Here is a 54,622-nt window from a genome sequence, read left to right as displayed (position 1 = left end):
CTCGGCAGCGTCGCCGCGGCCGCCGCCGGCACCCTGGTCGTCTACGCGGGCGGCGAGGACCCCGCGCTGGACCGGGCACAACCCCTGCTGGAGCGCTTCGGCCGGGTGGTCCGCTGCGGCGGGCCCGGCGCGGGCGCGGCCCTCAAGATCGTCATGATGGGCGCCGTCGTCACCTCCGTGACCGTGGTCGGCGAGGCCCTGGCCGTCGCCGAACGCCTCGGCGTCCCCGCCGCCCAGGCCCGCCGCGCCCTGGCCGCGGGCCCGCTGGCGGGCGTGATGGCCCGGATCGACAGCACCGACGCGGACTTCCCGATCCGCCTCGCCGCGAAGGACCTCGCCCTCGCCGACGGCGGCCCCGTCTTCGCCGCCGCGCTCGCCGCCCTCCTCGCCGACCCGGCCCGCGCCGAGCTCGATCTCGCGGCGGCCGCCGGGTAGGGCCACCGAAAGCCCCCGCCAGGGTGCGCGCGTCCGGGGCTCGGGGAACGGCGAAGAGCCCCGCCGGGGGCTCGGGGAACGGCGAGGCCCAGTCTGCTGATGGTTCACTGCCGCCCAGCGCATCAGCTTCCGGTTCCGCCAAGGACACGCAGCAGTCCCGACCTCCGATGGGCTCCGACTGTCAGCAGCACGGACCCGCCGTTCCCCGGGCCCCTGGTGGTTCATCCCTCCGTCCGGACCGCCAAAGCCCCGAGGAGCAGGGTCAGGACGGCGAGGACGGCCGGGGCGGCCAGTACCGTCGCGCCGAGGGCGACGACCCGGCGCCGGGTCACGCCGTCCAGCAGGTGGCCCTGGATCCAGGCCGCCGCTGCCGTTCGACTTCATGCGGCCCGTCCCGTCCTTCACGCTGCTCAGCACCGACGTCGCCGACGGCGGCCGACTCGGCGAGGAGCAGGCGTACGCGGGTGGGAACCGTTCGCCGCAGCTCGGTTGGTCCGGTTTCCCGCCGGAGACGAAGGGCTTCGCGGTGACCTGCTTCGACCCGGACGCGCCGACCGGCTGCGGGTGGTGGCACTGGCTGCTGACCGACCTCCCGGCCGGCACCACCGAGCTGCCCGCCGGGGCGGGCGGCGGCGACTTCCCGGGCCTGCCCGCCGGGGCCGTGCACGGCCGCAACGACTACGGCAGCAACGACTTCGGCGGCGCCGCCCCGCCGCCCGGCCACGGCCCGCACCGCTACGTGTTCGCCGTGCACGCGCTGCCGGTGGAGTCCCTCGGGCTGGCCGCGGACACCCCGGCGGCCGTGGTCAGCGGCACCCTCGGCTTCCTCGTCCTGGCCCGGGCCGTCCTGGTCGCCGAGTACGAGACCCCGGCCGAGCAGGACTGACCCGACCCGGCCCGGCCCGGAACGGAACGGCCTGGAACGGAACGGCCGGACGGCCCGGTGGCGGACCCGTGGGCGGGCCTGCCACCGGGCCGTCCGGCCGGCGGTGCGGGGACGGCGGGGGCCGTCAGGGAGTGACGACCGGGAACGCCGGGTCGGACTCGTCCAGGGCCGCGAACAGCCGGTCCAGGACGGCCGGGTCGCCGCTGAGGTCGATCCCGCTCCGGCCCCGGCCGGCCAGCAGGCCGAACAGCTGGGGCTTGGTGAGCGTGACGGTCAGGTCGGCCGGGCCGGGGTCGGCGGCGGTCTCGGCGTGCACCAGGACGCCGTTGCGCAGGGTCACCCGGTGGGTGCTGCCGAGATCGGTGAACTTCCATACGGTGGCGAGCTGTTCGCCCCAGGCCGCGGGGCCGTTGACCCGGATCGCCAGCGAGTCGAAGACCTGGTCGACGGTGAGCGCGCCGGCGAAGTTGCCGGCCCCGAACGGCATCGCCTTCGGCGGGTTGCGCAGCTCCAGCGCGCCCATCAGGTAGCAGTTGCGCCAGGTGGCGTTCTCCGCGCCGTAGCCGAGCCGTTCGAAGACCTGGGCCAGTTGCTCCTTGGCGTCCCCGTCCTCCGGGTCGGCGAACACCGCGTGCTTGAGCAGTTGGGCGGCGAACCGCAGGTCGCCGGCGTCGGCGTACTCCCGGGCCTTGGCGAGGACGGCGTCCTGGCCGCCGATGCAGTCCACGTAGCGCTTGGCGCTCTCGGTCGGCGGGTGCTCCCACAGCGAGGCCGGGTTGCCGTCGTACCAGCCCATGTAGCGCTGGTAGACGGCCTTCACGTTGTGGCTGACCGAGCCGTAGTAGCCGCGGGCGTGCCAGGCGGAGGCCAGCGCGGGCGGGAGTTCCAGCTGCTCGGCGATCTCCGGGCCGGTGAGGCCCTGGTTGAGCAGGCGCAGGGTCTGGTCGTGCAGGTAGCCGTACAGGTCGCGCTGCTCGGAGAGGAAGCGGGTGAGCCGTTCAGTGCCCCAGGTCGGCCAGTGGTGCGAGGCGAACACCACGTCGGAGTCGGCGGCGAACAGCTCGATCGCCTCGGTGAGGTAGCGCGACCAGATCCGGGCGTCGCGGACGACGGCGCCGCGCAGGGTCAGGATGTTGTGCAGGTTGTGGGTGGCGTTCTCGGCCATGCACAGGGCGCGGCGCTCGGGCAGGAAGAAGTTCAGCTCGGACGGCGCCTCGGTGCCGGGCGTCAGCTGGAAGCGGAACAGGACGCCGTCGAGCCGCTCCTCCTGCCCGGTGCGGGTGACGTCGAGGGTGGCGGGCCGCAGGCTGGGGGTGCCGTGCGAGGCGGTGTGGCCGAGGCCCATGCCGACCAGCCCGGTCGGGCCGGCCGGCAGGTCGCCGCCGGAGTAGTAGTCGCCGCGCCGCAGCATCGCGGTGCCCGCGTACACGTTCTCGGCGACGGAGTGCTCCATGAACCCGGCCGGGGCGACGATCGGGACGTCCGCGCCCTCCGCCAGGACGCCGTCCACGCCGCCGAAGTGGTCGATGTGCGAGTGGGTGAACAGCACGGCCGTGACCGGGCGTTCGCCGCGGTGCTCCCGGTACAGCGCCAGGCCGGCCGCCGCGCACTCGGCGGACACCAGCGGGTCGACCACCACCACCCCGCGCTCGCCCTCGATCAGCGTCATGTTCGACAGGTCGAAGCCGCGGATCTGGTAGACGCCCTCGGTGACCTCGAACAGGCCCGCGCGGGCGGTCAGTTGGGACTGCCGCCAGAGGCTGGGGTGGACGGTGTCGGGGCACTCGCCGGTCAGGAAGTCGGTGGCCCTGAAGTCCCAGGCGACCCGGCCGTCCGGGGTGGTGACGGTGTCGGTCCCGGGCGGGGCGACCAGGCCGCGGTCCGCGTCCTCGAAGTCGGTGCGGTCGGAGTAGTCCAGCGGGTCGTGGTGGGTCACCGTACGCCTCCCGGTTCGCGGGCCGTCCCCGCGCCGCTCGCGGGACGGACCCTCCACCACCCTCCGCCGCCGCGCACCGGCCCGGCCCGGGCTGCTGCTCCGAACCGGTGAACGACCGGTGGGCGGGCCCGGCGCGCGGCGGGTTTTCCACAGGTCTGTGGAAAACCCGGGCGCCCCGGAGGGCGCGGCGGCTCAGGCGTCGAAGTCGTACTCCAGGATGTACGAGGCCGAGTCGAGCACCATCTCGTTGACCTCGACCGCCTGCCCGTCCTCGGCGAACGCGATCCGGTGCAGCAGGAACACCGGCGTGCCGGGCGCCAGCGCCAGCCGCTCCGACTCGTCCCCGGCGGGCATCCGGGAGCGGATCCGCTCCTGGAAGTGCACCGGCTTGTGGCCGAGTTCGGCGAGCCGGGCGTACGTGCCGCCGGGCCCGGTGTCCGCGTCGGTGATCCGGCTGCCCGCCACCAGCGCGGCCGGCAGGTACGAGTCGGAGAGCAGCACCGGCTTGCCGTCCAGCACGAAGCGGCGGCTGCGCACGCAGGCCGGCTCACCGCCCTTGAGGCCCAGCACGGCGGCGATCTGCTCGGGCGCCTCCCGCTCGGCGACGGACAGCTGGTCCACCGTCAGCTCGCGGGACGCTATGTCGGCCGACCAGACCGAGGCCCCGCCGCCCCACGTCCGGTCGGAGAGCCGCTGGATGCCCCGGCGCCGTATCGGCCGGAACTCCCGGACGAACACGCCCACGCCCCGGCGGGCCTCCGCCGTGCCCTCGGACTGGAGCACGCCGAGCGCCTGGCGGGCCGTCATCCTGGCCACGCCGTACGTCGCCATCAGGTCGTTCTCGCCGGGGAGCCGGTCGCCGGGGCCGTAGCGGCCGGCGTCGATCTCGCGCTTGAGGTCCTCGGCGATCCGCTGGTACTTGGGCTGCGCGGCGCGTGGGTGACTGGTCATGGTGGCGGACTTCCTTCCCCTCTTCTCTAGACATGCTACGCAGGAGCGGGTCCTGACGCATTGACATCTCTAGAGATTTCAGCTTGTCTAGAGATGTTGGGATCTGACATACCCTCATATCGGCTGCCGAGTCTCCGCCCATCGGGCGAAACCGCGTGAGGAGCCTGCCGTGTCCGTCCACCGTCGATGGTTCTCACTGCCCCGCGAGCCCGCCACCGTCGCCGCCGGACGCCGCCGGGTCCGCGACCTCCTCGCCACCTGGAACACCCCGCTCGACGAGGACACCCGCTTCACCCTCGACCTCGTCACCTCCGAACTCCTCGGCAACGCCGTCCGCCACGCCAGTGGGGACGCCGTCACCGTCGGCGTGCACGCCGACCCGCTGCACCACCGCGCCGTCATCGAGGTCTACGACTCCTCCCCCGTCCTCCCCACCACCCCGGACCACCCCGACGAGGACGCCGAGTCCGGCCGCGGCCTGCTGCTGATCGCCGAACTCGCCCTCGCCCACGGCGTGGTGCGCAAGCGCGGCGGCAAGTGGGTCTGGGCCGAGATCGCCCTCCCCGGCGCCGCCGCCCGCCCCGCCCCCGGGGACCACCCGCCGCGGCAGGCCCCGCACGGCGGGGTCACCCCCTGGGCGATGACCTGCCAGTGAACGGGCCGTCAGGCCGTCAGCGCCCGGTGCAGCTCCGCCGTCCCGGCACCCAACGACCGCGCCGCCAGCCAGGCGGCCGCGCCCGCGCCGTCCCCGGCCGTGCGCAGCGGGGCGGCGGGCCAGCGCTCGGCCAGCAGCGGGCGCAGCCGGGCGGCCAGCGGGGTGTCGGCGGTGAGCAGGCCGCCGGCCAGCACGACGGGCAGCGTGGAACCGGGCGGGCGGAGCAGCGCGAGGGTGTCGATCAGGTGGTCGGCGGCCCGGTCCACCAGGGCGAGCGCCGCGGGGTCGCCCGCCGCGGCCCGCTCCAGGACGACGGGGGCGAGCCGGGCCAGCCGGGCCGGGGCCTGCGCGTGGACGGCGGCGATCAACGTCGAACGGGGGTCCTCGCCCAGGCCGTCCGGGCCGGCCAGCGCCTCGGCGACCGCCGCGTCCAGGCCGGTCAGCGGCGCGTCCAGGTCGATGGAGGCGAGGGCGCCGACCACGGCCTCGCGGCCGAGCCAGACCCCCGAGCCGCGGTCGCCCAGCAGCCAGCCGTGCCCGTCCGCGGTGCGGCGCAACTCGTGGCCGAGGACCTCGGCGGCCATCCCGCCCGTCCCGCTGAGCACCACGTTCCCGTCCGGCCCGGAGCTGCCCGCGGCGTGCGCCAGCAGGACGTCGCTCACCAGCACCGGGTGCGCGCCGAGCCCGAGCGAGTCCCACAGCGGGCCGAACTCCGGCCGCACCACCAGCCCGCCCGCGAGCCCGAGCACCCCCGCCGCCACCCGCCCCGGATCCACCCCGGCCAGCGCGGCCCGCACCGCACCCCCGATCTCCGCCGCCGCGGCCTCCACCCCGTGCGCGACCGGATTCCCCCCACCCCCGCGCCCCCGCCCGACCACCCGCCCGTCCACCTCCGCGACCAGCACCCGCGTACTGGTCCCCCCGACGTCCAACCCGAGCACCAAGGCCGTACCGGTCACCACGAACCTCCAGGCAGAGAGGCCGCCATGCTATGCGGCCCCGCCATGGAGCCGGGGAACGGCGGGTCGATGCTGCTGGCGGCCGGAGCCCATCGGAGGTCCGCGCTGCTGCGTGTCTTGAACAGAACCCGAAGCCGATGCGCCGGGCGGCAGTGAACCGCCCGCAGCCACGGCCTCGCCGTTCCCCGGGCCCCTGACGGTGCTCTTCTGCCGGGCCCCCAGCGGGGCTCTCACCGTCCGTGGGTCACCATGGCGGGGTGGAGCAGCAGACACCCAAGGGTCGACTGCCGTTCGGAACGCGGACGAGCCGCCGGCCGCACCTCGCCAGGAGGGTGCGGGCGGCGGCTCGGCCGGCCAGGGGGCTCGCGTCAGCCGACGTTGGCGCAGGAGTTGCCGAACGCCGGGTTCAGCAGGCCGATGACGTCGATCGAGTTGCCGCAGACGTTCACCGGGACGTGCACCGGGACCTGGATCTCGTTGCCGGAGGCAACGCCGGGGGAACCGGCGGCGACGCCCTCGGCGCCGCTGCTCGCCATGGCGGAGCCCGCACCGGCGGCGACGATGCCCACGACAGCGGCGCCGACGGCGGCGGCCTTCTTGATGCTCATTCTGAGTCTCCTCGATAAATCAGATCTTCCAATTGCCGCGCCGGGGGCTGCCGGTAGGAAGCACACGGGACGTGCACCAGGCCAACGAAGCCGCCCGGGGACAGTTGCGCACGCCCGCGAACAATCACCCACTCGGCGTAATACGCCGCATTCGGGTGATCGGCGGATCCGCCCGTTTCCCCCGCCGCGTCGGCTCGTTCTTCCTCACGAACACCGCTCCACAGGCAGCCCCGTGCCGCCCTGGAAGCGCCGCGAAGCGACCGCTCCCCGCCGTGAGCGAGTGGTCGCGGGCGCACCACGACGCGGCGCGTATCGCCCAAGCCAAGGGCGACACGAGGGTGTTGGGCCGCGTGAGTGACATTCACGGCGCATCCGGAAAACCCCGGGCGATGATGCGATCGCCCGGCACCCGACCATCCAAAGTCGGGCAGAACGTGAGGAAGAAAGCTATGCGCAACTTCAAGAAGGCCGCGGTCCTGTCCGTCGCCGCCGCCGGTCTGGTCCTCGGCTCGGCCGGTCTGGCCAACGCCTCCTCCGGCGCCGAGGGCGTCGCCGCCGGCTCCCCCGGCGTGCTCTCCGGCAACCTGATCCAGGTCCCGGTGCACGTCCCGGTCAACGTCTGCGGCAACACCGTCAACGTCATCGGCCTGCTGAACCCGGCGTTCGGCAACCACTGCGCCAACGTCGGCTGAACTGCCTGACGCAGCGCCCGCGCCGCGTCGCACCCCCGGGTGCGGCGCGGCGCACCAACTCCTCTGTGTGATCTAGGAGATCAACCCCCATGCAGAACGTGAAGAAGGCCGCCGTCCTGTCGGCCGCCGCCGCCGGCCTGGTGCTCGGCTCGGCCGGTCTGGCCAACGCCTCCGCGGGCGCCGAGGGCGTCGCCGCCAACTCCCCCGGCGTGCTCTCCGGCAACGCGGTGCAGGTGCCGGTGCACGTCCCGGTGAACGTCTGCGGCAACTCGATCAACGTCATCGGCCTGCTGAACCCGGCGTTCGGCAACTCCTGCGCCAACATCGACGCCCCGGTCGTCGAGGAGCCCCCGGCGCCGCCGGTCGGCGACGACTGCTGAACAGCCCCCGGCTGATCGGCAACCCCGTGCAGACCGCCCCCCGGCCCCGCGGCCGGGGGGCCGCTCGCGTTCCTCCCCGGAGCACCGCTCCGCTCACCCCGAAGGATTGGCCGATGTCCCGGAAGACCACCGGAGCCGTGGCCGCGCTCGGCGCCGCGATGCTGCTCGGCGGCGTCACCGCCCAGGCCGCGCACGCCGAGGCCGACACGCTCGGCGGGCTGCCCGTGCCCACCACCCACCTGCAGAACACCGACGCCCAGCAGGCCGTCGGCGGCACCACCGGCGCGCTGGGCTACGCGGTCGCCCCGTTGAAGGAGTTGCGGCTCGACCCGTGGGCCGGTTCCGGCGCGGACGTGCTGAACAACGGCGTCGCGGTCGTCCCCGACAACGGCGTCGCCCCGGTCGGCACCGCGCCGCTCACCGCGCCGCTGTCCGGCGGCGGCGGGGCGAAGGACCTCCCGCTGGCCGGCCCGCTGCTCGGCGTGCTGCCGGGCTGAGCGCGGGCCGGACACGACGGAGCGGCCCGGTCCCCCCGCGGGGCCGGGCCGCTCCGTGCCGTCGGGACGGTCCGTCGCGCCGGACGCTCCGTCGCGCCGGACGCTCCGTCAGATCCGGCTCTGGTCAAGCCCGCTGGCGAGGATGCCCACCGGGTCGGCCTGGTTCAGCATCTCGCCGGTGGTGGCGGTGGTGGTGGCGGTCAGGTTCCTCACCGAGTCGGTGACCGAGATCTGGTCCTGCTCGCCGCCGAGCGAGGCGCTCGCCCCGGGGACGGCCTGCACCGGCGCGGTCACCAGGTGCGGGTCGACCTTGTCCAGGGTCAGCGCGGCGTCGGTGAGCCGGCCGCTCTGGCCCTCCACGAAGGAGACCGGCTGTCCCAGGCCCACCGCCGGGCCGCCCAGGCTGAGCGGGGCGGCCGGGGCGTCCAGCCCGAGGGTGCCGAGCTCGGCGCTCCGGTCGACCTCGGGCAGCGGCAGCACGGCGCCCAGCGAGGGGCCGACCTTGCCGCCGTTGAGGGCGGGCAGCACGTGGTCCGGGATCGGCCGGGTGGGGCTCTGGCCGGTCTCGGTGGGCGGCATCAGCGGCGAGGTCGGGATCCCGCCGTGGACCTCGCCGCCGTCCGGCAGCAGCGGGAGCGGTGCGGTCGCCGCGCTGAGCGGGATGCTGAACGGCACCTCCTGGGTGGCCAGGCCGTTCTCGATCGCGGCCACCTCGGCCGGGGTCTTCGGGGCCGCCGCCTGGGCCACGCCCTGGGTCGCCGCCACGCCGGCGCCGACCGCCAGCAGCAGGGCGCCGGTCGCCCGCTTGGAGAGCTTCATGGTGTTCGCCGTTCGTTCGGGAAACTGGTTCGAGTGCTTCGCGCCCTTGGTGGGCACCCTGGCGAACGATCCAGTTCCCCGGCGGATAGCGGCAGTTAACCGGAACGGCTGAATAATCCGATCTCCGCATCGTCGACAATCCGACCGGCGCGCGGGCGAAACGGTGATCGCTGACGAATTTCCGGAAGACCCCGTAACTTTCCCGTTCGCCATTCTTTGATCCCGACGACGACGGGGCAGCACCCCTCGAACGGCATTTCAGAGAGGTATCTCCACCATGCTCAAGAAGACTTTCGCTACCGTCGGCCTGGCCGCCGCCGCGCTCGCCGCGGTGTCCACCCCCGCCGTCGCCATCGGCAACGCGGACGGTTCGGCCGGCTCGATCCAGGGCAACGGCGGCACCAACGCCACCGGCACCTGGGGCAACAACAGCCCGAACTTCCACTTCGCCGACAACCCGAACCTCTGCCTCCCGGAGATCCACAACATCGGTGTCGCCGTGCTCGGCGTGGCCGTTCCGGTCGAGGTCGACGCGCTCAACAACCAGCCCAAGCAGACCTGCGTGGTCGGCCAGGGCACCCTCGGCAGCGGCGACGGCGGCGTCTCCCACCTGGTCGGCTGACCCACCGTCACTGCCCCCGGCGCGGAGCCCCACGCTCCGCGCGGCACGACCCGCCGGTTCCGCTCCCCCGGGCCGGCGGCGGGACCGGGGCGTGAGCCACGCACCGGTCCGCTGCTCCACTCCATCAGATCCGAAAAGGAAAACCCAATGATCAAGAAGGCTCTCGCCGCCGCCGGCGTTGCCGCCGCCGGTCTCGCCACGATCGCCTCCCCGGCGATGGCCATCGGCGACGCGGACGGCGCCGCCACCTCGGTCCAGGGCAACGGCGGCACCAACGCCACTGGCACCTCGGGCAACCACAGCCCGAACTTCCACACCCTGGACAACCCGAACCTCTGCCTCCCCGAGGTCCACAACATCGCCGTCGCCGTCATCGGCGTCGCGGTGCCGATCGAGGCCGACGTCCTGGACAACAAGCCGTCGCAGACCTGCGTCGTGGGCCAGAACACCGTGGGCAGCGGCGACGGCGGCGTGTCCCACCTGATCGGCTGACCTGTCCGGTCGCGATCGGCCGCCGGGTCCGCGGGGAGCGATCCCCGCGGGCCCGGCGGTTCCATGTCTCCGGCCGCTCCCCGAACCCGTTCGTCCGCGGCGCGATCGGGTGATCGGAGCACCGGTGGGCGCGTGCAGCGCCGCTCCAGCCGCACCGCTGTGCTGACGTATGAGACGCACCACCCGACGCAGAGAGGAACCCCCATGAAGAGCAAGCTGGGCAAGGCCGTCGTCACCACCGTCGCCGCCCTGGCGCTGGCCGGCATCGCCGCGCCCGCGTACGCGCACGTCGCCGTCGGCGGCGGCCAGGAGGGCGTGGCCACCGCCGACGAGCCCTTCGTCGCCGGCCACTGGGCGGGCTTCGCCGAGACCTCGCACATCTTCACCGCGGGCGGCGGCTACGGCTGGGCCACCGACACCGCCGTCGGCGGCGGCGAGGGCGGCATCGTCGACATCGGCTGACCCGACGTCAACGACCAGGGGCGCGGCGGCCGTTCACGGCTGCCGCGCCCTTCGTCGTGCCCCGCGCCGATTTTCCGTTATGCCAATTGACACCAGGGAAAAGCTGACCTAGCGTCAGGGCCCGTGGAGGAGAAGCGCGGCCGCGGCAGGCCCAGGAAGGACCCGGAGAAGCTGGCCCGCTGGGTGCCGCCGGAGGGCTGGTCCCGGCTGGTGGCCTGGGTGTCGCCGGAGGAGAAGAAGGCGCTGAAGCGGGTCGCCGTGGAGGCGGAGGTGTCGGTCGCGGACCTGGTCCGCGCGCTGGCCGCCGGCCTGGCCGCGGGAACGGTCACGCCCGAGGAGCTCGTCGGTCAGGTACGGAGGGGGATGGCGACCATGGAGAAGATCCCGACGCTGTTCGAGCGGGACGCCGGTTTCCGGGTGGTGGACCGCCCGCGCGCCGAGTGCGCCTGGGTGTTCGCCGGGGAGGGCACGGCGACCGAGAAGCTGGACGGCACGAACGTCCGACTGACCGTCCGCTCGGGGCGGTTGGTGCGGGTGGAGAAGCGCCGCAACCCGAGCGCCGCGCAGAAGGCGCTGGGGATCGTCGACGGCTGGTACGTCGACGCCGCGGAGGACGCCGCCGGGGACAAGTGGATCCTGGCCGCCGCCCGCGGCACCGAGGTCGGCGGCTGGCCGGACGGGGAGCACCCGTGCGAGGCGCTGGGGCCGCGGATCCAGGGCAACCCGCTGGGCCTCGACCGGCACCTGTGCCTGCCGTTCGACCGCGAGGCGCCGGTGTACGAGGGGGTCCCGCGCAGCTACCGGGGCCTGCGGGAGCACCTGGCGGAGCTGGAGAGCCGGTTCGCGCCGGGCGCGCTCGCCGAGGGCATCGTCTTCCACCACCCGGACGGGCGGCGCGCCAAGATCAAGCGGAAGGACTTCCCGAAGTCCGCCTGATCCCGGCGCGTCCGGCGCGCCGTCAGCGCAGCTTGCCGGCGACCTCGACCGCCCAGTAGGTGAGGATCTGCTCGGCGCCGGCCCGGCGGATCGAGGTGAGCGTCTCCAGGACGGTGCGCTCCCGGTCGATCCAGCCGTTGGCCGCGGCGGCCTCGACCATCGCGTACTCGCCGGAGACCTGGTAGGCGACGACCGGCACCGGGGAGGCGTCGGCGACCTGGCGCAGGACGTCCAGGTAGGACATCGCGGGCTTGACCATCACCAGGTCGGCGCCCTCGGCGACGTCCTGGGCCAGTTCGCGCAGCGACTCGCGGGCGTTGGCCGGGTCCTGCTGGTAGGTCCTGCGGTCTCCCTTGAGCGAGGAGCCGACCGCCTCCCGGAACGGGCCGTAGAACGCCGAGGCGTACTTGGCGGTGTAGGCGAGGATGCCGGTGTCCTGGTGCCCGGCCGCGTCCAGCGCCTTGCGGATCACCGCGACCTGGCCGTCCATCATCCCGGACGGGCCGACCAGGTGGACGCCCGCGTCGGCCTGGACCACGGCCATCTCGGCGTAGCGCTCCAGGGTGGCGTCGTTGTCGACCGAGCCGTCGGCGGCGAGCACCCCGCAGTGGCCGTGGTCGGTGAACTCGTCCAGGCACAGGTCGGACATCACCACCAGCTGGTCGCCGACCTCGGAGACCACGTCGCGGATGGCGAGCTGCAGGATGCCCTCGGGGTTGGTGCCCTCGGAGCCGACCGCGTCCTGGACCTCGGGGACGCCGAACAGCATGAGGCCGCCGATCCCGGCCTCGGCGGCCTCGACGGCGGCCCGGCGCAGGGTGTCCCGGGTGTGCTGGACCACGCCCGGCATCGAGGTGATCGGCTTCGGCTCGGTGATGCCCTCGCGGACGAACACGGGCAGGATCAGCTCGGCCGGGTGCAGCCGGGTCTCGGCGACCAGGCGGCGCATCGCCGGGGTGGAGCGCAGCCGGCGCGGGCGGACGGACGGGAATTCGGCAGACACTTCGAAGGCTCCCTGAGTCGCGGAGGAACGCGTCGGGGGGAGGCCCGTCGGCCTCCCCCCGACCTGAGGGTCAGCGCGCCTTGCGGCGCGAGCCGGGGCGGCGTTCGCTCGGCCGGTAGACCGGCTCGCCCGCCGCGGTGGCGGCGTCCCGGCGGGTGGCCCCGAAGTCGGCGAGCGCCTGGGCGAGCGCCGACGCGGACGGGGCCGGGGCCATCACGTCGACCCGCAGGCCGTGCTCCTCCGCCGTCTTGGCGGTGGCCGGGCCGATGCAGGCGATGACGGTCACGTTGTGCGGCTTGCCCGCGATGCCGACCAGGTTGCGGACGGTCGAGGACGAGGTGAAGAGCACCGCGTCGAAGCCGCCGCCCTTGATCGCCTCCCGGGTCTCGGCCGGCGGCGGCGAGGCGCGCACCGTGCGGTACGCGGTCACGTCGTCGACCTCCCAGCCGAGCTCGACCAGGCCGGCCACCAGGGTCTCGGTGGCGATGTCGGCGCGCGGCAGCAGCACCCGGTCGATCGGGTCGAACACCGGGTCGTACGGCGGCCAGTCCTCCAGCAGTCCGGCGGCGGACTGCTCACCGGAGGGCACCAGGTCGGGCTTGACGCCGAAGTCGACCAGGGCCTGCGCGGTGGTCTCGCCGACCGCCGCGACCTTGATCCCGGCGAACGCCCGGGCGTCCAGGCCGTACTCCTCGAACTTCTCCCGGACGGCCTTGACGGCGTTGACCGAGGTGAAGGCGATCCACTCGTAGCGGCCGGTGACCAGGCCCTTGATCGCCCGCTCCATCTGCTGCGGGGTGCGCGGCGGCTCGACCGCGATGGTCGGCACCTCCTGCGGCACCGCGCCGTACGAGCGCAGCTGCTCGGACAGGCCGTGGGCCTGCTCCTTGGTGCGCGGCACGAGGACGTTCCAGCCGAACAGCGGCTTGGTCTCGAACCACGAGTGCGAGGCGCGGTGGGCGACCTGCTCGCCCACCACGGCTATCACCGAGGTCGCCGGGTCCACCGGGGCGGAGACCGGCGAAGGCAGCACCCGGGCGGCCTTCAGGTCGGCGGCGATGGCGGACAGCGTGGAGGTGAAGGTGCGCTGCCGGGTGGTGGTGCCCGAGAGCGTCGCGGAGAGCGCCGCGTCGGGCTTGCGGCCGTGCGCCACCAGCGAGTTGGCGGTCGCGGGCAGCTGGCCCAGGGTGGTGCGCACCACCAGGGTGGTCTCCGGCGCGCCCAGGTCGACGACCTGGCCGGCCAGCAGCGCCTCGGCGTCCACGAAACGGACGTCCGCGCCCTGGCCGCCGCGCAGCGGCACGCCCGCGTAGGCGGGCACGCCCACCGACTGGGCGACGCCCGGGACGACCTCGAACGGCACGCCGGCCTTGGCGCAGCGCAGCATCTCCTGGGCGGCGCAGCCGTCCAGGCCGGGGTCGCCGTCGACGGTGCGGACCAGGTGGCGGCCGGCCTTGACCGCGTCGGCGGCCAGGTCGGCGAGCTCCTTGCCCGCGTCGGCCGGGTCGATGACCTGGACGCCGTGGGGACAGTGGGTGCGGACCGCGGCGGCGGTCAGCGGGTCGGCGATCAGTACGTCGGCGGTGCCGAGCACGTCGACGGCGCGCAGGGTGAGCAGTCCGGGGTCGCCGGGGCCGGCGCCGAGGAAGGTGCAGCGCCCTGCGGGCGGGTGGAATCCGGCGGCGGTCATCGGGCGCGCTCCCCCATCAGGTCGGCCGCTCCGGTGTCGAGCAGCCTGGTGGCCAGGGCGCGGCCCAGGGCCGCGGCCTGCTCCTCGGCGGTCTCGTCGGGGACGAGCGGGCCGGTGGCGGTCATGTTGAGCAGTTCGACGCCGTCGGTGGTGCCGACCACGCCGTCCAGGCGCAGTTCGGTGCCGGCCCAGGTCGCCAGCGCGGCGACCGGGGCGGAGCAGCCGGCCTCCAGGGTGGCGAGCAGGGCGCGTTCGGCGACCACGGCGGCCCGGGTGGGGCGGTGGTCGAGCCGGGCCAGGACGGCGGCCAGGGTCGGGTCGACGCACTCGACGGCGAGCGCGCCCTGCCCGGGGGCGGGCAGCATCAGCGCGGTGTCGAGGTGCTCGGTGATCTCGGCGGAGCGGCCGAGCCGGTTGAGTCCGGCGGTGGCCAGCACCACGGCGTCGAGTTCGCCGGAGGTGACGTAGTTGATCCGGGTGTCGACGTTGCCGCGGATCGGCACGGTCTCCAGGTCGGCGCCGCGGGCGCGGGCCCAGGCGTTCAGCTGGGCCATCCGGCGCGGGGAGCCGGTGCCGACCCTGACGGTGCGGCCGGCGGACTTGTCGACCAGCTCGGCCAGGGTCAGGCCGTCGCGGGCGACCAGCGCGTCCCGGACGTCCTCGCGCTCGGGGACGGCGGCCAGCAGCAGCCCGGCGGGGGCGGCGGTGGGCAGGTCCTTGAGCGAGTGGACGGCCAGGTCGATCCGGCCCTCCAGCAGGGCGTCGCGCAGGGCGGAGACGAACACCCCGGTGCCGCCGATCTGGGCCAGCGACTCGCGGGAGACGTCCCCGTACGTGGTGATCTCGACCAGCTCGACCCGGCGGCCGGTGACCTCGGCCACCTCCTCCGCGACCATGCCCGACTGGGCCATGGCGAGAGCGCTGCGGCGGGTGCCGAGGCGCAGCGGCGTCACTGTCTCTTGACCATTCATGAGGTGATCGTCCTGGTCGTGCTGGGGGGCTGACGGGGTGTTCATCTGGTTGCTCCGGCGGGCGGGACTGCTGCGGCCCGGTCGGTGGGGGCCTGGGTGACGGCGGCCTGGGCGGCGGGGATGCCGCCCGGCGGGATCGAGGACCCCGCCTGGGCGCCGATCGGGGTGCCGGAGACAGCGTGCACTGCCGCCGGGTCCAAGTCGAACAGTTCGCGCAGGGCCTCCGCGTAGGAGGCCCCGCCGGGTTCGGCGGCGAGCTGCTTGACCTTGACGGTGGGGGCGTGCAGCAGCTTGTCGACCACCCGGCGCACGGTCTGCGAGATCTCCGCGCTGGAGCGCTCGTCCAGGTCCGGCAGCCGGGAGGTGAGGCGGGCGAGCTCGCTGCTGACCACCTCGGAGGCCATGGCGCGCAGGGCGACCACGGTCGGGGCGATCCGGGCGGCGCGCTGCGCCTGGCCGAAGGCGGTGACCTCGTCCGCGACGATGGTGGAGACGGCGTCCACGTCGCCGGCGCCGGGGGTGGCGGCGTGCGCGTGCGAGAGGCTCTCCAGGTCGACCAGCAGCGCGCCGTCGAGGGCGTGCACGGCGTGGTCGACGTCCCGGGGCATGGCCAGGTCGAGGAAGGCGAGGGGCTGGGACGCGCTACGCGCGGCGAGCGCGGCGGCGACCTCGGGGGCGTCGATCACGGTGCCGGCCGCACCGGTGCAGGAGATCACCAGGTCGACGTCGGCGAGCGCCCGCGGGACCGCGGCGAGGTCCAGGGTGCGGGCGGCGCCGCCGAGGATCTCCACCAGCCGCTCGGCGCGGGCCGGGGTGCGGTTGGCGACCAGCAGGTCGGTGACCCCGGAGCGGACCAGGGTGGCGGCGGCCAGCGAGCTCATCGAGCCCGCGCCGACCACCAGGGCGCGCTTGCCCGCGATCGGGCCGGCCCCGGCGGCGACCTGCTCCAGGCCGAAGGTGACCAGCGACTGGCCGGCCCTGTCGATGCCGGTCTCGCTGTGGGCGCGCTTGCCGACCCGCAGCGCCTGCTGGAACAGCTCGTTCAGGCCGCGGCCCGCGGTGTGCTCCTCCTGCGCCTTGGCCAGCGCGTCGCGCAGCTGGCCGAGGATCTGGCCCTCGCCGACGACCATCGAGTCCAGGCCGCAGGCCACCGAGAACAGGTGGTGGACGGCGCGGTCCTCGTAGTGCACGTACAGGTGGGGGGTGAGCTCGTCCAGGTCGACGCCGCTGTGCCCGGCGAGCAGCTGGGACAGCTCGGCGACGCCCGCGTGGAACTTGTCCACGTCGGCGTACAGCTCGATCCGGTTGCAGGTGTTGACCAGCGCGGCCTCGCCGACGGTCGCCGAGGCGGCCGCGTCGTGCAGCACCCTGGTCGGGCTGTCGCCGGTGAGCGCGGCGCGCTCCAGCACGCCGACCGGCGCGGTCCGGTGGCTCAGACCGACTACCAGAAGACTCATGCCCCCACCTCGTCGTGACGGATGTTCGTGCTCACGCCGGCATCACCGCGGACAGGTCGTCGTCCGGGCCGCCCTTGGCGGTCGGCGCGGCCTTCGCCGGCTCGGCCTTGCCGCCGGCGGCCCGGCGCAGCTTGGCGGCCGCCGCCCGGACCGGCCCGGGGGCGCGGTCGAGCACCGAGTCGCCCGCGGACGGCTCGTCGCCGGCCTTGCGCTGCTCGTGGAAGGCGAGGATCTGCAGCTCTATCGACAGGTCGACCTTGCGCACGTCGACCCCGTCCGGCACGGTCAGCACGGTCGGGGCGAAGTTCAGGATGCTGGTCACGCCCGCCTCCACCAGCCGGTCGCAGACCTGCTGGGCGGCACCGGGCGGGGTGGTGATCACGCCGATGGAGACGTGCTGGGTGGCGACGATCTCCTCCAGCTCGTCCATGTGCCGCACGGGCAGGCCCGCGGCGGTGCTGCCGACCACGTTGGGGTCGGCGTCCAGCAGGGCGGCCACCCGGAAGCCGCGGGAGGCGAAACCGCCGTAGTTGGCGAGGGCGTGGCCCAGGTTGCCGATGCCGACGATGACGACCGGCCAGTCCTGGGTGAGGCCCAGCTCGCGGGAGATCTGGTAGACGAGGTACTCCACGTCGTACCCGACGCCGCGGGTGCCGTAGGAGCCGAGGTAGGAGAAGTCCTTGCGGAGCTTCGCGGAGTTCACCCCGGCGGCCGCGGCCAGCTCCTCGGAGGAGACGGTGGGGACCGAGCGCTCGGAGAGCGCGGTCAGCGCCCGCAGGTAGAGCGGGAGGCGGGCGACGGTGGCCTCCGGGATGCCCCGCGCACGCGAGGGCCTGCGCGCGGCACCCGGGTCGGGCGTCTGCGAACTGCTGGGTGAGGGTCGGCCGATTGCCACGTTGCTCCTGCGGGTGAAGCTGGGCTTGAACCGCCAGGCTATGCGTTTGTGAACGTGTGCACAAAGATGGTGTCCGATTTGTCCCCGAACAGTGACACGCATCACTCGTATCCCGCCGAACCGATCAGCGCCCGCGGGCCCTCCACCCCGGCCGGCCAGGGCCCCAGCGGCGCCACCCGGCGCAGCAGCGGAGCACCCTCCCCGGAACGCCCCGACCGGGCCGGGCCCAGCCGCGGCCACGGCACCACCGGCCGCACCGGCAGCGGCACCTCGGTGCAGCCGGTGCGCCGGCAGTGCCGCAGCAGCTCCACCGTCGCCAGCGCGTCCCCCAGCGCGGTGTGCGCCGGGAACCAGCCCAGCCCGGCCGCGTCCACGCACGCGGACAGGCCGAACCCGCCCGCCTCCGGCAGCAGTCGGCGGGCCATCCGCATCGTGCACAGCAGCGGCACCGGGGGCAGCGCCACCCCGATCCGCGCGAACTCCCGCTCCAGGAACGCCCGGTCGCAGGTCACGTGGTGGCCGACCAGCACCCGGCCGGCCAGCAGCTCCAGCAGCCACGGCGCGATCTGCCGGAACCGCGGCGCCCCGAGCACGTCCTCCTGCGCTATCCCGTGCACGTGCGTCGGCCCGACCGGCCCGCCCGGGTCCACCAGCGTGGTGAACTCGCGCTCGATCCGCAGCCCGGCGTCCAACTGCACCACGGCGACCTCGACCACCCGGTGCCGCCAGGGGCTACGACCGGTGGCCTCGACGTCGACGACGGCGTAGCCGTTCATCGCGCCCTCCTCTGCACAGCCCCCGGCGAACACGGAAAACCGTTCGATCGTAAGCCGAGAAGCGAGCGAACTCCTAGGGCGATCTTCATCGGACGTTCACGAAGCAATGCCGCGACGGGCGCGGAACCAGGGGCTCGGGGAACGGCGAGCCCGGGTCTGCGAGAGGTTCACTGCCGTGGCGCGCATCTGCTTCCGGTTCTGTTACTACACGCAGCAGCACGAACACTTCGATGGGCTCCGGCCGCCAGCAGCACGGCCCCGCCGTTCCCCGGGCCCCTGGTGGTGCATGCTCGTCTGCCGACAGTTCCCCGGGCCCCTGGCGGTGCATGCCCGTCTGCCGACAGCTCCCCGGGCCCCTGGATGCGCCTATGCGCCCAGCGCCTTGCGCAGCCGCGTCTCGTCCACCCGCCAGAAGTCGTGCTGGCGGCCGTCGATCAGGGTCACCGGGATCTGCTCGGCGTACTGCTCGTACAGGGCCGGGTCCTGGAGGATGTCCTTCTCCTCGAAGGCGGCGCCCAGTTCGGCGGTGACCCTGAGCACCACCTCGCGGGCGTCCTCGCAGAGGTGGCAGCCGGGCTTGCCGATCAGGGTGACGGTGGTCTCGGCGGGGTTCTTCTTGGTGCGTCGCAGCAGGCTCACCGGTTCATTGTGCCGCCGCGCGTTCACTGCGGGGGCACTCCGCCGACACGGGTTCGGTCGGCCGCGCTGACTATGCTCGGCACATGGCCGCGCTGCGAAGGCTCACCCAGTCAAGGCGTTCCACCGACGATCGGACCGCCCTGGCGGGCGAGGCCGCGGCCGACGCCGCGGAGGGCGCGCTCCCGCCGGAGGAGCGGAAGGCGCCCGAGGGCGACCACACGCCGGTGCCCGGGGACGTCCGGGCGGCCGCGTTCTTCGACTGCGACAACACCATCCTGCGCGGGGCGGCGATCTTCTACCTCGGGGTCGGGCTGTACCGGCGGCGCTTCTTCTCCCGCCGCGACCTGGCCCGGTTCGCCTGGCAGCAGGCCGCGTTCCGGCTGCGCGGCTCGGAGAACCCGGACCACATCGCCGACGCCCGGGACAGCGCGCTGGGCCTGGTCGCGGGCAAGCGCACCGCGGACCTGGAGCGGATCTGCGAGGAGATCTTCGAGCCGGTGCTGGCCGAGAAGGTCTGGCCGGGGACGCGGGCGCTGGTGCAGATGCACCTGGACGCCGGGCAGCGGGTGTGGCTGGTGACGGCCGCGCCGCAGGAGGTGGCCCGGCTGATCGCGCGCCGGCTGGGCATGACCGGCGCGCTGGGCACCGTCGCGGAGACCCGGGACGGCGAGTACACCGGCCGGCTGGTCGGCGGGATGCTGCACGGCCCGGCCAAGGCGGCCGCGGTGCAGGCGCTCGCCCGGCGCGAGCAGCTGGACCTGGCGCGCTGCGCGGCGTTCAGCGACTCGGCCAACGACATCCCGATGCTGAGCCTGGTCGGCCACCCGTACGTGATCAACCCGGACGGGGCGCTGCGCCGGCACGCGCGGGCGATGGGCTGGCGGGTGCGGGACTTCCGGACCGGGCGGAAGGCGGCCCGGATCGGCGTCCCGGCGGCGGCCGGGCTGGGCGTGCTGGCGGGGGCGGCCGCGGCGGCGGTCGCGGTGCACCGGCGGCAGCGGGCCTGACGCCCGCGTCCGGGCGGGGCCGTCAACCCGGCGCCGCCGACACGCCCTCCGGCGGGTGGTCGTGGCACGTCAGCGGGGGTGAACCCGCCCGGGACGGCGGACGGTTCGAGAACGTCCGACCCTGACCGGAACTGATCGTTCGCCAGTCGGGCAAAGTCGTGGGTTGGGACCGCGGATAGCGGGGAAACCGGGCCCGCGCACCGGTGTTCGGTCACCTGACGTGCACAAGTGGTCACATTGAGCCGGATGGATGGCGCCAACTCCGGTCACCGACAGGTGAATATGCGCAAGAAGTGGACCTCAACCGACCACTTCGACCACGCGGTGTAGCTGTCATTGCACAAAGCGTTATTCTCTCCTGGATGCACCCCACCCGAACGTCCCCGTGACGGGTGGCCAGTGCGGCGTGCTCTCCGCACAGGCGGAGGTGATCCGTCCACAGTTCTGCCTCTGGGAGTCCCGTGTACCCACCCGTCCGGAACGACGCGCCAGCCACCTCCCGCCCGTCGACCGCCACTCTGCGCCGCGGTGTGCGCCTGGAACGGCTGTGGGCCGCGATCCGCGAGTTCGAACTGATCGTCCCCGTGCCGCAGCCCGCGGTGGCCGGGGCCGCGTTCGCCGCCCCCGCCCCCGCGGCCTTCGCCGCGCCGCTGCTGCGCTCGACCACCACCGGCTCCGCCGCCGGCCCGACCAGCAGCCCCGCCGCGGGCAGCGCGCCGGCCACCGGCGGCCGCGGCCGCACCGTGCCCGCCCCCGGCACCCGCGGCCGGTCCCGCAGCGCGCCCGCCGGCCCCGGCTACGACACCGAGCACAACCCGGTGGTGGAGCTGGTCGAGCGGGCCCAGAACGGCGAGAGCGAAGCCTTCGGGCGGCTCTACGACCACTACGCCGACACCGTGTACCGGTACATCTACTACCGGGTCGGCAGCCGGGCCACCGCCGAGGACCTGACCAGCGAGACCTTCCTGCGCGCGCTGCGCCGGATCGGCACCTTCACCTGGCAGGGCCGCGACTTCGGCGCCTGGCTGGTGACCATCGCCCGCAACCTGGTGGCCGACCACTTCAAGTCCAGCCGGTTCCGGCTGGAGGTCACCACCGGCGAGATGCTGGACTCCAACGAGTGCGAGCGCAGCCCCGAGGAGTCGGTGCTGGAGTCGCTCTCCAACGCCGCCCTGCTGGACGCGGTGCGCCGGCTCAACCCGCAGCAGCAGGAGTGCGTGACGCTGCGCTTCCTGCAGGGCCTCTCGGTCGCCGAGACGGCCCGGATCATGGGCAAGAACGAGGGCGCCATCAAGACGCTGCAGTACCGGGCGGTGCGCACGCTGGCCCGCCTGCTGCCGCCGGACGCCAGGTGATCCGCCGACCGTGGACGCGATAGCCCACAGACCGTCGTCGCCGCCCCCGGCGACCGGCGGACCGTCAACCCGCCCCGGGCGCAACCACGTCCGGGTGACGGGGCGGTCATCTGCTCTGCTTAATACGCCAGGGGGGTCGTGCGTAACCGACTCCCGACACCGCTCGTTGGCCAGCGTGCAATCCGCCACCGGGCCCGCAGTCAAGTGGGAACCCAAGCTGTCACCCGATGGTGTGGTTTCGGCCTGTCGGGACAACCAACCGGCGGGCCACGGTGTCGAAAACGACGAAGGGAGGTGTGGCCCGTGACGGCAAACGTGCTTGAGCACCGGCGGGCGAAGTCCTTCGCCGAGGCGCTGGAGGCCCACCAGAGTGACCACCGGAGCGGCGGCTCGCACCGGGCCGGCTCCGCCGCCATGACCGAGCTCCTCGCGATGGCCGACGCCCTCGGTGCGGCCCCCGCCCCCGAGCTCGCCGCCGAGACGCGGACGGTCCAACGCGCCCGACTGATGGCCGCGTTCGAGCAGGAGTGGGCCGGCGGCGCACCCACCGCGGTCCTCCCCGTCCAGCGCGACCGGCGGGTCGGCCGGGTCCGCTGGGGCCGCCGCCTGGCGATCGGCGGCCTGGTCGCCGGCGTGGCCGTCGGCGGGTTCGCCGGAGCGGCCGCCGCGTCCACCAACGCCCTCCCCGGGGACGCCCTGTACGGCATGAAGCGCGGTCTCGAAGGGCTCCGGCTCGACTGGGCCGACAACGACACCGAGCGCGGCGCGCTGCTCCTCCAGCAGGCGTCCACCCGCCTCGACGAGGCGCAGAGCCTGCTCGGCCGCGCCGACAGCCCGACCTCGCTCAGCCCCGCCACGGTCGACCAGGTCCGCCGCGCGCTCGACGACATGCACGCCGAGGCGCTGCGCGGCCGCGACCTGCTGCGCGCCGTCTACCGCACCAACGGCTCGCTCACCCCGATGCGCCAGCTCGCCGGCTTCGCCGGGGAGGACCAGCGCTGGTCGGCCCTGCAGTCCAAGCTGCCGTCCGGGCTGAGCACCCAGGCGTCCAGGGTCGACCGGCTCTTCGACGACATAAGCGAGGACGTCGCGCCGCTCCGGCTGGAGCAGGTCACCGGCCAGGGCGGCAGCGGCGACAGCGGTAGCGGCGGCAGTGGAGCGGCCACCGGGGACACCGGCACCTCGGGCGGGGCCACCGGCACGGACCCGGGCACCGGCCGGCAGCCGCTGCTCCCGGGCACCGGCACCTCGGCCGGCACCGGCGGCGGCCACGACCCGGCCGCCGCGCCGTCCGGCCGGGCCAGCGCGACGCCCGGCGCCCCCACCGCGGGCGGCCTCGGCGACCTGCTGACCGGCCTGACCGGCTCCGGCGCCTCCCCCGCACCCTCCGGCTCCGCCACCCCGGCGACGGGCGGCACCCCCGCCCCCTCCGGCTCCCCGACGGCACCCCCGGCGGACGGCGGCCAGGGCATCACCATCCCGCCGCTCGTCCCGGGCCTGCTGCCGGGGCTGACGCTCAACTAGCAGCGCCTGCGGGAAACCAGGGAGCGCGCCGTCAGGGGCGCGGGGAGCTGCGCGCAGCGGAAGAAGCACGCCGGCAAGATCGCGGGACAGTGCAGGCTCTCGTCCTGCTTCGCGATCTTGCTGTGCGTGCTGGCTCGGCCGCGCAGTTCCCCGCGTCCCTGGTTCCGCGACGTCCGGCGCAGCGGTTCTCCTCGTTCCCCTACCCGAAGACCGAGCGCCGCTGCACCAGCAGCTTGTACAGCGTGTGCTGGATGGTCTCCCGGACCTGGTCGGTGAGGTTGAAGACCAGCATCGGGTCGTCCGCCGCGTCCTTGGGGTAGCTGTCGGTCGGGATGGGCTCGCCGAACTGGATGGTCCACTTGGTGGGCAGCGGGATCGCCCCGAGCGGGCCGAGCCAGGGGAAGGTGGGCGTGATCGGGACGTAGGGCAGGCCGAGCAGCCGGGCCAGGGTCTTGAAGTTGCCGATCATCGGGTAGGTCTCCTCGGCGCCGACGATCGAGCAGGGCACGATCGGGACGCCGGCCCGCAGCGCGGAGGCGACGAAGCCGCCGCGGCCGAAGCGCTGGAGCTTGTAGCGCTCGGAGAAGGGCTTGCCGATGCCCTTGAAGCCCTCGGGCCAGACGCCGACCACCTCGCCGCGCTCCAGCAGGGTCTGGGCGTCCTCGTTGCAGGCCAGGGTGTGTCCGGCCTTGCGGGCGAGTTCGTTGACCACGGGGAGGACGAAGACCAGGTCGGCGGCGAGCATCCGCAGGTGCCGGTCGGCGTGGTCGTGGACGGCGACCTGGGTCATCAGGGCGTCCAGCGGGACGGTGCCGGAGTGGTTGGCGACGATCAGCACGCCGCCCTCGGCGGGGATGTGCTCGGTGCCGCGGACCTCGATCCGGAAGTACTTCTCGGCGAGCGGCCGCAGCAGGGCGAGGAAGACCTCCTCGGTGAGTTCCTCGTCGAAGCCGAAGTCGTCGACCTCGTAGTCGCCGGTGAGCCGGCGGCGCAGGAAGCCGAGGCCGTGGGCGGCGCGTTCCTCCCAGCCCTTGCCGAGGACCCGGGTGGCGGTGGCGCCGAGCTGTCCGGCGAGGGCGGCGCCGACGCCGTCGGCGATCCGGTCGGCGAGGCCGGGGCGGGGCCCGGGGCCGTTCCAGCTGGGGGCGGATTCGATCGGGATGACCTTGGCCGCCGGGTCGGCGGGTTCCCGGGCGGCTGTCATCGCGGCCTCGATTCGTGGTTCTCGGTGGGGTGGTGGCCGGCGGGTCGGTGGCCGGCCGGGGGGTGGTCGCCGAGCAGGCCGGCCAGCCGGTCGGTGACGGCGGTGAGCCGCTCGGGCGGCAGGGGGCCGGCGGAGGTGTGCGCGACGAAGTCGGCGAAGGTCTCGGCGGTGGTCCAGCGCGGGGTGTGGCCGAACTCCTCGCGGAGCCGGACGGTGTCCACCACCCGTCCGTGGGTGAGGAGTTGGAGCTGTTCCTGGGAGAACGCCCGGTCCGCGGGGGCGGCCAGCCGGCGGGCCAGCTGGGCGACCAGGCCGAGGGCCGGCCGCAGCAGCGGGACGGTGGGGCGGCCGAGCCGGCGGGCGCACTGGGAGAGCAGCAGGACGCCGTCCCCGGCGACGTTGTAGGTGCCGGGGGGCGCGCCGAGGGCGGCGCGCCGGAGCACCTCCAGGGCGTCCTCCTCGTGGACGAACTGCAGCCGGGGATCGTGGCCGAACGCGGTGGGCAGCACCGGGAGCCGGAAGTACGCGGCGAGCGGGGTGTCGCCGTCCGGGCCGAGGATGTTGGCGAAGCGCAGCACGGTGACGGCGACGTCTGGGCGGCGGCGGGCGAAGCCGCGGACGTAGCCCTCGACCTCGGCGGCGTCCCGGGCGAAGCCGCCGGGGGGCAGCGCCTTGGGCTGGGTGCGTTCGCCGAACACAGCCGGGTCGCGGGGCGCGGAGCCGTAGACGGCGGTGGTGGACTTGACGACCAGGCGGCGCAGTCCGGGGGCCTGCTGACAGGCGCCGAGCAGCTGCATGCTGCCGATGACGTTGCTCTCCTTCACCGCCGTGCGGCCGCCGTGGCCGAGCGCGGTGACGTTGAGGTGCACGACGGTGTCGACCTCGTGCTCGGCGATCACCCGGGCGATCGCCGGGCGGCGCGGGTCGACCTGGGCGTAGCGGACGCCGAACGGCAGGTCGGCCGGCGGCGGGGCGGCGTCGACGCCCACCACCCGGTCCACCTCGGGGTGTTCGGAGATCCGTTCGGCGAACCGCGCGCCGAGCGGACGCGCCACGCCGGTGACGAGCACGACCTTGCCCACGATGCCCCGACCTCCCTGGATGCCCACCCTGGTGTGCACCGTACCGCGCGGAGCGGACGGGGGCTGAAACGCCACTGCCCGCCCCGGGGATTTCTCCCTGGGACGGGCAGTGGTACACCACCGGCGCCAGTTCTACCTGCGTCGCTGAACGCGTGTGCGGGGCTGAACCCCGCGTGAGCGAGGACGGCGCCGAACGGTGTTACTTCTTGTTGCGACGCTGGACGCGAGTCCGCTTCAGAAGCTTGCGGTGCTTCTTCTTGGCCATACGCTTGCGACGCTTCTTGATGACAGAGCCCACGGAATTTCCTCGCTCACTCGGACCCGCGCCCGTGAGAGAACGGGAGTCCATACGACTGACGGAGGGCCTAGCCTACCGTCCACGTCGCGTTTGCCGTAATCGGTGCCCCCGCGGGGGCACCGACCTACGCGCTTTCGAGCCGCACGTAGGACTCCTGGAGGTACTCGTGCACCTTCTGCTCGGGCACCCGGAAGGAACGCCCGACCCTGATGGCCGGGAGTTCGCCGCTGTGCACGAGGCGGTAGACCGTCATCTTCGACACCCGCATCACCGAGGCGACCTCGGCCACGGTCAGGAAGACGACATCCTGCAGGGGACGCTCGCCGGAACTCATGACCCATCACCCGACCCTTACCCGTGTGCAAGGCACCGGCTTCCCCTCCGGTGACTCCACCGGCACACGTGTATCCCCAGAGTAGTTATGCGTGGTACGGGTGGGAAGAGGGGGGCCGTCACCTGTTGTACGGTGCGAGATCCGCCCGTTGCAGTACGTAGTCGCTCAGCGGAACGTAGCAGCTGGGCGCGGAGCCGTCCTCCAGCGGGACGACCACCTCGACCAGGCCGTCCGCCTCGGCGGCGAACGGGGCGACGTCGTTGCAGTCCGCGACGCCCCCGGCGGGGATGCCGAGGCAGCCCGCGCCGCACAGCCAGCCGTGGTCGCCCAGCACCAGGTCGGGCGGGCGGTGCCCGGCGTCGGCGAGGGCGGCCAGGGCGAGCCGGACGGGCAGCGGGGAGTGGGTGTGCGCGAGGTCGCCGGGGCCGGGGCGGCCGGGGCCGTCGGGGCCGTCCAGGGCGCGCACCACCAGGACGCCGTCGAGCACGTCGAGGTACCGGGGACGCGCGCCCTCGGGGGTGGGCTCGCGGAAGCGCGTGCCCCGCGCGGGGGTGTGCACGGTGCAGCCGGCTGCTTCGAGCGCCTCGGACAGCGCGCGGTGGAAGTCGGCCAGCTTGGTGGGGTGCCCGGTGCCGGCCAGCACGCTGCCGCGCCGGTCGGCGGTGCGGCGCAGCAGGGCGGCGAGCCGGTCCAGGGCGTCGAGGGTGCGGTCGGGGTCGATCGAGTCCGGGCCCTGGCGGTGGCGCGGGTCGGGGTTCACGCCGACCCGGTCGGCCATCAGCGCCAGCACGGCGGCCTCGTCGCGGCGGGGCAGCGGGTCGAGGCCCATCAGCGTCCTGGGGTCGCCCTGGGCGAACAGCCGGTAGTGCCGGAGGTTGTTCTGCCGGGGCGTCGGGACCTCGGGTCCGGCCAGCCGGTGCTTGACCAGGTAGTCGCGCAGTTCCCCGCGGTCGATCCGGGCGGTCACGGGATCAGCCCGTGGTGCGGCAGGACGGCCCGGCGGGCGGCCAGGATCGCCTGGTCGAGGCGGTCGGCGGGGTCGTAGCCGCCGTCGTGGAAGTCGGACCAGTGCGGGGTGGCGCCGTCGGTCATCCGCAGCGGGGCGGGGCGGCGGGTGAGCCGGTAGGTCTCGGCGCGCCACTCCTCGGGGGTCTCGGTGGCCGGGTCGACGGGGTGTCCGGCGGCGGTGGCGACCAGGTGCGTCCAGGTGCGGGGCACCACGTCGACCACCGCGTACCCGCCGCCGCCGGTGGCGATCCAGCGGCCGCCGGCGTGCTCGTGGGCGAGGCGGTGGACGGCCTCGGCGATGATCCGCTGGGCGTCGACGGTGACGGCGAAGTGCGCGAGCGGGTCCTCGACGTGGGTGTCGGCGCCGTGCTGGCTGACGATCACCTGCGGGCGGAACGCGGCCAGCAGTTCCGGCACCAGGGCGTGGAAGGCCCGCAGCCACCCGGCGTCGCCCGTCCCGGCGGGCAGCGGCAGGTTGGCGGCGCTGCCCTCGGCGTCCGGGCCGCCGGTCTCGGTGGCCCAGCCGGTCTGCGGGAACAGCGTGGCGGGGCTCTCGTGCAGCGAGACGGTCAGCACCCGGGGGTCGTTCCAGAACGCCTGCTGCACGCCGTCGCCGTGGTGGACGTCCACGTCGACGTAGGCGACCCGCTCGGCGCCGAGTTCGAGCAGCCGGGCGATGGCCAGCGCCGGGTCGTTGTAGACGCAGAACCCGGACGCCCGGCCGGGCAGCGCGTGGTGCAGCCCGCCCGCGAAGTTGACGGCGTGCGGCGTCTCGCCGCGCCACACCGCCTCGGCGGCGGCCACCGACTGCCCGGCGATCAGCGCGGAGGCGGTGTGCAGCCCCGGGAACGCCCAGTTGTCGTCCGTCCCCAGCCCGTGCGCGTCGTCCACGGCGGACGGGTCGGCGGCGGCCCGCTTCACCGCCGCCAGGTACTCGGCGGTGTGCACCAGCCGCAGCGTCGACTCCCCGGCCGGCGGCGCCGAACGCACCGTCACCGACGGCCGCTTCGTCAGCCCGAGCGACTCGACCAGCCGCATCGTCAGCGCGAGCCGCGTCGGGTCCATCGGGTGCCCCGGCCCGAAGTCGTATCCGGTCTCTGCCTCGTCCCAGAACAGGTGCAGGCCGCAGGTGGTGTCCGCCATGCCCCACACCGTATCGGGACCGCCCCCGGCTGCCCGCCCGCCGCCCTCGGCCGAACCCCCGTGCCGGGGCGGGGCGGATGCGGGCGGGTCACCTCTTCGGGCCGAAGACGGCCGCGGTGAGGTCACGGACTCCCGACACTTGGGGGTGCTGCTGCGCGAGCCCACGGGCGACCGTCCGGATCGAGGACCGGTCCCGGACTTCCGCGGGGCTCGCCCGCAGGGCCGCCAGGAGTTCGCGTGCGGTCTGCTCAGGTCGTCCCCATTGCCACCAGGCGCGTGCGAGGTCGGTGTGCAGCCGGGCACGTCGTTCGGCCGTCGGGAACATCTCGGGGCGCAGCGAGCTTCCGGCTTCGAGAGCCGCTCCGGCGTCGCCCAGGGCCCAGTGGACGCTGACGGCGTAGAGGTCGGCTGCGGCGGGGGTGATGTTGAACAGCCGGCCGGGAGCCGGATCGACCGGCAACCGGTGCGCCGCGCGGCGGGCTTCGTCGGTCATGGCGACGGCGTCGCCCCGCTGTCCGGCGACCGCGGCGGTGTAGGCCAGGGTGCACAGCAACTGGGCGTACGCGGCGGCCTGCTGCTGCGTCGCAAGTCCGGTGGATTCCAGCTGACCAACGGTGTTGAGCATCAGCCGCTGGGCGGCGGACGCCTGGCCCTGGTGACGCAGTACGATCGCCAGCTCCCGCGCCGCTGCGGCCTGCGCGATGGGCGATCCCGAGACGTCGGCCCAGGTGCGCGCCCGGTCGGCGGTCAGCCGGGCCCGCTCGTGATTGCCGGTCTTGGAGAGGATCGCGGTCGCGAGGCTGTAGACGGTGGACAGCCGCGCCTGGTCGAGGGCACGACGGGAGGTGGCGGCGGCGTGGGCATCGGCGATCAGGCCGGGCAGTACGGTCAGCAACCGCTCGTGCGTACCACTGTCGTACAGGGCGCGGGCACCGGTCAGCCGCTGGTCGATCCGAGCGGCCTGCCGGGTGGGGGCCGGGGTGTCGGCGAGGGCGTCGTCCAGGCCCAGGAGCAGGGAGGCCGGTCCGGCCACGGTGGCGGCTACAAGTGTTCGACGGCGCACGGAGATCTCCTCAGCCTCGCGGGAGCTGGCCGCCGCCACTCTAGCGGCGGGAACGGAGGCCGACGGGGTGAGCGCGAGCGATGTCACCAGGACGTGGTCGGGCATTCCCACTTCGCTGGCAGCACGTTGAAGGAGCGTCAGGTCGTGGATGCGGGTGCTGCGCTCCAGGCGGCTCACGGTCGAGGTGGAGCAGCCGAGGCGGCGGCCCAGCGCTTCGAGCGTCCACTCGCGGTGCTGGCGACCGAGCCGGATCAGGGCTCCGGGGCGGTGCTGGTCCACCAGTTCCCGCGCCTTCGAGGTGGTCCACAAGGGATCTGACAACGGACCTCCCACACAACACGGCTGGGCCCACACACCGTACCTGCCACCCGATACGCCGTCGATGACGCTTGCAGGCTCTGCAAATAGCCTCCGGCAAAAGAAAGTTGACCACTGGGAACCTCAATCGGGCGCTGTCATGGAGCCGCCACCCCGGAACTCCCGGGGTCGACCACTCGGAGGAACCATGGCAACCACAGTCGCCCCCGCCGGCCTGATCGTGGGCCCGCAGCGCTCCGTGCGCGATCTCGTCCCCACCGACCTGTGGGACAAGCAGATCGGCCTCCTGATGCGCGACCACCCCTACGACTCCGTCATGGCCAACCGCGTCCTCGGCCAGGGCTACGCCTACCTGCTCACCGCGATGGCCCACCGCGGCGAGCGCCTCGGCCTGGGCCCCAGCTCGCTGGTGGACATCGGCGTCCACACGATCATCCTGGACACCGTCGCCTACGCGGAGCTGTGCCGTGTCCACAACGGCGGCCAGTTCCTGCACCACGTGCCGGCCGTCGAGTTCAAGCAGGACGGCACCGTGCTGCGCACCGCCGAACTGATCGCCGCCGAGGGCTGGGAGGTGGACCTGCCGCTGTGGGCGGAAGCCGCCGAGTGCAGCCCGTGCCACCCCGGCAACGACTCGCACTGATTCACCCCGGGGTCCCGGCCACCCGGCCGGGACCCCGGACGCACCGGGGAGAGTGGAGTTCGGCCGAACCTCCGCGCCGGGGTCGGTGGGGCGCGAGGATGGCGCGGGTGACCGACACCTCGGCCGTCCGGGCGGCGGCAGACCTCTGGCACCACTACGGCCGCGGCCGGGCCGGGACCGATCGGGGCGTTCCCGGTGGCTTCGCCTGGACGTGGGGGCAGGACTGCGGGCCCGGGGCGGAGCTCCTCGGGGGCGACCTCGGCGGGTTGACGATCGGCGACCTCGGCTCCGGCTCCGGCCGGCACGCCGCGCACCTCGTCGTGCACCACCGTCCGGCCCGGGTCGACGCCGTGGACGCCTCGCCCGCCCAGTGCGCCATGGCCGAAGACCTGTACGGCTCCCTCGCGCCCCGGCTGCGGCTGGTCCGCTCCGAGGCCGTCGGGCACCTCCTGGGCCACCCCGGCGCGTACGACGTGCTGTACTCCGTCTTCGGCAGCCTCGACTTCACCGACCCGGCCGAGCTGCTCCCGGCCGCCGCGAGCGCCCTGCGGCCCGGCGGGCTGCTCGTCGCCGCCACGCTCGGCCACTACCTCGGCGGGGCCCCGGCGGAGGCGGACGCGGTGCCCGCCGAGATCCCGGCCAGGACGCCGGAGGGCGCGGCCGCGACGATGCGCCGCTGGGTGCTCCAGCCGCAGGTCTGGGCGAAGGCCCTGGACGCCGCCGGGTTCACCGCCGTCAGCACCGAGCGGGTCGCGCCCGCCGTGCCCGGGGGCCGCAGCGCGGACACCCTGCTGGTGCGTGCTGTGCGTCGCCCCTGAACGAAGTTGACGACTTTTCAGGCATCAGATCGCCAGAACGTGACTTTCCGTCGACCGCTTGGCGCCGAGCGTAGTCGGCGTGTTACGTTCCGCAGCAGTCGAAGGAAAAGATTCGCCCCGGCGGTGCGCCAACACCCCGGGGCATGACACAGGAGCCACAACTCCCATGCGCGTCAATCGTAGCCCCCATGCGGGCAACTTCACCGTCCTTCCGAACGAGATCCTGCAGAACTCCGGCCTCCGCCACGGGCCCCGGGGCCTGCTCTGCTTCCTGCTCTCCCTCCCCGACAACCAGTGGATGCCCGCCGAGGAGATGGCCCGCCGCTCCTGCGACACCCTCAGCAGCGTCCGCAGGTGGCTGCGCGAGCTGACCGAGGCCGGCTACTACGTCGTCCGCCCGGTCCGGATCCCCGAGGGCCACATCATCTCCGTGCAGCACGTCACCGATGTCGCCTGGAAGTTCCCATCGCTGCAGGTCGCACCGACTGCGGGAAAACCGGAGTCCGGTCACGGGGGGTCCCTAAAGACAAAGAAACGAGAGCAAGAAACCCCCCTCCCTCCCTACCCTCCCGAACCGCCTGCGGCGCCTCCCGCCGCACCGCCCGCGATCCCGCGCCAGCGCACCCGAAGCGCCCGGAGCGCGCCGCGCCCGCCCGCACCGACTCCCGCCCCCGCGCCCGTCCTCGACGAGCGGAACCGCACCGCCGCCGACACCCTGCTGCGCGTCGTCCGCCACGAGCCGCGCCTGCGGATCGGCGAGGCCGAGGCCGCCCGCCTGGCCCCGCTGGTGGCCGGGTGGTTCGACCGGGGCAGCGGTCCGGCCGACCTGGCCGCCGCGCTGCTCCCCGGCCTCCCGGATCACGTCCACTCCCCCTTCGGGTTCCTGCACCGCCGCCTCACCGACAAGGTCCCCGCCGCCTTCGCCCCGCCCGCCCCCGCCCCCACCTGCCCGGCCTGCCACGACCCCGTCCCCCGCCCCGGCCCCTGCCCGCCCTGCACCCAGGCCCCACCACCCGCCCCCGTCACCCCCGGCACCGGCGCCGCCCTGGCCCGCGAGGCCCTCCGCCGCGCCCGGGCCGCCTGACGTCCCGGCACACCGGAGGAGTTGGACGCCCCCGACCTCACCCGCCACCTGCTGTCCACGACCGGCAGCACGGCGGGGACGGGTGCACACGACGCCCTCGGAGCGAAAGCGGTGGCCGCCCTGGTCCCGGGCGCCGAGGAGGAACAGGCCGTCGCCCTGGCCCGCCTCGCGTACGGCCGCACCTGGACAGCCCCAGCCCCCTTCCCGACCGGACAGCGGCCACCCGGCCCGAGAGAGACGGTGATGAGCCCCGGCACCCGAAACCGGACCGCGTGGTCCGACGAGTCGTTCCAGGAGGAGAACTCGTCGGGCTTCTACATCATCGCCGCGGCGGTGATCGAGCCCGGTGCGGAAGAAGGGGCCCGGGACACGATGCGGGCCCTCCGGCACCGGGGTGGTCGAGCGGACCGCAAGTTGCACTGGACGGAGATGGACCACCGCCAGCGAACGGACGCAGCGCGGGCGGTGGCGTCCCTGCAAGGACTGCACGTGGTGACGTTCGGCGCCCCGGTCCCGGTACGGCGCCAAGAGCGGGCCCGGGCGAAGTGCCTCGCCGAGTTGGTCTCCGGGCTGCACGGGTTCGGGGTGGACCGTCTGTACGTCGAGGCCCGGGAGCCGTCGCTGAACGAACGCGACGTACGGACGGTCATGTCGGCACGTCGCACGCTGCCCGTGGACAGCGTTTTCCGGGTGGAACACGTCCACGGTGGGAACGAGCCACTGCTGTGGATCGCCGACGTCGTAGCCGGTGCCCGACGGCTCGCACAGTTCGGACGCTGCGAGTACTGGCAGCGCTTCGGGGATTCGGCCGTGGAAGTGGACGTCGTCACGGACTGCTGACCACGTCCGGAAAAGCGCCGAGCCAGGCTCCCGGTCTGCCCCAGGTCACCTGGCTCCACGACTTCCGGGAGTCCGCGACTCCCGGCGTCATCCCCACTGTACCCAATCTCGCGGCACCGGGCCGGGCTTCTCCACCGAGCCCGGCGGCGCCACCCGCTGACGGGGCCCGGACCGGTGGGCGGCGGGAGGACGGCGTCAGCGCGCCGGGGCGATCCCCTCCGGCAGGCCGGCCACCACGAAGGCGACGGCCTCCTCCGGCGTCTCGAACCGCGCGAGCACCTCGTGCCCGTCCCGCACCGCGTAGGTCCGCTCGTAGTGCGGCCAGATCATCGGCCCGACCCCGTTGACCCGCCGGTTCGGGGTGGTGCTGGTGGAGAACCAGAGGTTGTCGTGGCTGGTCACCGGCATCAGTCGGCGGAGCACCGGCTGGGCGTACGCCGCCACCAGCAGCGCGTGCACGCGCGGGAAGCCGTTCATCGGCCAGGTGTGGACGCGGTCGAGCCTGCGGCACCACTCCAACTCGACGGTGCCGAGCGGCTCCCGCTCGTGCGCGAGGGCCCAGGGACGGAACTCGATGAACGGGGCCCGCTCCTTGCTCCCCTCCAGCCCCGCTCCACCCGTCCAGGCCACCACCGCCCCGACCATCCCGGCCGGATCGGCGGTCACCCCGGCGGCCAGCAGCAGCCGCCCGCCGTGCAGGTACACCCAGAAGTCCCGGCGCCGCTCGTCGACCGGGAACACCCTCGCCCGCCGGTCGAGCCCCGCGGCGACGTACCCGCCCCGGTCGTCCTGCTCGGGCAGGACGACCCCCAGGCCCTCCGCCACCCGCAGCAACCTCTCCCCGAACGCCGCGCGGCCCTCGCCGACCACCACCTCGAAGCCCATCCGGCCAGTATGGGTCCGGGCGTGTCGGCGGCACCGGCCGAACGGGAACGTCAGAACGAACGGGCGATGTCCTTGAGCAGGCGCAGGGCCTTGCGCCGGCGGGGAGCGGTGGCGCGCCAGTGCTGCTCCGCCTCCACGCTGGCGCGGGTGACGGCCAGTTGCCGGTTGGTGGTGCGGACCGGATCGATGCGACGGGTGTTGGCCATCAGCGAGTTGAAGTGGAACTCGCCGATCCCCAGGCAGGCGGCCGCCTCCTCCCGGGTCATCCACGCACCGTCCGGCGGGAGCCCCCGGTAGGCGAAGGGGATCTGCGGGAGGCTGTCTCTCCAGGTCTTCACCCGGGCATTGTCCCCGCCGACACACCCGGCCGGGTGACGGTAAGCCAGGGGCGTTCGTGTCGGTGGCCGTTCGTGGTCGTGCGGTGCCTAGCGTCTGGCCGGAACGGGTGCCTGGCGGAGGGTGGACGGCGATGCGGCGGAGCGCGGCGGCGATCTGGGCGGTCCTGGTGCTGCTGGCCACCTGCTGGTCCTGGTCCGACCCGGCCGGGGCGGTGCCGCCGAGCGCGCCGTTCGCCGCCTACCAGTACGGCACCGACGGCTGCCTGGAGGTCGGCGCCCGCGACGGCCAGCCCAAGCCGTACGCCGCGCCCGCCGACCACGACCCGACGGCCGGCTACCCCGCGTTCGGCTACGACCCCGCCGCGCTCGGGTTCACCGTCACCAGCGGCACCAACGCCTGCCGGTACAAGTTCTACGACAAGAACCCGCGCACCGACCCGAGCGCCGTCTACATCGCCTCCGGCTACTGCGTGCAGTACGCCGCCGGGCAGCTCTCCGGCACCGGCTACGACCCGCAGGACGCCGCCCCGGTCCGCGACGCCGGGTACGTCCGGCGGATCCTCGCCGCCTACTGGCCCAACAGCAACCTGCCCACCGTGCCCGGCGCCGCCAACCCCACCGTGGCCAACCGGCAGCGTTCCGGGGCCGTCGCGATGGCGATCCACTGGTTCACCGACGGCATCGTGATGCCGCCCGACTACCAGGTGCCCGAGCTGTACGCGTCCGTCAAGCAGGTCGTCGACGGCGCCCTCGCCGCCGGGCCGCTGCCCGCCCCGGCCGACCCGACCCCGGCCCTCGACGGCCCCGGCGGCGGCGACGCGCAGACCCTGGTCGGGCCGTACACCGTCGGCGCGAACGCGCTCGGGCCGGTCACCGTCCGGATCGACGGCGACGGGGTCGCCGCGTACACCGACGCCGCCGGGACGGTGCCGTTCACCAGCGGCGACACCCTCCCGCCCGGCGGGCAGCTGTGGCTGCGCGGCCCGGCCGGACGGGTCGTGCTGCACGCCGAGGGGCCGGTGGCGGCGGAGATCGGGACGTACCTGGCCGGCGACCCCTCGGTGCGGGTGCAGTCGATGATGCTCGCCACCGCCCGCACCCTCACCGGCAAGTCCGAACGGACCGTCACCCTGACGCCCGGCGACCCGCCGCGGCTCTCCAGCCGGGTCTCGGCGACCGTGGTGACCAGCGGCGACCCGGTCTCCGACAGCTTCGACGTCGCCGGGCTGCGCGGTTCCGCCACGCTCACCGCCACGCTGTACGGGCCGTTGTCCGTCCCGGGCTCCGGGGACTGCGCGCAGGCCGACTGGGACCCGGTCGCCGTGCCCGTCGCGGCGTCCTACGACCCCGTGCCGCTCACCGGCGACGGCCGGGCCGTCCTCCCCGAGCGGACCACCGGTACGCCCGGCTGCTACTCCTTCGGGGCCCGGCTGCAACCCGAAGCCGCCGACGCCGTGAACCTCCCGCCCGGCGACCCGGCCGAGACCTTCCGGGTCGACCCGCGCGTCCCGCCGCCCGTCCTGACCCTCACCACCAGGGCCTCGGCGAGCACCCTCCCGGCCGACCGGGAGGTCACCGACACCCTCACCGTCACCGGCGTCACCCCCGGGAGCACCGTCCACCTCGAACCCACCCTGTACGGCCCGCTCGCCCCGGCCCCCGGCGGCGGCTGCGCCGGACTCGACTGGACCGCCCCCGACCTCCCGGTCGCCGCCCGCCTCGCCCCGCACGACCTGACCGCCGACGGCGCGGTCACCACCGAGCCGGTCCGGCTCACGGCGGCCGGCTGCTACAGCTTCGACACCGTCATGACCCACACCGTCCTGACCGGCGGCCAGGAACCGGTCGGACACGGCCTCGGCACCCCGGAGGAGACCCTCCTGGTGGAAGCCGCGCCCGGCCCCAGCCCCTCCCCGAGCCCGAGCCCGAGCCCGACGCCGAGTCCGAGCCCGAGCCCGAGTCCGAGTCCGACGGCAAGGCCGGTGCCCCCGCTGCCCGACACCGGGGCGGACGAGGCCGGCGCGGTGCTGGCCGGCGCGCTCGCGCTGCTGGTCCTGGGCTCGGCCGCGCTGGCCGTCACCCGACGCAAGTAATCACGCCCTTCCTTTCCGCCCGGCCCGGTCCTCACTGTCCGCCCCGTCGTGCTGGTCGGCCGGGGTGTGGACTTCGCTCCAGACGGTTTCGCGGGCGGTGCCGTTGTTGCGGGAGGGCGGCGAGTAGCGGTGTCCCCAGCGGTCGCCCAGGGCGAGGGCCTTGAGCACCGCCATGTGGTCCTCGGGGCTGGGGGAGCCGTCCTCAGGGCGGAAGATGCGCAGTTCGACCCGGTAGCCGTCCGGGATGACGGTGAGCCGGGCCTCCCCGCCGCCGGCCTCGGCGAGCCGTTCGGCGATCTCCCAGGCACGTTGCCGCAACGTGTCGCCGCTCATGAGGCGGCCCCCGGGGCGGGCACGGTTCGGGGCGGGAGGGGGAACTCGCCGCGCAGGAAGGCGAGTTCGATCAGGGCCTGGGCCGTCCGCCTGGCCCAGGGCAGCCCGACGCAGCCGAGCGCGAGGGCCCCGAATGCCGGCGGCGCGTCGTCCCGGTAGACCGGGGACAGGCCGGACGGCGGCTCCAACCCGGCCGCCCGGAAGGCTTGTTCGAGCAGGTCGGCGGCCCGTTCGGCCTCGGTGAACCTGCCGTGCGGGAACCGCCGGAGGACGTCGGTGTCCCCCAACGGCTGTCCGGTGTACAGCACTTGCTTCCTCATCTCGATGTCGTCGTTGCGGACGTTCCGGGACGGGCGGGCGCGACCCGCGACAGGTCCGCACGGGTGGGATGGCGCACCGCGCACCGCCCGACCGCCCAGGGCGCGCCCCCGTCGCCCGGCGTGAGCACCAACTCGCCCCGCCCGTCCAGGTGCGAGAACTCACCGAGCCGGCCACTGACCGCGTCGACCAGCAGTTCGCCCGGCTCCGGCACCCACACCAGCGCACCCGCCCCGCCGAACTCCCCGCCCCGCACGGCCCGCACGTACGGCGCGCCCGTCCAGACCAGCGTCGCCAACTCGCTCGCCACATCCGGTGCCACACCGCCGAGTTGCACCAGGTGCGCCCCCGTGGCCGCCCGCTCCACCCCCAGCGATGGCAACCTGAGACCGGCCGCGTCGAGCGCCTCCCGGAGCCCGTCGCACACCTTGCGCGCGAAGGCCCGATCCTGCCGCTCCAACCGGCCAAGCAGGGAGTCGGCCATGGCGGTCACCGCCCGTTTCCTCGATCCGCGAATGTCACTTTCTGTGCCTCAAGGATTGCGGAGCGGCGCTACCCTGAACAGGAGAGACGCGTTCCACCCGGGGGCTGGAAGACCGCCGAATCCGGGATCTGTTGCGTGGAACGCGTGCAACGCGAGGGGCAGAGGTAGCGAGATGGCCTTCCAGAAGCGGCGCCCGGATCCGACCCTGAGCGCACGCCACTTCTACGGTTCCGAGGTCTTACGGCACCGGGAGGAACGCGGCTGGTCCCTGGCCCGCCTGGCCGTCGAGGCACTGTCCTCCGCCGCCACGCTGTCCCGGGTGGAGAGCGGCGACCACCGCGTTCCGGAGGGCCTGTCCGAGCAGTTGGACCGGGTGTTCGAGACGGGCGGCCACTTCATGCGACTGCTGCCGCTGGCCCGGCGGGAGGACCATCCGGCGAAATATCAGGAGATCCTGAGCCTGATCGACCAGGCCACGATGGTCGAGTGCTACAGCCCTTCGGTTGACGGCTTGCTGCAGACCGAGGACTACGCCCGGCACGTCCTGCGGGCGGGCATGCCCTATGCGGTCGACGATGAGATCCAGAACCGCGTGCGGGCCAGGCTCGGTAGGCAGCTCCGCCTTCAGGCAGCAGACTGCCGGTACTGGTTCATCCTGGACGAATCCGCACTCCGACGTGCTGTTGGAGGCCGTGAAGTGATGGCCCGCCAACTGCAGGCGATCCTTGACGTAGCCCGGCTGACCAACGTGGTGGTTCAGGTATTGCCCTTCGAAGCCGGGGCCCACTCCGAGTACTCGTCGCTGTTCCTCCTGACGATGGACGACGGCCAGCGTGTTGCATACGAGGAGAGCAGCCGTGCCGGAGTGGTGTTCGACAAATCCCGTGACGTCGTAGACCGGCAGGCACTCTACGATCTGCTCAGGGCTCAGGCATTGTCCCCAAAGGCATCCGAGCTGCTGATCAGATCTATCCTGGAAGGACTGACCTCCGATGCCCCACGACGACCCTCAGTCATCTGCGGTGGAACGCCGTTGGCGCAAGAGCAGCTACAGCAATGGCGATGGCGGAGCTTGCATCGAGGTTGACGACGCGCACCCGGGCCACGTCCGCGACTCCAAGGACCCCGGCGGCCCCCACCTGACCTTCACCCCCACCGCCTGGGCAGCCTTCGTCGCCGCCACCGCCACCGGCGAGTTCGGCACCGTCTGAGCCGCGTCCGGCCCGGTGCCCACCGCTGCCGGTCACTCCCGTTCGAAGGCCAGGTCTCGCGGCCGCAGGCACTCTCGCGGTCCGGCCGCCCGCAGCACCACGTCCAGCACCCGGGCCGGGTCGGCGGCGTACGCGTGGGAGAACCAGGCCATGTTGGCCTCCACCACGGCCCAGCGGTGGCCGGGGCGGTACGGGTCGAGCAGTTGGCCGACGTCCACGACGACGGCGCTGGGCAGGGTGGGTCCGGCCGAGGTGAGCAGCCGGTCGGTGAACTCGGTGATCTCCGCCGCGAGCGTCCGGCCGGGGCGGTCGGTGCCGAGGGGGGCGGGGTCGAGCCGGCCGAACACCGCGTAGCGGCTCGCGGTGGCGATCCGGCCGTCCAGCAGGAAGAGCCGGTACTCGGCGGCGAAGGTGACCACCTCGGAGAGCAGTACGGGTGTGGCCGGGTCCAGGGTGCCGGGGAGCCGGGAGCCGTCGGTGTGGACCTCGGCGGGGAAGGTCTTGTCGCGGGGCGGCTTGACGAACGTCGGCCGGTCGATCGCCCACGCGTCCGCGATGGTGCCCGCCCGGACCTGACGTCCGGTGAACTCCTCGGGGAGTTCGGCGAGCCAGTCGTCGGTCGGTTCCAGCAGCGCGAACCCCAGCCGACCCGCCAGCCGCGCGCCCGCGACCGGGCCGCCGTACCAGTGCGCCGGACCGGTCAGGCCGGGTTCCTCCGCCGCCCGGACCGGCATGCCCCGGTCGGCCGCCGCCACGGCCAGCAGTTCCATGGTCGACGTCCGCCGCTCTGGCATGACCAGCACCGCGATCCCCTCCTCCGTCCGCAGGGGCATCACGCTAGCCCCGCCGCCCCCACCGCCGCAGCCGAGAATCACCACCCCCGGGCGCACCTGAGAGGCGGCGCCCGGGCCGCCCCCCGGGCGTCCAACTCCCGGCCGGGCGGGCCGCGTTCCGCTCCCGCCATCCCCCGAGCGAGCGACCCGAGTTGTCCTCCCAGCGGTGACGCGCGGCACTGCCCCCCGCTTGTTGACTCGTGAGCACCAGCAAGCAGGCCGAGCAGTCAAGGACAGTGCCATGGACAACGCCCAACACTCCACCGCCCACCGCTTCTTCACCCGGGCCCGCGGCACCACCCGGCGGCTCGCCACCGCACTCGTCGCCACCGCCCTGGCCGGCGGCGCGCTGACCGCGTGCACCGGCGACGACGACGCGGCACCGAAGGGCCGGCAGATCGCCTGGGGCGCCTGCCCGGCCGAGGTCGCCCACCAGGCCGGCGGCCTCGACCTGAGCTGCGGCACCCTGGAAGTCCCGCTGGACTACCGGCACCCGGACGGCCCGAAGATCACGGTGACCGTCTCCCGGCTGGCCGCCACCGACCGGGCGCAGCGGCACGGCGTCCTGCTGCTCAACCCCGGCGGCCCGGCGCTGGGCGGGCTCGCCATGCCAGCGACCATGGCGGCGGCCCTGCCCGCGTCGGTGCGCGCCGACTACGACCTGATCGGCTTCGACCCGCGCGGTGTCGGCCACAGCACCCCGCAGAGCTGCGGACTGCCCAGCCCGTCCGTTCCGGCGATCTTCCCCTACCCGGCCGCCGACGGCTCCATCGACCGGAACGCCGCCCAGGCCGAGTCCTACGCCCGCAAGTGCGCCGAGACCCTCGGCGCGTCCCTGACCCACTTCACCACCGCGAACACCGCCCGCGACCTGGACCGCATCCGCGAGGCCCTCGGCGAGCAGAAGATCTCCTACTGGGGCCAGTCCTACGGCACCTACCTCGGCGCCGTCTACCGCTCCCTCTTCCAGGACCGCACCGACCGGATGGTCCTCGAAGGCAACGTCGACCCCACGAAGGTCTGGGCCGACACGGTGGCCGGCAGCTGGGGACAGGGCATGGCCGAGCGCTTCCCCGACGCCGCCCGCGTCGCCGCCGCGCAGCACGACACCCTCGGACTCGGCGCCACCCCCGACGAAGTCACCCGCACCTACCTCGCCCTGGCGGCCCGGCTCGACCGCACGCCCGCCACCGTCCCCGGCACGCCGACGCCACTGGACGGGGCGCTGCTGCGCAACGTCACGTACGCGACCCTCCTGCACAACGAGACCCTGCCGGTGGCCGCCCGGTTCTGGCGGGCCGCCGCCGACCTCGCCGACGGCCGGCCCACCGACGCCGACACCGCGGTCCTCAAGCAGGTACTGGCCGACGAACCCGCGGTCGAAGGCGTCCCCGCCGACAACCAGGCCACCATGTTCATGGCCATCACCTGCGGCGACGCCCAGTGGCCGCAGGACGCGGCCGGGTACGCGAAGCGCACCGCCGCCGACCGCGCGCAGTGGCCGCTGACCGCGGGCATGCCCGCCGACATCTGGCCCTGCGCCTTCTGGGCCGAGCCCGCCGAGCCCCCCGTCGCCATGACCCCCGGACCCCGCAACACCCTGATCCTGCAGAACCACCGCGACAACGCCACCCCCTGGTCCGGCGCCCTCGGCATGCACGCGGCCCTCGGCACCGGCTCCGCCCTCGTCGGCGTCGACAACGGCGGCCACTACGTCTACGGCACCGGCTCCACCTGCGCCGACCAGGCCACCGCCACCTTCCTCACCACCGGCCGCCTCCCCGCCCAGGACACCACCGAATGCACCGACGTCCACTGACCCCGCCCCACCGGGGCGGATCCCGGCGAAGTCCCCGATCGGTTCCGACACGATCCGATCCACCGCCGCCCACGCCACATGCCTTGGCCCCTTGAGGAGAAGCCTCCGAGTCAGCTTCAAGGACCACTCTTCCGGGCCGTCGAGAAAGGCATTTACAGCTCTTACCTGCCGCTCTGCGGTCAACCTCTATTAACGGAACGCCTTGCCGGAAGCAGGTTGCTCTGATAGCCTGATCAAGCTGGACCGCTACCTGTGTTCACAGGAGCAGTGGTTAGGCTGATCGACAACAGGCCCGCGGCTGACGCCGGGGCCTGTTTTGTTTGCTCCGAACCTGCCTCATCGATCACCTACGGGCAGCGGCACTCCAACTCCATCGCGTGGAGGTACTCGCGGTACCAGTCCCACATGAACTTCCGGCTCGGCTTCCTGCGGGTGCTCTGATAGGCGACGTGGGCGACCAAGTCGGCCATCTGCACCAGTTGGCTGGCATGCGCAGGCTGGAGCCACCCGTCCTCGATGACTCGTCGCGAGTGGAGTTTCAGATCGCGGTGGGCGGCCCGCACGTTGGGATCCGGCACACCATGATCGCCACCATCGACGATGATCACACCGTGGGCGTTCCGCTCCTCCAGGACAGAGTCCAGAGCACGGACGGTCGCAGCGTAAGCGTCCGCCTTGACCGGGCCGCACATCTCACAGGTGAGCAAGCCGACGCCCTGCTGGGCGCCGATGGCCTTGATCGCCTTCAGCGCCTTCTCGCAGACTTCACGTCGCAAGTGCACACTCGTATTGATCAAGTTGTCCGGGTTGTTCGAATCGGGTCGGCCGGTCCCTTTCAACCACTCGTAGGTGTGCCATTCGTAGTCAGTCGGAACCTGGTGCCGCGCATACATCCACTTCCGAAACTTCAACCACTGGCGAAGGGTCACAGGCCACTTCTCCATCGGGATCAGCAGAGCCGTGAAGAAGCTGGACTTCTCATCTCCAGAGTCGTCCGTATAGATCAAGTACGAGGACACGGCGCCACTCTAGGTCCCCTCGGCTGGCCTTGGGCGTGGAAGCGTCGGGAAGTAACCGAGAGAAGTCCTCGGCTGTGGGACGAGTTCGAGCGGGTGCTCGCCTGGTGGCACGGCGCGGGCCGGCCCGGGGTCGAGCGGTTCGGGCTCACCGTCACGCCGGAGGGTCGGCACGCCTGGCTGGACGAACCCGCCCAAGCGATCTGACCGGTCGGACCGTTCGGGCCGGTCGGGCCGTTCGGGCCGTTCAGGCCGGGCTCTTCGCCAGGTCGGCCGGTTCGGCCGGGGCCGGGGCGAAGTGCGGGGCGAGCGGGAGGACGGCCAGGACGAGGAGCATGGGGGCGCAGAAGGCCCAGCGGTAGTTGGAGAGTTCGGCGAGGGCCCCGACCAGGGGGGAGCCGATCAGGAAGCCGACGTAGTTGAAGAGGTTGAGGCGGGCGACGGCGGCGTCGCTGGCGTGCGGGAAGAGCCGGCCGCCGGCGGCGAAGACCTGCGGGATGATCGCGCAGATGCCGAAGCCGAGGACGGTGAAGCCGAGGATGCCGCCCCAGGGGCCGGGGGCGAGGACGGCGATCAGGAAGCCCGCGGCGGCGACGGCGGTGCCGGTGCGGACCACCGGGAGGACGGTGAAGCGCTGGACGGCGCGGTCGCCGACGGCGCGGCCGAGCAGCATGGCGACCATGTAGCCGAGGTAGGAGAACTTGGCGAGGTCCTCGGGGCTGTCCAGGCCGTCGGTGAGGTACTTGACGCTGTAGTTGGAGACCGAGGCGTCGGCGATGTAGGCGAAGGCCATCACGGCGCAGAGCGGGAGCAGCGGCTTCCAGGGGATGCGGCGGGCGGCCAGTTCGGCGGCCTCCCGGACGGCGTCGCCCAGTTCGGCGGGGCCGGCGAACCAGCGTCCGGCGACGATCGCGGCGGGGACGAGGACGGTCGCGGCGCCGCCGAAGAGCAGCGGCAGCCCGGTGTCCCAGTGGGCGCCGATCGCGGCGATCGCGGCGCCGACGATGCCGCCGAGGCTGAACGCGGCGTGGAAGCCGATCATGATGCTGCGGCCGTAGCGGTGCTGGAGGCCGACGCCGAGCATGTTCATCGAGGCGTCCAGGGCGCCGACCAGCAGGCCGAACAGGCCGAGGGCGATGGCGAGTTGCCAGAGCCGGGAGCCGAGGCCGGTGAGCGCCAGGGTGAGGCAGAGGGCGGGTTGGACGACCCGCAGGACGCCGCGCGCGGTGGTGCGCTTGACCAGCGTCTCGGAGGTGATGGAGCCGACGCCGGCCAGGATCGGGACGGCGGCGAGGAAGAGCGGGAGCAGGCCGTCGCTGAGGCCGTAACGTTTCTGCAGATCGGTGATGCAGGTGACCAGCAGGGCGAAGGTGGTGCCCTGCAGGAAGAAGGAGACGGCCAGCGCGGCCCGGGCCTGCCGGAGCCGGGGGGTGGGTTCGGCCGTGGCCGTGACCTGCATCGGGACCTCGCTCACCACCGACGCTACCGGCCGGTACGCAACTGTTGGGCAGAGCGTAGGCGGTCGGCGGCGCCGGCGGGAGGGGGTCGGGGGGACCAGTTCGGGGACGCGGAGGGATCAGTTCGGCAGCAGGCCGATCGCCCCGTCCAGGGTACTGAGCAGGCCGGTCGCCCCCGCCGAGGTGAGCTTGGCCGGTTCGGTGAGCGCCGCGTAGCCGTAGACGTCCATCCCGGCGGCCCGGGCGGCCAGCACGCCGTTGCGGCTGTCCTCCAGGACCAGGCAGCGGGCCGGGTCGACGCCCATGGTGCGGGCGGCGTGCAGGAACAGGTCGGGGGCGGGCTTGCCGACGCCGACGTCCTGGGCGGAGAACAGCAGCTCGTCCGTGAAGTACCCGGACAGGCCGGTGAGGCGGTGCGCGGTGCGGATCCAGGAGTGGTGGGCGGAGGAGGCGACGCAGTAGCGGACGCCGTGCTCCTGGAGGTGGGTGAGCAGCTTCTCCGCCCCGGCCACCGGACGCAGCTCCTCCTCGAAGGCGGCGAACACCCGCTCGTGGAACAGGTCGTCGAAGCCCGCCGGGAGCGCCGCCCCGTACCGCTCGGCGATCACGTCGTGCACGGTGTGCGCGGCGGTGCCCATGAAGTCCCGGTAGGAGTCCTCGACGGTGGTGGGGTAGCCGAGCTCGGTCAGGTACTCGGCGAGCACCCGGTTGGAGATCGGCTCGCTGTCCACCAGCACGCCGTCGTTGTCCAGGATCAGCAGGTCGTAGCCGTCGCGGCCGATGTCGTCACTCACGTCGACCGAGCCTACTTGCCGCCGCCCGCCAGCTCCCGGGAGCGGTCCCGGGCGGCCTCCAGCGCGCCGAGCAGCGCGGCCCGGACGCCGTGGTTCTCCAGCTCGCGGATGGCGGCGATGGTGGTGCCGGCCGGGGAGGTGACGGCCTCGCGCAGCTTGACGGGGTGCTCGCCGGAGTCGCGCAGCATCACCGAGGCGCCGATCGCGGACTGCACGATCAGCTCGTGCGCGACCTGGCGGGGCAGGCCGAGCAGGATGCCCGCGTCGATCATCGCCTCGACCAGGAAGTAGAAGTAGGCGGGGCCGGAGCCGGACAGCGCGGTGGCGGCGTCCTGCTGGCTCTCCGGGACGCGCAGCGCCTTGCCGACCGAGCGGAAGATCGCCTCGGTGCGGGCCAGGTGCGCCTCGGTGGCGTGCGAGCCGCCGGAGATCACGCTCATGCCCTCGTCGACCAGGACGGGGGTGTTGGGCATCACCCGGACCACGGGGGTGCCGGGGGCGAGGCGCTCCTCGAACCAGGCGGTGGGGATGCCCGCGGCGGCCGAGACCACCAGCTTGTCGGCGGCCACGTGCTCGGCCAGCTCGTCCAGCAGGGTGCCCATGTCCTGCGGCTTGACCGCGAGGATCAGGGTGTCGGCGAGCTTGGCGGCCTCCGCGTTGGTGACGGTGGTGACGCCGTAGCGGTCGGCGAGTTCGGTGGCGCGCTCGGCACGGCGGGCGGTGACCAGCACGTCAGCGGGCGAGGTGCCGGCCCGCAGCAGACCGGAGAGCAGGGCCTCGCCGATCTTGCCCGTCCCGAGGAAGGCGATCTTCTGGCCGGCGGTGCTGCGGTCGCTCATGGTGCGTGCCTCCGTACGGTGCGGTTCCTGGCCGCCATCTTGCACCGGGACGCCGCCGCCCCGGCAGAGGTGTCCACCCTGCGGGCGCGGGGCGGCACCGAGCCGCGCAGCGCCGCACCGCCACCGCCACCGCCCCCCGTAGGGGGAATCTCAGGGGCCGGGGCTATGGCTTCCGGGCCCCGGCGGGGGCACCGTGGAGGCATGGGACACGGAGAGTTGTCAGGACGTGAGAACCGCCAGGTCGCCGTCGCCGCCGCGACGCTCGGACCGTGGAAGACGGCGGCGGCGGTGGGCACGGTGGTCGGCGGGGCCGCGCTCGCGGTGGACGTGGTCACCCTGCACTGGTCACTGGACATCCTGGCCGGGCCGGTGAGCTGGGGGCTGTTCTTCTTCTTCCTGGTCGGCACGGTGGGCGGCCGGCTGCGCGGCGGCGGTGACCGGCGGCTGCGCCGCTGGGCGGACGCGCACCCGTGGCAGTCCGTGCTCCCGGCCTCCGGGGCGCTGCTGGTGCTGAACACGCTCGCGCTGTGGCTGCTGGGCGACTACGGCCTGTTCGGGGCGCTGTTCACCTCGCTGCTGCCGGCCGGCGCGCTGCTCGCGGTGGCGGGCGTGGTGGGGGCGGTGAAGGCGGCCCGCAAGGACTGACGGCGCGTCATGTTCGCCCCCCGTTGTCGGGGGTGTCGTCGGCGGTCGGCATACTTCCGGCCGTGCCGACGACAGATGAGCCGGGGCCCGACAACGGCGGCCCCGGCAGAACCGACGACCCCTTCGAGGGGCTGGTGCTGGACGAGGAGTTCGTCCGGTCCGCGACGAACAAGGAGGCGTCCGGGCGTTCCCGGATGCTGGCCGAGCGGTGGAAGAGGAACCCGCCGCCGGAGAACGAGCCGTGGCGTCCGGCCACGGAGGTCCGGTCGAAGGGCCGGCAGAGCGGGCCGAAGCGCTCGCACCCGGTGCGCAGCGCGCTGCTGCTGCTCGGGGTGGTGGTGGCCGTGCTGGTCGGACTGGCCGTCACCGACCTCGGCCGCTCGAAGGCGCCGAAGCCCTCCGCGCTGCCTACGGTGGGCGCGGAGACCGCCCCGCCGAGCAGCGCCCCGCCCACCGTGGACCCGGACCTGCCGACCCCGGAACGCCCCTGGGCGGGTTCGCCCGCCGTGTCCTGGCCGAACGGCATGGACGGTGTCGGCGGCCCCGACAGCACGCCCGCGACGGGCGTGTTCAGCGCGAAGCAGGTGGCCGCGAACGTGGACGCGGTGAAGGCGTACCTGGTCGCCGCCAACCTGGACCCGCAGGTGCTGTCGGGCGGGAGCGTGCAGCCCGTCCTGGACCTGGTGGGCACCCGGGACGCCGACTGGCTGCGCGCGGCGCTGGCCCACCCCGACGCCGAGCACGACCCGGTGAGCTGGGTGAGCCGCTTCGACCCGGCCCGGGCGCTGCCGATCACCGACCAGGTGAAGGTGCAGGGCCGGCTCTCCGTCGAGGGCGACGGTGCGAAGGGCATGCTGGTGCACGCCGACGTCACCTTCGTGTACGCGGTGCGCCCCGGCCCGGACGCCGGGAAACCGGTGCCCGACGGCCTCGGCGCCGGCGCGCGGTCGGCCTCCTGGACGCAGCTGGACCGCGGCCGGGTGGTGGAGCGGGAGATCGTCCGCCGGGAGATGACCTTCCGGTTCTACGACCCGGAGCACTACGACGTGACGCCCGGGAAGCCGGTGCTGGACGAGTTCCGCAGCGAGTTCGACAACAACTGGTGCGAGATGGGCTCCGGTTACCTGCAGCCGCAGTTCTTGTCCCTGGGAACGGGCACGAGCGGCGCGACGCCGACCGGCCCGACCACCGACCCGTACGACCGCACCGAGCCGCTGCCGGAGGACGAGACCTGCCGCCGGATCACCCGCAGCTGACGGACGCTCAGGCCCGCCGCCGGGCCGCCTTGCGGGCCTCGCGCTCCGCCCGGGCGGCGCTGCGGCGGTGCCAGACGGCGCTCTCCTGGTCGTACGCGGCGCGCTTGAGGCCCTCGCCGGGGGCCTCGACCAGGCTGCGGGCGAAGTAGGCGGCCAGGGCCCCGGCGAAGCCGACCAGCCAGACGCCGGCCAGTTGCTTCTCCTCGGCCATCCAGCCGGTCAGCGCGTCCTTGCCCTCGGTGAGGATCTTCCAGTTCCGCAGGCCGGCCAGCGCGCTGCAGAGGCCGACGGCGAGCGACAGCAGCGTCGTGAGCGGGCCCGCCTCGGACATCCGGACGCCGGAGACGCCCAGGCGCAGCAGGAGCGCCCCGGCGGCGGTGGCCGCGAGGGCGCCGGTCGAGACCGCGGCGCGGCGCAGCCAGTAGCCGGTGCCGCGCTGGACCCAGGTGGTGCCGAACCAGCGGATCGGCGGGGGGACGGGGGCCCCGTCCGCGGTGGTCGTCGCGCTCGTCGTACTCGTCGTACTCACGGTCCGATTATCACCACGAACGGGGGCCTTCCCCCGGGTGCCACGCGCCTCAGCCGAGCTTGGAGACGTCCCGGACGGCGCCCTTGTCGGCGGAGGTGGCCATCGCCGCGTACGCCCGGAGCGCGGCCGAGACGTGCCGCTCGCGGGTCTTCGGGCGGTAGCCGCCCTCGGACTCCAGCTTGAGCCGGCGCTCGTGCAGCTCCTCGAAGGAGACGTCCAGGTTGATGGTGCGGGCCGGGATGTCGATGGTGATCGAGTCGCCGTCCTCGACCAGCGCGATGGCGCCGCCGGAGGCCGCCTCCGGGGAGATGTGCCCGATCGAGAGGCCCGAGGTGCCGCCGGAGAACCGGCCGTCGGTGATCAGCGCGCACGCCTTGCCCAGGCCGCGGCCCTTCAGGAAGGAGGTCGGGTAGAGCATCTCCTGCATGCCCGGACCGCCCTTGGGGCCCTCGTAGCGGATGACCACCACGTCGCCCTCGGTGATCTCCTTGCGGAGGATCTTGTCGACCGCCTCGTCCTGGGACTCGCAGACCACGGCCTTGCCCCGGAAGCGCCAGATCGACTCGTCCACGCCCGCGGTCTTCACCACGCAGCCGTCCTCGGCGATGTTGCCGTACAGCACCGCGAGGCCGCCCTCGACCGAGTAGGCGTGCTCGACGCTGCGGATGCAGCCCCCGGCGGCGTCGGTGTCCAGGGTGTCCCAGCGCTCGGACTGGCTGAACGCCTCGGCGGAGCGGACGCAGCCGGGGGCCGCGTACCAGAGGTCGACGGCCTCCGCGGAGGCCGAGCCGCCGCGCACGTCCCAGGTCTTCATCCACTCGGCGAGCGAGTCGGAGTGCACGGTGTGCACGTCCTCGTGCAGCAGGCCGCCGCGGTACAGCTCGCCCAGGATGGCGGGGATGCCGCCGGCCCGGTGCACGTCCTCCATGTAGTACGAGCCGTTCGGGGCCACCTTGGACAGGCACGGCACCTTGCGGGAGATGCTGTCGATCACCCGCATGTCGAAGTCGACCTCGGCCTCCTGGGCGGCGGCCAGCAGGTGCAGGATCGTGTTGGTGGAGCCGCCCATCGCGATGTCCAGCGCCATCGCGTTCTCGAACGCGGCCCGGGTGGCGATGTTGCGCGGCAGCACCGAGTCGTCGTCGCCGCCGTAGTAGCGGTTGGTGATGTCGACCACGGTGCGGCCGGCCTGCTCGTACAGGGCGCGGCGGCCGGTGTGGGTGGCCAGCAGCGAGCCGTTGCCGGGCAGCGAGAGGCCGATCGCCTCGGTCAGGCAGTTCATCGAGTTGGCGGTGAACATGCCGGAGCAGGAACCGCAGGTCGGACAGGCGTTCTCCTCGATGATCGAGATGTCCGCGTCGGAGACGTTCTCGTTCACCGCCTGGGAGATCGCGTCGACCAGGTCCAGCTTGCGGACGGTGCCGTCGACCAGGGTGGCCTTGCCGGCCTCCATCGGGCCGCCGGAGACGAAGACCGTCGGGATGTTCAGGCGCAGCGCGGCCATCAGCATGCCGGGGGTGATCTTGTCGCAGTTGGAGATGCAGATCAGCGCGTCGGCGCAGTGCGCGTTGACCATGTACTCGACCGAGTCGGCGATCAGGTCGCGCGAGGGCAGCGAGTACAGCATGCCGTCGTGGCCCATCGCGATGCCGTCGTCGACCGCGATGGTGTTGAACTCGCGCGGGATGCCGCCCGCCTGCTTGATCGCCTCGGAGACGATCCGGCCGACCGGCTGCAGGTGGGTGTGGCCCGGGACGAACTCGGTGAAGGAGTTGGCGACCGCGATGATCGGCTTGCCGAAGTCCTCGCGGGCTACGCCCGCGGCGCGCAGAAGGGCGCGCGCGCCCGCCATGTTGCGACCCTGGGTGACCGTGTTGGACCTCAGCTGGGGCATCGTTGCCGCTCCTTCAGGAGACTCTCGGGGGTTGTCGAGCCTACGCCCGCCCCGGCCGCCCCGGACCCGGTGTCCGCGATGCGGTCAGTGCGGGCGCCCCCGGCGGACGCCCCGGCTACGGCTTCGGCGCGACGAACAGGTCCAGCAGGTACGGCTCGACCACCTGCCCGTCCGGGAACTCGGCGAGCAGCGCCGCCCGCTCCGCGGCCAGCACCGGGGCCCGCTGCTCCGGCTCCAGCACCGCGAAGTACGAGCGGGAGGTCAGGTCGTCGATCACCCGGTCCACCGGGATCCGCCGCTCCCAGCGCAACCGCGCGGTGCGCACCTCCAGGCCCGCCTCCGTCAGGTCCCGGTGCCGGACGTTCACCCCGCCGTAGTAGTGGTAGGTCGGCAGGGCCGCGATCATCCGCTCCTGCTGCGCGGCCAGCCACGGCACCTCGTAGTCCTTCACGTTCCACCACACCGCCAGCGCCCCGCCCGGGCGCAGCACCCGCAGCGCCTCCGGGATCGACCGGCCCGGCTCCGTCCAGTGGAACGCCTGGGCGTACGTCACGAAGTCCACCGAGGCGTCGTGGAAGGGCAGTTCGTCGCCGCTCGCCTTCACCACCGGCACCTCGGGGCTGACCTCGCGGAGCACCGCGGCCATCCCCTCGCTCGGCTCCACCGCGACCACCCGGGCACCGCGCCCGGCCAGCAGCCGGGTCGCGATGCCGGTGCCCGCGCCCACGTCCAGCACGTCGGCGCCGGCCAGCGGGCGGCCGGAGAGCCGCTCCAGCTCGTCGAACAGCGCGTCCGGATAGGACGGCCGGGCCGCCTGGTACTGCGCGGCCACCGGGCCGAAGGAGGCGGCGTGCGCCTTCACGTCGTCCATGTCGTTCCCCTCTCCCGGGTCATCCCCGGCTGCGCGAGCAGAGCACCGGGTCGTAGCCGCCCGGGCTCTCGTCGATCATGCCGACGACCCTAGGCCCAACGGGCGCTCCGTGCACGAGCTTTGTGGATCGACGGTGGATCAGGAGTCCGGCCGGGCCGTCGCCAGGTGCAGCCTGGTGAACGCCAGCGCCTCCGCCAGGTCCGCCTCCCGCTCCGCCGGGCCGCCCGACTTGCGGGTGTTCACCTCCAGCACCACGTGCCCGTCGAAGCCCGTCCGGGCCAGCCGCTCCAGCAGCTCCGCGCACGGCTGCTTGCCGCGCCCCGGGATCAGGTGCTCGTCCTTCCCCGACCCCGACCCGTCCGCCAGGTGCACGTGCGCCAGCCGGTCGCCCATCCGGTCCACCAGCTCGAACGCGTCCGTCCTGGACGTCGCCGCGTGCGACAGGTCCACGGTGAAGTGCCGGTACGCCTCGTCCGTGACGTCCCAGCCCGGCGCGTACGCCAGCACCTCGCGGTCCCGGTAGCGCCACGGGTACATGTTCTCCACCGCGAACCGGACGTCCGTCTCCCCCGCCATCCGGTCGATCCCCGCCACGAACTCCCGCGCGTACTGCCGCTGCCACCGGAACGGCGGGTGCACCACCACGGTGTCCGCCCCCAACCGCTCCGCCGCCCGCCGGGCCCGCACCAGCTTCGTCCACGGATCCGTGCTCCACACCCGCTGCGTGATCAGCAGGCAGGGCGCGTGCACCGCGAGGATCGGCACCCCGTGCCGGTCCGAGAGCCGCCGCAACGCCTCCACGTCCTGGCTCACCGGATCGTTCCAGACCATCACCTCGACGCCGTCGTACCCCAGCCGCGCCGCCAGCTCGAACGCCGTCTCCGTCGTCGACGGGTACACCGACGCCGTCGACAGCGCCACCTTCGTGTCCGGCACGTGCAACGCCGGGTGCGGCGGCGGCAGCACCGGCCGCTCCAGCTTCCGCCGCGCCGTCCTGGCGGCCCGCGCCGCCTTCAACGGCAGGGGGCCGCGCCTCGACCGCCGCTCCTCCGCCGAATCCGCCACGCCAACCAGACTAGGTCACGCTCCGCGAAACCAGGGGCGGGGAGACCCGCTGCGCCGAGGCACGACCAGGGGCGCCCCCTGGCCGCACCGTCCCGCCGAGCGCGCCGCAGGCGTCACGCCTCGATCGCGACGCGGCTCTCGTGCCCGTCCAGCGAGTCCAGCCGCCGCAGGATGATGCCCTCGCGCAGGGCCCACGGGCAGATGTCGAGCTCCTCCAGGCCGAAGAGGTCCATCGCCGCGTCGGCGACCAGCGCGCCGGCGAGCAGCTGGCGGGCCCGGCCGGGCGAGACGCCGGGGATCCGGGCCCGCTCGGCGGGGGTCATCGCGGCGAGCCGGGGCAGCCACGCGGACAGGCCGGCCCGGCTGAGCTTGCGGGGGACGCGGGCGCCCGCGCCCTCGGGGGCGGCGCCGGTCATCCGGGCGAGCTGCTTGAAGGTCTTGGAGGTGGCGACGGCGTGGTCGGGCGGCCCGAGCCGGGTGAAGTCGCCGACCGTCCCGGCGATCTCGGCGCGGATGTGGCGCCGCAGTTCGCGCAGGTCGCCGGGGTCGGCGACCTCACCGGGCAGCCGGGGGGTGAGGCGGCCGGCACCGAGCGGCAGGGAGGCGGCCACGGCGGGTTGCTCGTCGATGCCGCAGGCGACCTCCAGCGAGCCGCCGCCGATGTCGAGGTTGAGCAGCCGGCCGGAGGACCAGCCGAACCAGCGGCGGACGGCGAGGAAGGTGAGCCGGGCCTCGTCCTGCCCGGACAGCACGGTGAGCGCGACGCCGGTCTCGTCCTCGACCCGGCGCAGCACCTCCTCGCCGTTGGCGGCCTCCCGGACGGCGGAGGTGGCGAACGGCAGCAGGTCGACGACGCCCTTGTCCTCGGCGACCCGCAGCGAGGAGGCGACCATCGAGACCAGCCGGTCGACGCCGACCGCGCTGATCGCCCCGTCCTCCTCCAGCAGCTCGGCGAGGCGCAGTTCGGCCTTGTGGGAGTAAGCGGGCAGCGGGGCCGCACCGGGGTGGGCGTCCACCACGAGGAAGTGGACGGTGTTGGAGCCTACGTCGAGCACACCGAGTCGCATGACCGTCCAACCTAGCCCAACCCGGTGACCGGCAGGGATACGAACGGCGTCAGAGCATTCCGTCCCAGAGCTGTTCGACGATGACCGCCCACCAGTTCTCCGGGTCGCGCAGCGCCGTCCGGTCGAGTCCGGCCAGCGCCCACTGGAGTTCGGCGACGGCGGGGCCGGCCTGCTCGGGCGGGAGGTCGAGCAGGGCCGGGCGGCGTTCGGCGAGCAGGGCCAGCGAGCGGGTGAAGGCGGTGAGGTCGGCGTTGCAGTAGCGGGCCTCGCAGGTGTCGGGGTCGACGGCGCGGACCCTGCCCTGGGCGGTGTCGACGGTGATCAGCGCCCAGCCGTCGGTGCCGATCAGGCGCTGGCCGAGCAGCGCGGCCCGGGCGGCGGCGGTGGCCCGGCGGCCGCGGCCGAGCGCGGTGAGGTGCTCGGCGAGGTCGGGCAGCGGCGGGGCGGCCTGTTCGGCGATGCCGTCGGCCTCGGGCAGGTGCAGGGCGAAGAAGCCGGGGACCTCGCGCGGCAGGCCGGTGCGCCGCAGCGGGCGGGCGACGGCCTCGGGCAGGTCGGCGGCGAGCGTCTCGGCCTGCTCGAAGCGGCGGACGCCGTCCTCGCCGAACAGCGCGGCCAGCCGCCGGCCGAGGCCCGTCTCGTCCTCGGGCTGGGCGGGCGGCACGGCGGCCGGGAACGGCACCCGGTTGTGGCCGCTGCGGGTGCGGGCCACCAGGGCCCGCACGGCGGCCGCCCGATGGTCGTGCCGGGGCCCGTACGGCTGCTCGAACTCCAGCCGGACGCCGGGGAGTTGCTCGGCGACGGCCTGCTCGGAGTAGCTGCCGGGCAGCATCGACAGCCGCAGGTCGGTGCGCAGCGCGACCAGTCGGTCGGCCGGGACGCCCTGCTCGGCGAGCTGCTGCCGGGCCCGCAGCGCGGGGTGCGGGCGGCCGTGCGCGGAGTGGACGGTGAGGGACTGCGGCTGGTCCTTGTCATCCCGGTAGCTGAGGGTGGCCCGGGTGCCGGGGCCGGTGACCGGCGGCCGGGACGGGTCGTGGCTGCCCGCGCCGAGCCGGTCCCGGTGCAGCTGCTCGACCACCGGCACCGGGACGGACGGGTAGACGACGAGTTCGCCGGTGGCCCGGTCGACCACGGCGCAGGCCGCGCCGATCTCCTCGGGGGCCCGGCGGGCGCCGCTGAGCGGGTCGGTGAGGAGCGGCGCGGGTTCCGGCCAGAGCACCCAGCCGAGGTCGAACTCGTGGCACCTGACAGGCCGCGCCCCCTCCTGCGGGAGGTCGCCGTTGACCCAGCGGTGGGCGGTGGCGAGGGCCTGCTCGCGGGTGATCATCGGCTGGTGCTCCCGGTGGCGGTGCGGTGGATGGTGAGCCGGGATCGCGGCGGGGCGGGCTCGGTGGCGGGCTCGGGGCGGTCGGCGTCCGGGCCGCCCGCGCCGACCAGCACCGGCTCCGGCTCGGGCTCGGGCGCCGCCCCGGGCGCGGGGGTGTGCTCCGGGACGGCGACGGTGGCCGGCAGCGGCGCGGCCAGGTCGATCGGCCGGTCGGCGGCGTCCACCGCGATCGCCCACAGGCCGTGGTCGGCCGGGTAGAGCGGGGTGGGCGCGGCGTAGCCGGTCTGGTGGTCCAGGTAGCTGAGCACGCCCTTGTGGTTGACCGCGTTCCAGGTGTGCGAGCGGCCGAACGCGTCGACGGTGAGCAGCACCGCGCGGGTGCCGGTGCCGTGGGCGAGCAGCGCCTGGCCGAGCCTGCCGTGGGCGTCGGCGCCGTCGCCGAGGTCGAGGAAGCGGGTGCCGAGTTCGAGTTCGGCGCGGTCGCGGCCGCCGCGCTCGCCGGCCGGGCCGTCGGGCAGCCGGGGCGCGGCGCAGGTCGGCGCCCCGCCGAGGGTGTCCACGGCGGACAGCGACACGTCCACGCAGTTGTTGGCGCGCCCGCTCTCGGCGGGGCCGCCGCCGTTGAGCACCTCGATCCACTCGCCGACCATCGGGTCCGGCGCGGGCACCGGGGTGCGGCGCACCGCCTCGGCCTGGTGCGCCGGGTCGACCGGGCCGAGCCCGCCGGGCAGGCCGTACGGGCGGCTGTCGGCGAGGACCCGCTCGCGCTCGCCGGTCGGCAGCGGGCCGACCGCGCCGCCACCGCGGCGGCCGTTGGCGATCACCAGCCAGGCCGCGGACGCCTGCCCGGGGTTCACCGGCAGGCCCTGCTCGTCGGTGCCGGACTGCCGCCGGACGTCGCCCGGCGGCTCGTAGCCGCGCACCGGGCCGCCGGGCGCCTGCTGGCCGATCCCGCCACCGCCGATCGGCACCACCGGACCGGTCGCCACCGGGCGGCCGCCCGCCGGGTGCTGGCCCACGCCGACCACCGCGAGATCGGAGGAGCGGCGTGGAGCGGGAAAGTGTC

59 protein-coding genes (1 of these 59 cut by a window edge) are annotated in these 54,622 nt (G+C 74.0%); 23 read left to right on the top strand and 36 right to left on the bottom strand.

All coding sequences use genetic code 11. The annotated features are described in order from the left end of the window. On the top strand, positions 1 to 435 hold the 3' portion of the coding sequence (locus tag ACWEO5_RS11060) for an NAD(P)-dependent oxidoreductase (protein ID WP_452162132.1). It extends 345 nt beyond the left edge of the window; only the last 435 of its 780 coding nucleotides appear in the window; the start codon falls outside the window, past its left edge; it ends in the stop codon at positions 433 to 435. Positions 436 to 817: 382 nt separating this feature from the next. Further along, a complete protein-coding gene (locus tag ACWEO5_RS11055; RefSeq protein WP_452162131.1) occupies positions 818 to 1,321 on the top strand; it encodes a YbhB/YbcL family Raf kinase inhibitor-like protein in 504 nt (167 codons plus the stop codon). A gap of 124 nt (positions 1,322 to 1,445) precedes the next feature. Here ACWEO5_RS11055 and ACWEO5_RS11050 read toward each other — a convergent pair whose 3' ends face one another. Continuing rightward, positions 1,446 to 3,257, bottom strand: a complete 1,812-nt coding sequence (locus tag ACWEO5_RS11050; protein WP_452162130.1) for an alkyl/aryl-sulfatase — start codon at positions 3,255 to 3,257, stop codon at positions 1,446 to 1,448. Positions 3,258 to 3,449: 192 nt separating this feature from the next. Then, entirely contained in the window at positions 3,450 to 4,208 is a 759-nt protein-coding gene (locus tag ACWEO5_RS11045; protein WP_452162129.1) for a GntR family transcriptional regulator, read from the bottom strand. 169 nt (positions 4,209 to 4,377) lie between these two features. Between ACWEO5_RS11045 and ACWEO5_RS11040 the strand changes: the two genes are divergently transcribed. Beyond that, a complete protein-coding gene (locus ACWEO5_RS11040; protein WP_452162128.1) occupies positions 4,378 to 4,863 on the top strand; it encodes an ATP-binding protein in 486 nt (161 codons plus the stop codon). An 8-nt stretch (positions 4,864 to 4,871) separates the two neighbouring features. Here ACWEO5_RS11040 and ACWEO5_RS11035 read toward each other — a convergent pair whose 3' ends face one another. Both ACWEO5_RS11035 and ACWEO5_RS11030 read right to left on the bottom strand, forming a co-directional pair. Then, on the bottom strand, positions 4,872 to 5,822 hold the full coding sequence (locus ACWEO5_RS11035) for an N-acetylglucosamine kinase (protein WP_452162127.1): 951 nt from the start codon (positions 5,820 to 5,822) through the stop codon (positions 4,872 to 4,874). Positions 5,823 to 6,190: 368 nt separating this feature from the next. Next, positions 6,191 to 6,430: a chaplin gene (locus ACWEO5_RS11030; RefSeq protein WP_452162126.1), complete on the bottom strand. Its 240-nt coding sequence runs from the start codon at positions 6,428 to 6,430 to the stop codon at positions 6,191 to 6,193. A gap of 449 nt (positions 6,431 to 6,879) precedes the next feature. On the opposite strand from ACWEO5_RS11030, the gene ACWEO5_RS11025 reads away from it, so the two are divergent. The 3 genes from ACWEO5_RS11025 (at position 6,880) to ACWEO5_RS11015 (ending at position 7,999) form a co-directional block, all read left to right on the top strand. Next, the gene (locus ACWEO5_RS11025) at positions 6,880 to 7,122 is read left to right on the top strand and encodes a chaplin (RefSeq protein ID WP_452162125.1); all 243 of its coding nucleotides are present in this window, start codon (positions 6,880 to 6,882) and stop codon (positions 7,120 to 7,122) included. Between the two features lie 89 nt (positions 7,123 to 7,211). Then, on the top strand, positions 7,212 to 7,502 hold the full coding sequence (locus tag ACWEO5_RS11020; RefSeq protein WP_033252292.1) for a chaplin: 291 nt from the start codon (positions 7,212 to 7,214) through the stop codon (positions 7,500 to 7,502). Positions 7,503 to 7,615: 113 nt separating this feature from the next. Continuing rightward, complete coding sequence (locus ACWEO5_RS11015; protein WP_344553518.1) at positions 7,616 to 7,999, top strand: hypothetical protein; 384 nt, start codon at positions 7,616 to 7,618, stop codon at positions 7,997 to 7,999. A gap of 108 nt (positions 8,000 to 8,107) precedes the next feature. Here the strand turns inward: ACWEO5_RS11015 and ACWEO5_RS11010 are convergent, their stop codons facing one another. Continuing rightward, positions 8,108 to 8,818 (bottom strand): hypothetical protein, encoded by a 711-nt coding sequence (locus ACWEO5_RS11010; RefSeq protein ID WP_452162124.1) that lies wholly within the window; start codon positions 8,816 to 8,818, stop codon positions 8,108 to 8,110. A 277-nt stretch (positions 8,819 to 9,095) separates the two neighbouring features. On the opposite strand from ACWEO5_RS11010, the gene ACWEO5_RS11005 reads away from it, so the two are divergent. From ACWEO5_RS11005 to ACWEO5_RS10990, 4 genes are all read left to right on the top strand, one after another. After that, the gene (locus tag ACWEO5_RS11005; protein ID WP_014136472.1) at positions 9,096 to 9,440 is read left to right on the top strand and encodes a hypothetical protein; all 345 of its coding nucleotides are present in this window, start codon (positions 9,096 to 9,098) and stop codon (positions 9,438 to 9,440) included. 147 nt (positions 9,441 to 9,587) lie between these two features. Next, positions 9,588 to 9,932 (top strand): hypothetical protein, encoded by a 345-nt coding sequence (locus tag ACWEO5_RS11000; protein ID WP_014136473.1) that lies wholly within the window; start codon positions 9,588 to 9,590, stop codon positions 9,930 to 9,932. 204 nt (positions 9,933 to 10,136) lie between these two features. Further along, positions 10,137 to 10,394, top strand: coding sequence for a hypothetical protein (locus tag ACWEO5_RS10995; protein ID WP_452162123.1), 258 nt, complete (start codon positions 10,137 to 10,139; stop codon positions 10,392 to 10,394). Positions 10,395 to 10,517: 123 nt separating this feature from the next. Next, entirely contained in the window at positions 10,518 to 11,330 is an 813-nt protein-coding gene (locus ACWEO5_RS10990) for a hypothetical protein (protein WP_452162122.1), read from the top strand. 22 nt (positions 11,331 to 11,352) lie between these two features. Here the strand turns inward: ACWEO5_RS10990 and hemB are convergent, their stop codons facing one another. The 7 genes from hemB to ACWEO5_RS10955 form a co-directional block, all read right to left on the bottom strand. Next, a complete protein-coding gene (gene hemB / locus ACWEO5_RS10985; protein ID WP_344553512.1) occupies positions 11,353 to 12,333 on the bottom strand; it encodes a porphobilinogen synthase in 981 nt (326 codons plus the stop codon). Positions 12,334 to 12,403: 70 nt separating this feature from the next. Then, entirely contained in the window at positions 12,404 to 14,023 is a 1,620-nt protein-coding gene (locus ACWEO5_RS10980) for a uroporphyrinogen-III synthase (protein ID WP_452162121.1), read from the bottom strand. After that, positions 14,020 to 14,994, bottom strand: coding sequence for a hydroxymethylbilane synthase (gene hemC, locus ACWEO5_RS10975; protein ID WP_452162120.1), 975 nt, complete (start codon positions 14,992 to 14,994; stop codon positions 14,020 to 14,022). Before hemC ends, ACWEO5_RS10980 begins: the two co-directional genes overlap by 4 nt. A 41-nt stretch (positions 14,995 to 15,035) precedes the next feature. Next, positions 15,036 to 16,451, bottom strand: a complete 1,416-nt coding sequence (locus ACWEO5_RS10970; protein WP_452162119.1) for a glutamyl-tRNA reductase — start codon at positions 16,449 to 16,451, stop codon at positions 15,036 to 15,038. Positions 16,452 to 16,482: 31 nt separating this feature from the next. After that, positions 16,483 to 17,340, bottom strand: coding sequence for a redox-sensing transcriptional repressor Rex (locus tag ACWEO5_RS10965; RefSeq protein ID WP_452162145.1), 858 nt, complete (start codon positions 17,338 to 17,340; stop codon positions 16,483 to 16,485). Positions 17,341 to 17,447: 107 nt separating this feature from the next. Next, a complete protein-coding gene (locus ACWEO5_RS10960; protein WP_344553508.1) occupies positions 17,448 to 18,122 on the bottom strand; it encodes a 3'-5' exonuclease in 675 nt (224 codons plus the stop codon). A gap of 366 nt (positions 18,123 to 18,488) precedes the next feature. Beyond that, positions 18,489 to 18,755, bottom strand: a complete 267-nt coding sequence (locus ACWEO5_RS10955) for a glutaredoxin family protein (protein WP_344553639.1) — start codon at positions 18,753 to 18,755, stop codon at positions 18,489 to 18,491. A gap of 89 nt (positions 18,756 to 18,844) precedes the next feature. Between ACWEO5_RS10955 and ACWEO5_RS10950 the strand changes: the two genes are divergently transcribed. From ACWEO5_RS10950 to ACWEO5_RS10940, 3 genes are all read left to right on the top strand, one after another. After that, positions 18,845 to 19,768: an HAD family hydrolase gene (locus ACWEO5_RS10950; protein WP_344553507.1), complete on the top strand. Its 924-nt coding sequence runs from the start codon at positions 18,845 to 18,847 to the stop codon at positions 19,766 to 19,768. Between the two features lie 461 nt (positions 19,769 to 20,229). Then, the gene (locus ACWEO5_RS10945) at positions 20,230 to 21,123 is read left to right on the top strand and encodes an ECF subfamily RNA polymerase sigma factor, BldN family (RefSeq protein WP_452162118.1); all 894 of its coding nucleotides are present in this window, start codon (positions 20,230 to 20,232) and stop codon (positions 21,121 to 21,123) included. A gap of 303 nt (positions 21,124 to 21,426) precedes the next feature. Continuing rightward, entirely contained in the window at positions 21,427 to 22,647 is a 1,221-nt protein-coding gene (locus tag ACWEO5_RS10940; RefSeq protein ID WP_452162117.1) for a DUF5667 domain-containing protein, read from the top strand. A gap of 199 nt (positions 22,648 to 22,846) precedes the next feature. On the opposite strand, the gene ACWEO5_RS10935 is transcribed toward ACWEO5_RS10940, so the two are convergent. The 7 genes from ACWEO5_RS10935 to ACWEO5_RS10905 all read right to left on the bottom strand — a co-directional run bounded on the left by ACWEO5_RS10935 (position 22,847) and on the right by ACWEO5_RS10905 (position 29,100). Continuing rightward, positions 22,847 to 23,851, bottom strand: coding sequence for a lysophospholipid acyltransferase family protein (locus ACWEO5_RS10935; RefSeq protein ID WP_452162116.1), 1,005 nt, complete (start codon positions 23,849 to 23,851; stop codon positions 22,847 to 22,849). Beyond that, on the bottom strand, positions 23,848 to 24,933 hold the full coding sequence (locus ACWEO5_RS10930; protein ID WP_452162115.1) for an NAD-dependent epimerase/dehydratase family protein: 1,086 nt from the start codon (positions 24,931 to 24,933) through the stop codon (positions 23,848 to 23,850). Before ACWEO5_RS10930 ends, ACWEO5_RS10935 begins: the two co-directional genes overlap by 4 nt. A gap of 199 nt (positions 24,934 to 25,132) precedes the next feature. After that, positions 25,133 to 25,282: a 30S ribosomal protein bS22 gene (locus ACWEO5_RS10925; protein ID WP_436969611.1), complete on the bottom strand. Its 150-nt coding sequence runs from the start codon at positions 25,280 to 25,282 to the stop codon at positions 25,133 to 25,135. 73 nt (positions 25,283 to 25,355) lie between these two features. Further along, positions 25,356 to 25,565: a helix-turn-helix domain-containing protein gene (locus ACWEO5_RS10920; protein ID WP_014136488.1), complete on the bottom strand. Its 210-nt coding sequence runs from the start codon at positions 25,563 to 25,565 to the stop codon at positions 25,356 to 25,358. Between the two features lie 118 nt (positions 25,566 to 25,683). After that, positions 25,684 to 26,532, bottom strand: a complete 849-nt coding sequence (locus tag ACWEO5_RS10915) for a phosphatase (protein ID WP_452162114.1) — start codon at positions 26,530 to 26,532, stop codon at positions 25,684 to 25,686. After that, positions 26,529 to 27,716, bottom strand: coding sequence for an acetoin utilization protein AcuC (locus tag ACWEO5_RS10910; RefSeq protein WP_452162113.1), 1,188 nt, complete (start codon positions 27,714 to 27,716; stop codon positions 26,529 to 26,531). Before ACWEO5_RS10910 ends, ACWEO5_RS10915 begins: the two co-directional genes overlap by 4 nt. 88 nt (positions 27,717 to 27,804) lie before the next feature. Next, positions 27,805 to 29,100 carry a helix-turn-helix domain-containing protein gene (locus ACWEO5_RS10905; protein WP_452162112.1) on the bottom strand — a complete coding sequence of 432 codons (1,296 nt, stop codon included), beginning with the start codon at positions 29,098 to 29,100 and terminating at the stop codon, positions 27,805 to 27,807. 184 nt (positions 29,101 to 29,284) lie between these two features. On the opposite strand from ACWEO5_RS10905, the gene ACWEO5_RS10900 reads away from it, so the two are divergent. The 4 genes from ACWEO5_RS10900 (at position 29,285) to ACWEO5_RS10885 (ending at position 32,482) form a co-directional block, all read left to right on the top strand. Then, entirely contained in the window at positions 29,285 to 29,740 is a 456-nt protein-coding gene (locus ACWEO5_RS10900) for a glycine-rich domain-containing protein (RefSeq protein WP_452162111.1), read from the top strand. A 107-nt stretch (positions 29,741 to 29,847) separates the two neighbouring features. Next, positions 29,848 to 30,558 (top strand): class I SAM-dependent methyltransferase, encoded by a 711-nt coding sequence (locus ACWEO5_RS10895; protein ID WP_452162110.1) that lies wholly within the window; start codon positions 29,848 to 29,850, stop codon positions 30,556 to 30,558. A 166-nt stretch (positions 30,559 to 30,724) separates the two neighbouring features. Further along, positions 30,725 to 31,642, top strand: a complete 918-nt coding sequence (locus tag ACWEO5_RS10890; protein ID WP_452162109.1) for a helix-turn-helix domain-containing protein — start codon at positions 30,725 to 30,727, stop codon at positions 31,640 to 31,642. A gap of 21 nt (positions 31,643 to 31,663) precedes the next feature. Then, entirely contained in the window at positions 31,664 to 32,482 is an 819-nt protein-coding gene (locus ACWEO5_RS10885; RefSeq protein ID WP_452162108.1) for a hypothetical protein, read from the top strand. Positions 32,483 to 32,677: 195 nt separating this feature from the next. On the opposite strand, the gene ACWEO5_RS10880 is transcribed toward ACWEO5_RS10885, so the two are convergent. Together ACWEO5_RS10880 and ACWEO5_RS10875 are read right to left on the bottom strand one after the other, a co-directional pair. Then, positions 32,678 to 33,367: a DUF6193 family natural product biosynthesis protein gene (locus tag ACWEO5_RS10880; RefSeq protein ID WP_452162107.1), complete on the bottom strand. Its 690-nt coding sequence runs from the start codon at positions 33,365 to 33,367 to the stop codon at positions 32,678 to 32,680. Between the two features lie 50 nt (positions 33,368 to 33,417). Continuing rightward, positions 33,418 to 33,705, bottom strand: a complete 288-nt coding sequence (locus ACWEO5_RS10875) for a DNA-binding protein (RefSeq protein WP_452162106.1) — start codon at positions 33,703 to 33,705, stop codon at positions 33,418 to 33,420. Between the two features lie 131 nt (positions 33,706 to 33,836). Here ACWEO5_RS10875 and ACWEO5_RS10870 point away from each other — a divergent pair, with 131 nt between their 5' ends. Continuing rightward, a complete protein-coding gene (locus ACWEO5_RS10870) occupies positions 33,837 to 35,798 on the top strand; it encodes an LPXTG cell wall anchor domain-containing protein (RefSeq protein WP_452162105.1) in 1,962 nt (653 codons plus the stop codon). Here ACWEO5_RS10870 and ACWEO5_RS10865 read toward each other — a convergent pair whose 3' ends face one another. The 3 genes from ACWEO5_RS10865 to ACWEO5_RS10855 are packed head-to-tail and all read right to left on the bottom strand — an operon-like array spanning position 35,799 to position 36,942. Beyond that, positions 35,799 to 36,131 (bottom strand): hypothetical protein, encoded by a 333-nt coding sequence (locus ACWEO5_RS10865; protein WP_452162104.1) that lies wholly within the window; start codon positions 36,129 to 36,131, stop codon positions 35,799 to 35,801. After that, on the bottom strand, positions 36,128 to 36,451 hold the full coding sequence (locus ACWEO5_RS10860) for a hypothetical protein (RefSeq protein ID WP_452162103.1): 324 nt from the start codon (positions 36,449 to 36,451) through the stop codon (positions 36,128 to 36,130). Before ACWEO5_RS10860 ends, ACWEO5_RS10865 begins: the two co-directional genes overlap by 4 nt. Continuing rightward, positions 36,448 to 36,942: a hypothetical protein gene (locus ACWEO5_RS10855; protein WP_452162102.1), complete on the bottom strand. Its 495-nt coding sequence runs from the start codon at positions 36,940 to 36,942 to the stop codon at positions 36,448 to 36,450. Before ACWEO5_RS10855 ends, ACWEO5_RS10860 begins: the two co-directional genes overlap by 4 nt. A gap of 163 nt (positions 36,943 to 37,105) precedes the next feature. On the opposite strand from ACWEO5_RS10855, the gene ACWEO5_RS10850 reads away from it, so the two are divergent. Together ACWEO5_RS10850 and ACWEO5_RS10845 are read left to right on the top strand one after the other, a co-directional pair. After that, a complete protein-coding gene (locus tag ACWEO5_RS10850; protein ID WP_452162101.1) occupies positions 37,106 to 38,020 on the top strand; it encodes a helix-turn-helix domain-containing protein in 915 nt (304 codons plus the stop codon). Then, positions 37,956 to 38,144: a DUF397 domain-containing protein gene (locus ACWEO5_RS10845; protein WP_452162100.1), complete on the top strand. Its 189-nt coding sequence runs from the start codon at positions 37,956 to 37,958 to the stop codon at positions 38,142 to 38,144. Before ACWEO5_RS10850 ends, ACWEO5_RS10845 begins: the two co-directional genes overlap by 65 nt. Before the next feature lie 32 nt (positions 38,145 to 38,176). Here ACWEO5_RS10845 and ACWEO5_RS10840 read toward each other — a convergent pair whose 3' ends face one another. Further along, positions 38,177 to 38,914, bottom strand: a complete 738-nt coding sequence (locus tag ACWEO5_RS10840) for an ATP-grasp domain-containing protein (RefSeq protein ID WP_452162144.1) — start codon at positions 38,912 to 38,914, stop codon at positions 38,177 to 38,179. Positions 38,915 to 39,218: 304 nt separating this feature from the next. Here ACWEO5_RS10840 and ACWEO5_RS10835 point away from each other — a divergent pair, with 304 nt between their 5' ends. Beyond that, positions 39,219 to 40,796, top strand: a complete 1,578-nt coding sequence (locus ACWEO5_RS10835; RefSeq protein ID WP_452162099.1) for an alpha/beta fold hydrolase — start codon at positions 39,219 to 39,221, stop codon at positions 40,794 to 40,796. 347 nt (positions 40,797 to 41,143) lie between these two features. Here ACWEO5_RS10835 and ACWEO5_RS10830 read toward each other — a convergent pair whose 3' ends face one another. From ACWEO5_RS10830 to proC, 4 genes are all read right to left on the bottom strand, one after another. Further along, positions 41,144 to 41,815 carry a DUF3800 domain-containing protein gene (locus ACWEO5_RS10830; RefSeq protein ID WP_452162098.1) on the bottom strand — a complete coding sequence of 224 codons (672 nt, stop codon included), beginning with the start codon at positions 41,813 to 41,815 and terminating at the stop codon, positions 41,144 to 41,146. Positions 41,816 to 42,059: 244 nt separating this feature from the next. Continuing rightward, on the bottom strand, positions 42,060 to 43,271 hold the full coding sequence (locus ACWEO5_RS10825; RefSeq protein WP_452162143.1) for an MFS transporter: 1,212 nt from the start codon (positions 43,269 to 43,271) through the stop codon (positions 42,060 to 42,062). Positions 43,272 to 43,388: 117 nt separating this feature from the next. Continuing rightward, positions 43,389 to 44,063 carry an HAD family hydrolase gene (locus ACWEO5_RS10820; protein WP_452162097.1) on the bottom strand — a complete coding sequence of 225 codons (675 nt, stop codon included), beginning with the start codon at positions 44,061 to 44,063 and terminating at the stop codon, positions 43,389 to 43,391. Positions 44,064 to 44,074: 11 nt separating this feature from the next. Next, entirely contained in the window at positions 44,075 to 44,902 is an 828-nt protein-coding gene (gene proC, locus ACWEO5_RS10815) for a pyrroline-5-carboxylate reductase (protein ID WP_344558743.1), read from the bottom strand. A 216-nt stretch (positions 44,903 to 45,118) separates the two neighbouring features. Here proC and ACWEO5_RS10810 point away from each other — a divergent pair, with 216 nt between their 5' ends. Both ACWEO5_RS10810 and ACWEO5_RS10805 read left to right on the top strand, forming a co-directional pair. Then, positions 45,119 to 45,547, top strand: coding sequence for a hypothetical protein (locus tag ACWEO5_RS10810; protein ID WP_344558744.1), 429 nt, complete (start codon positions 45,119 to 45,121; stop codon positions 45,545 to 45,547). A 62-nt stretch (positions 45,548 to 45,609) separates the two neighbouring features. Beyond that, positions 45,610 to 46,803 (top strand): SCO2583/SCO2584 N-terminal domain-containing protein, encoded by a 1,194-nt coding sequence (locus ACWEO5_RS10805; RefSeq protein WP_452162096.1) that lies wholly within the window; start codon positions 45,610 to 45,612, stop codon positions 46,801 to 46,803. A 7-nt stretch (positions 46,804 to 46,810) separates the two neighbouring features. On the opposite strand, the gene ACWEO5_RS10800 is transcribed toward ACWEO5_RS10805, so the two are convergent. The 7 genes from ACWEO5_RS10800 to ACWEO5_RS10770 form a co-directional block, all read right to left on the bottom strand. Next, the gene (locus tag ACWEO5_RS10800) at positions 46,811 to 47,332 is read right to left on the bottom strand and encodes a hypothetical protein (protein ID WP_452162095.1); all 522 of its coding nucleotides are present in this window, start codon (positions 47,330 to 47,332) and stop codon (positions 46,811 to 46,813) included. A gap of 49 nt (positions 47,333 to 47,381) precedes the next feature. Continuing rightward, entirely contained in the window at positions 47,382 to 49,226 is a 1,845-nt protein-coding gene (gene ilvD / locus ACWEO5_RS10795) for a dihydroxy-acid dehydratase (RefSeq protein ID WP_452162094.1), read from the bottom strand. Between the two features lie 115 nt (positions 49,227 to 49,341). After that, positions 49,342 to 50,097: a class I SAM-dependent methyltransferase gene (locus tag ACWEO5_RS10790; RefSeq protein WP_452162093.1), complete on the bottom strand. Its 756-nt coding sequence runs from the start codon at positions 50,095 to 50,097 to the stop codon at positions 49,342 to 49,344. 138 nt (positions 50,098 to 50,235) lie between these two features. Continuing rightward, the gene (locus tag ACWEO5_RS10785; protein ID WP_344558765.1) at positions 50,236 to 51,039 is read right to left on the bottom strand and encodes a sugar phosphate isomerase/epimerase family protein; all 804 of its coding nucleotides are present in this window, start codon (positions 51,037 to 51,039) and stop codon (positions 50,236 to 50,238) included. Between the two features lie 236 nt (positions 51,040 to 51,275). Next, entirely contained in the window at positions 51,276 to 52,229 is a 954-nt protein-coding gene (locus ACWEO5_RS10780; RefSeq protein WP_452162092.1) for a Ppx/GppA phosphatase family protein, read from the bottom strand. 49 nt (positions 52,230 to 52,278) lie between these two features. Next, positions 52,279 to 53,556, bottom strand: a complete 1,278-nt coding sequence (locus ACWEO5_RS10775; protein ID WP_452162091.1) for an SUKH-4 family immunity protein — start codon at positions 53,554 to 53,556, stop codon at positions 52,279 to 52,281. Then, the coding region (locus ACWEO5_RS10770) for a toxin glutamine deamidase domain-containing protein (protein WP_452162090.1) at positions 53,553 to 54,622 on the bottom strand (1,070 nt) is incomplete at its 5' end. The genes ACWEO5_RS10770 and ACWEO5_RS10775, both read right to left, overlap by 4 nt.

The organism is Kitasatospora sp. NPDC004272, assembly GCF_053603035.1.
Note: the sequence above shows the minus strand (reverse complement) of the source record. Positions and strands in the feature narration are given on the sequence as shown.

What these genes read in the sequence shown, in the direction of transcription:
- ACWEO5_RS11055 (WP_452162131.1), top strand. Translation starts at nt 818, where the DNA reads ATGCGGCCCGTCCCGTCCTTCACGCTGCTCAGCACCGACGTCGCCGAC.
- ACWEO5_RS11045 (WP_452162129.1), bottom strand. Translation starts at nt 4,208, where the DNA reads ATGACCAGTCACCCACGCGCCGCGCAGCCCAAGTACCAGCGGATCGCC.
- ACWEO5_RS11030 (WP_452162126.1), bottom strand. Translation starts at nt 6,430, where the DNA reads ATGAGCATCAAGAAGGCCGCCGCCGTCGGCGCCGCTGTCGTGGGCATC.
- ACWEO5_RS11025 (WP_452162125.1), top strand. Translation starts at nt 6,880, where the DNA reads ATGCGCAACTTCAAGAAGGCCGCGGTCCTGTCCGTCGCCGCCGCCGGT.
- ACWEO5_RS11020 (WP_033252292.1), top strand. Translation starts at nt 7,212, where the DNA reads ATGCAGAACGTGAAGAAGGCCGCCGTCCTGTCGGCCGCCGCCGCCGGC.
- ACWEO5_RS11015 (WP_344553518.1), top strand. Translation starts at nt 7,616, where the DNA reads ATGTCCCGGAAGACCACCGGAGCCGTGGCCGCGCTCGGCGCCGCGATG.
- ACWEO5_RS11010 (WP_452162124.1), bottom strand. Translation starts at nt 8,818, where the DNA reads ATGAAGCTCTCCAAGCGGGCGACCGGCGCCCTGCTGCTGGCGGTCGGC.
- ACWEO5_RS11005 (WP_014136472.1), top strand. Translation starts at nt 9,096, where the DNA reads ATGCTCAAGAAGACTTTCGCTACCGTCGGCCTGGCCGCCGCCGCGCTC.
- ACWEO5_RS11000 (WP_014136473.1), top strand. Translation starts at nt 9,588, where the DNA reads ATGATCAAGAAGGCTCTCGCCGCCGCCGGCGTTGCCGCCGCCGGTCTC.
- ACWEO5_RS10995 (WP_452162123.1), top strand. Translation starts at nt 10,137, where the DNA reads ATGAAGAGCAAGCTGGGCAAGGCCGTCGTCACCACCGTCGCCGCCCTG.
- ACWEO5_RS10980 (WP_452162121.1), bottom strand. Translation starts at nt 14,023, where the DNA reads ATGACCGCCGCCGGATTCCACCCGCCCGCAGGGCGCTGCACCTTCCTC.
- hemC (WP_452162120.1), bottom strand. Translation starts at nt 14,994, where the DNA reads ATGAATGGTCAAGAGACAGTGACGCCGCTGCGCCTCGGCACCCGCCGC.
- ACWEO5_RS10970 (WP_452162119.1), bottom strand. Translation starts at nt 16,451, where the DNA reads ATGAGTCTTCTGGTAGTCGGTCTGAGCCACCGGACCGCGCCGGTCGGC.
- ACWEO5_RS10960 (WP_344553508.1), bottom strand. Translation starts at nt 18,122, where the DNA reads ATGAACGGCTACGCCGTCGTCGACGTCGAGGCCACCGGTCGTAGCCCC.
- ACWEO5_RS10950 (WP_344553507.1), top strand. Translation starts at nt 18,845, where the DNA reads ATGGCCGCGCTGCGAAGGCTCACCCAGTCAAGGCGTTCCACCGACGAT.
- ACWEO5_RS10935 (WP_452162116.1), bottom strand. Translation starts at nt 23,851, where the DNA reads ATGACAGCCGCCCGGGAACCCGCCGACCCGGCGGCCAAGGTCATCCCG.
- ACWEO5_RS10925 (WP_436969611.1), bottom strand. Translation starts at nt 25,282, where the DNA reads ATGGACTCCCGTTCTCTCACGGGCGCGGGTCCGAGTGAGCGAGGAAAT.
- ACWEO5_RS10920 (WP_014136488.1), bottom strand. Translation starts at nt 25,565, where the DNA reads ATGAGTTCCGGCGAGCGTCCCCTGCAGGATGTCGTCTTCCTGACCGTG.
- ACWEO5_RS10910 (WP_452162113.1), bottom strand. Translation starts at nt 27,716, where the DNA reads ATGGCGGACACCACCTGCGGCCTGCACCTGTTCTGGGACGAGGCAGAG.
- ACWEO5_RS10900 (WP_452162111.1), top strand. Translation starts at nt 29,285, where the DNA reads ATGGCAACCACAGTCGCCCCCGCCGGCCTGATCGTGGGCCCGCAGCGC.
- ACWEO5_RS10890 (WP_452162109.1), top strand. Translation starts at nt 30,725, where the DNA reads ATGCGCGTCAATCGTAGCCCCCATGCGGGCAACTTCACCGTCCTTCCG.
- ACWEO5_RS10880 (WP_452162107.1), bottom strand. Translation starts at nt 33,367, where the DNA reads ATGGGCTTCGAGGTGGTGGTCGGCGAGGGCCGCGCGGCGTTCGGGGAG.
- ACWEO5_RS10870 (WP_452162105.1), top strand. Translation starts at nt 33,837, where the DNA reads ATGCGGCGGAGCGCGGCGGCGATCTGGGCGGTCCTGGTGCTGCTGGCC.
- ACWEO5_RS10865 (WP_452162104.1), bottom strand. Translation starts at nt 36,131, where the DNA reads ATGAGCGGCGACACGTTGCGGCAACGTGCCTGGGAGATCGCCGAACGG.
- ACWEO5_RS10860 (WP_452162103.1), bottom strand. Translation starts at nt 36,451, where the DNA reads ATGAGGAAGCAAGTGCTGTACACCGGACAGCCGTTGGGGGACACCGAC.
- ACWEO5_RS10850 (WP_452162101.1), top strand. Translation starts at nt 37,106, where the DNA reads ATGGCCTTCCAGAAGCGGCGCCCGGATCCGACCCTGAGCGCACGCCAC.
- ACWEO5_RS10840 (WP_452162144.1), bottom strand. Translation starts at nt 38,914, where the DNA reads ATGGAACTGCTGGCCGTGGCGGCGGCCGACCGGGGCATGCCGGTCCGG.
- ACWEO5_RS10835 (WP_452162099.1), top strand. Translation starts at nt 39,219, where the DNA reads ATGGACAACGCCCAACACTCCACCGCCCACCGCTTCTTCACCCGGGCC.
- ACWEO5_RS10825 (WP_452162143.1), bottom strand. Translation starts at nt 43,271, where the DNA reads ATGCAGGTCACGGCCACGGCCGAACCCACCCCCCGGCTCCGGCAGGCC.
- proC (WP_344558743.1), bottom strand. Translation starts at nt 44,902, where the DNA reads ATGAGCGACCGCAGCACCGCCGGCCAGAAGATCGCCTTCCTCGGGACG.
- ilvD (WP_452162094.1), bottom strand. Translation starts at nt 49,226, where the DNA reads ATGCCCCAGCTGAGGTCCAACACGGTCACCCAGGGTCGCAACATGGCG.
- ACWEO5_RS10790 (WP_452162093.1), bottom strand. Translation starts at nt 50,097, where the DNA reads ATGGACGACGTGAAGGCGCACGCCGCCTCCTTCGGCCCGGTGGCCGCG.
- ACWEO5_RS10780 (WP_452162092.1), bottom strand. Translation starts at nt 52,229, where the DNA reads ATGCGACTCGGTGTGCTCGACGTAGGCTCCAACACCGTCCACTTCCTC.
- ACWEO5_RS10775 (WP_452162091.1), bottom strand. Translation starts at nt 53,556, where the DNA reads ATGATCACCCGCGAGCAGGCCCTCGCCACCGCCCACCGCTGGGTCAAC.